At 39.2% G+C, this 57,671-nt stretch carries 62 protein-coding genes and 1 tRNA gene (1 of these 63 running past the window's edge); 17 read left to right on the plus strand and 46 right to left on the minus strand.

The window, feature by feature from the left end; all coding sequences use genetic code 11:
* The 4 genes from AAZR93_RS12585 to AAZR93_RS12600 form a co-directional block, all read right to left on the minus strand.
* The coding region (locus AAZR93_RS12585) for a FimD/PapC N-terminal domain-containing protein (protein WP_434719996.1) at positions 1–623 on the minus strand (623 nt) is incomplete at its 3' end.
* A 48-nt stretch (positions 624–671) separates the two neighbouring features.
* Entirely contained in the window at positions 672–1,205 is a 534-nt protein-coding gene (locus AAZR93_RS12590) for a fimbrial protein (protein WP_434719997.1), read from the minus strand.
* A gap of 73 nt (positions 1,206–1,278) precedes the next feature.
* Positions 1,279–1,812: a fimbrial protein gene (locus AAZR93_RS12595; protein WP_294108508.1), complete on the minus strand. Its 534-nt coding sequence runs from the start codon at positions 1,810–1,812 to the stop codon at positions 1,279–1,281.
* Between the two features lie 202 nt (positions 1,813–2,014).
* Positions 2,015–2,350: a helix-turn-helix domain-containing protein gene (locus AAZR93_RS12600; RefSeq protein WP_434719998.1), complete on the minus strand. Its 336-nt coding sequence runs from the start codon at positions 2,348–2,350 to the stop codon at positions 2,015–2,017.
* Positions 2,351–3,004: 654 nt separating this feature from the next.
* Between AAZR93_RS12600 and AAZR93_RS12605 the strand changes: the two genes are divergently transcribed.
* Together AAZR93_RS12605 and AAZR93_RS12610 are read left to right on the plus strand one after the other, a co-directional pair.
* Positions 3,005–4,201, plus strand: a complete 1,197-nt coding sequence (locus AAZR93_RS12605; RefSeq protein ID WP_434719999.1) for an FKBP-type peptidyl-prolyl cis-trans isomerase N-terminal domain-containing protein — start codon at positions 3,005–3,007, stop codon at positions 4,199–4,201.
* A gap of 15 nt (positions 4,202–4,216) precedes the next feature.
* Complete coding sequence (locus tag AAZR93_RS12610) at positions 4,217–5,290, plus strand: tetratricopeptide repeat protein (RefSeq protein WP_434720000.1); 1,074 nt, start codon at positions 4,217–4,219, stop codon at positions 5,288–5,290.
* A gap of 111 nt (positions 5,291–5,401) precedes the next feature.
* Here the strand turns inward: AAZR93_RS12610 and AAZR93_RS12615 are convergent, their stop codons facing one another.
* Positions 5,402–6,163 (minus strand): YnfC family lipoprotein, encoded by a 762-nt coding sequence (locus AAZR93_RS12615; RefSeq protein WP_434720001.1) that lies wholly within the window; start codon positions 6,161–6,163, stop codon positions 5,402–5,404.
* 328 nt (positions 6,164–6,491) lie between these two features.
* On the opposite strand from AAZR93_RS12615, the gene AAZR93_RS12620 reads away from it, so the two are divergent.
* Both AAZR93_RS12620 and AAZR93_RS12625 read left to right on the plus strand, forming a co-directional pair.
* Positions 6,492–6,869: a nitrogen fixation protein NifS gene (locus AAZR93_RS12620; protein ID WP_434720002.1), complete on the plus strand. Its 378-nt coding sequence runs from the start codon at positions 6,492–6,494 to the stop codon at positions 6,867–6,869.
* Between the two features lie 517 nt (positions 6,870–7,386).
* Positions 7,387–7,953: a hypothetical protein gene (locus AAZR93_RS12625; RefSeq protein WP_434720003.1), complete on the plus strand. Its 567-nt coding sequence runs from the start codon at positions 7,387–7,389 to the stop codon at positions 7,951–7,953.
* Positions 7,954–7,977: 24 nt separating this feature from the next.
* On the opposite strand, the gene AAZR93_RS12630 is transcribed toward AAZR93_RS12625, so the two are convergent.
* Positions 7,978–8,265 (minus strand): hypothetical protein, encoded by a 288-nt coding sequence (locus AAZR93_RS12630; protein WP_349487320.1) that lies wholly within the window; start codon positions 8,263–8,265, stop codon positions 7,978–7,980.
* 774 nt (positions 8,266–9,039) lie between these two features.
* A complete protein-coding gene (locus tag AAZR93_RS12635; protein ID WP_210783650.1) occupies positions 9,040–9,228 on the minus strand; it encodes a hypothetical protein in 189 nt (62 codons plus the stop codon).
* 1,117 nt (positions 9,229–10,345) lie between these two features.
* On the opposite strand from AAZR93_RS12635, the gene AAZR93_RS12640 reads away from it, so the two are divergent.
* The gene (locus AAZR93_RS12640; protein ID WP_434720004.1) at positions 10,346–10,765 is read left to right on the plus strand and encodes a hypothetical protein; all 420 of its coding nucleotides are present in this window, start codon (positions 10,346–10,348) and stop codon (positions 10,763–10,765) included.
* 800 nt (positions 10,766–11,565) lie between these two features.
* On the opposite strand, the gene AAZR93_RS12645 is transcribed toward AAZR93_RS12640, so the two are convergent.
* The 19 genes from AAZR93_RS12645 to AAZR93_RS12735 form a co-directional block, all read right to left on the minus strand.
* Positions 11,566–11,757 (minus strand): hypothetical protein, encoded by a 192-nt coding sequence (locus tag AAZR93_RS12645; RefSeq protein ID WP_004255159.1) that lies wholly within the window; start codon positions 11,755–11,757, stop codon positions 11,566–11,568.
* Positions 11,758–11,796: 39 nt separating this feature from the next.
* Positions 11,797–12,165 (minus strand): hypothetical protein, encoded by a 369-nt coding sequence (locus AAZR93_RS12650; protein ID WP_004255161.1) that lies wholly within the window; start codon positions 12,163–12,165, stop codon positions 11,797–11,799.
* A gap of 47 nt (positions 12,166–12,212) precedes the next feature.
* The gene (locus AAZR93_RS12655; RefSeq protein WP_434720005.1) at positions 12,213–15,554 is read right to left on the minus strand and encodes a hypothetical protein; all 3,342 of its coding nucleotides are present in this window, start codon (positions 15,552–15,554) and stop codon (positions 12,213–12,215) included.
* A 13-nt stretch (positions 15,555–15,567) separates the two neighbouring features.
* A complete protein-coding gene (locus AAZR93_RS12660; protein WP_434720006.1) occupies positions 15,568–15,906 on the minus strand; it encodes a hypothetical protein in 339 nt (112 codons plus the stop codon).
* Positions 15,906–16,079, minus strand: coding sequence for a hypothetical protein (locus tag AAZR93_RS12665; RefSeq protein WP_004255410.1), 174 nt, complete (start codon positions 16,077–16,079; stop codon positions 15,906–15,908). The genes AAZR93_RS12660 and AAZR93_RS12665 overlap by 1 nt, the downstream gene beginning before the upstream one ends.
* Before the next feature lie 180 nt (positions 16,080–16,259).
* Positions 16,260–16,769: a hypothetical protein gene (locus AAZR93_RS12670; protein ID WP_004263265.1), complete on the minus strand. Its 510-nt coding sequence runs from the start codon at positions 16,767–16,769 to the stop codon at positions 16,260–16,262.
* Between the two features lie 65 nt (positions 16,770–16,834).
* Positions 16,835–17,443: a YcxB family protein gene (locus tag AAZR93_RS12675; protein WP_434720007.1), complete on the minus strand. Its 609-nt coding sequence runs from the start codon at positions 17,441–17,443 to the stop codon at positions 16,835–16,837.
* Positions 17,444–17,520: 77 nt separating this feature from the next.
* Positions 17,521–17,919, minus strand: coding sequence for a ProQ/FINO family protein (locus tag AAZR93_RS12680; RefSeq protein WP_434720008.1), 399 nt, complete (start codon positions 17,917–17,919; stop codon positions 17,521–17,523).
* Positions 17,920–18,379: 460 nt separating this feature from the next.
* Positions 18,380–20,782: a primase-like DNA-binding domain-containing protein gene (locus AAZR93_RS12685; RefSeq protein WP_434720009.1), complete on the minus strand. Its 2,403-nt coding sequence runs from the start codon at positions 20,780–20,782 to the stop codon at positions 18,380–18,382.
* Positions 20,769–21,143 (minus strand): hypothetical protein, encoded by a 375-nt coding sequence (locus AAZR93_RS12690; RefSeq protein ID WP_434720010.1) that lies wholly within the window; start codon positions 21,141–21,143, stop codon positions 20,769–20,771. Before AAZR93_RS12690 ends, AAZR93_RS12685 begins: the two co-directional genes overlap by 14 nt.
* A gap of 58 nt (positions 21,144–21,201) precedes the next feature.
* Positions 21,202–21,816, minus strand: a complete 615-nt coding sequence (locus AAZR93_RS12695) for a hypothetical protein (protein ID WP_267722133.1) — start codon at positions 21,814–21,816, stop codon at positions 21,202–21,204.
* Positions 21,816–22,010, minus strand: a complete 195-nt coding sequence (locus AAZR93_RS12700; protein WP_267722131.1) for a hypothetical protein — start codon at positions 22,008–22,010, stop codon at positions 21,816–21,818. The genes AAZR93_RS12695 and AAZR93_RS12700 overlap by 1 nt, the downstream gene beginning before the upstream one ends.
* Positions 22,010–22,183 (minus strand): hypothetical protein, encoded by a 174-nt coding sequence (locus tag AAZR93_RS12705; RefSeq protein ID WP_004255426.1) that lies wholly within the window; start codon positions 22,181–22,183, stop codon positions 22,010–22,012. Before AAZR93_RS12705 ends, AAZR93_RS12700 begins: the two co-directional genes overlap by 1 nt.
* Complete coding sequence (locus tag AAZR93_RS12710) at positions 22,180–22,764, minus strand: ORF6N domain-containing protein (protein ID WP_181488334.1); 585 nt, start codon at positions 22,762–22,764, stop codon at positions 22,180–22,182. Before AAZR93_RS12710 ends, AAZR93_RS12705 begins: the two co-directional genes overlap by 4 nt.
* The gene (locus AAZR93_RS12715) at positions 22,761–22,970 is read right to left on the minus strand and encodes a hypothetical protein (protein ID WP_105880952.1); all 210 of its coding nucleotides are present in this window, start codon (positions 22,968–22,970) and stop codon (positions 22,761–22,763) included. Before AAZR93_RS12715 ends, AAZR93_RS12710 begins: the two co-directional genes overlap by 4 nt.
* A complete protein-coding gene (locus AAZR93_RS12720) occupies positions 22,967–23,146 on the minus strand; it encodes a hypothetical protein (protein WP_004265074.1) in 180 nt (59 codons plus the stop codon). Before AAZR93_RS12720 ends, AAZR93_RS12715 begins: the two co-directional genes overlap by 4 nt.
* Positions 23,143–23,334, minus strand: a complete 192-nt coding sequence (locus AAZR93_RS12725) for a hypothetical protein (protein ID WP_434720011.1) — start codon at positions 23,332–23,334, stop codon at positions 23,143–23,145. The genes AAZR93_RS12720 and AAZR93_RS12725 overlap by 4 nt, the downstream gene beginning before the upstream one ends.
* A gap of 2 nt (positions 23,335–23,336) precedes the next feature.
* Positions 23,337–23,510: a DUF4222 domain-containing protein gene (locus AAZR93_RS12730; protein ID WP_004265088.1), complete on the minus strand. Its 174-nt coding sequence runs from the start codon at positions 23,508–23,510 to the stop codon at positions 23,337–23,339.
* A complete protein-coding gene (locus AAZR93_RS12735) occupies positions 23,503–23,937 on the minus strand; it encodes a host cell division inhibitor Icd-like protein (protein WP_434720012.1) in 435 nt (144 codons plus the stop codon). The genes AAZR93_RS12730 and AAZR93_RS12735 overlap by 8 nt, the downstream gene beginning before the upstream one ends.
* On the opposite strand from AAZR93_RS12735, the gene AAZR93_RS12740 reads away from it, so the two are divergent.
* A complete protein-coding gene (locus tag AAZR93_RS12740; RefSeq protein ID WP_338565018.1) occupies positions 23,870–24,061 on the plus strand; it encodes a toxin-antitoxin system HicB family antitoxin in 192 nt (63 codons plus the stop codon). The genes AAZR93_RS12735 and AAZR93_RS12740 overlap by 68 nt on opposite strands.
* A 631-nt stretch (positions 24,062–24,692) precedes the next feature.
* On the opposite strand, the gene AAZR93_RS12745 is transcribed toward AAZR93_RS12740, so the two are convergent.
* From AAZR93_RS12745 to AAZR93_RS12770, 6 genes are all read right to left on the minus strand, one after another.
* A complete protein-coding gene (locus AAZR93_RS12745) occupies positions 24,693–25,289 on the minus strand; it encodes a BRO-N domain-containing protein (protein WP_434720013.1) in 597 nt (198 codons plus the stop codon).
* A 12-nt stretch (positions 25,290–25,301) separates the two neighbouring features.
* Positions 25,302–25,697, minus strand: coding sequence for a hypothetical protein (locus AAZR93_RS12750; protein ID WP_434720014.1), 396 nt, complete (start codon positions 25,695–25,697; stop codon positions 25,302–25,304).
* Positions 25,697–25,915, minus strand: coding sequence for a helix-turn-helix transcriptional regulator (locus AAZR93_RS12755; protein WP_187128935.1), 219 nt, complete (start codon positions 25,913–25,915; stop codon positions 25,697–25,699). Before AAZR93_RS12755 ends, AAZR93_RS12750 begins: the two co-directional genes overlap by 1 nt.
* Positions 25,916–26,118: 203 nt before the next feature.
* Positions 26,119–26,997 carry a DUF6387 family protein gene (locus AAZR93_RS12760; RefSeq protein ID WP_434720015.1) on the minus strand — a complete coding sequence of 293 codons (879 nt, stop codon included), beginning with the start codon at positions 26,995–26,997 and terminating at the stop codon, positions 26,119–26,121.
* A gap of 213 nt (positions 26,998–27,210) precedes the next feature.
* Complete coding sequence (locus AAZR93_RS12765) at positions 27,211–28,422, minus strand: tyrosine-type recombinase/integrase (protein ID WP_434720016.1); 1,212 nt, start codon at positions 28,420–28,422, stop codon at positions 27,211–27,213.
* 164 nt (positions 28,423–28,586) lie between these two features.
* A tRNA-Ser gene (locus AAZR93_RS12770) sits at positions 28,587–28,674 on the minus strand.
* 182 nt (positions 28,675–28,856) lie between these two features.
* Between AAZR93_RS12770 and tusE the strand changes: the two genes are divergently transcribed.
* The gene (gene tusE, locus AAZR93_RS12775; RefSeq protein WP_294107286.1) at positions 28,857–29,186 is read left to right on the plus strand and encodes a sulfurtransferase TusE; all 330 of its coding nucleotides are present in this window, start codon (positions 28,857–28,859) and stop codon (positions 29,184–29,186) included.
* A 6-nt stretch (positions 29,187–29,192) separates the two neighbouring features.
* Here tusE and AAZR93_RS12780 read toward each other — a convergent pair whose 3' ends face one another.
* Positions 29,193–29,471 (minus strand): acylphosphatase, encoded by a 279-nt coding sequence (locus AAZR93_RS12780; RefSeq protein WP_434720017.1) that lies wholly within the window; start codon positions 29,469–29,471, stop codon positions 29,193–29,195.
* 220 nt (positions 29,472–29,691) lie between these two features.
* On the opposite strand from AAZR93_RS12780, the gene hspQ reads away from it, so the two are divergent.
* Positions 29,692–30,012, plus strand: coding sequence for a heat shock protein HspQ (hspQ, locus tag AAZR93_RS12785; protein ID WP_294107288.1), 321 nt, complete (start codon positions 29,692–29,694; stop codon positions 30,010–30,012).
* A gap of 94 nt (positions 30,013–30,106) precedes the next feature.
* Here hspQ and AAZR93_RS12790 read toward each other — a convergent pair whose 3' ends face one another.
* Positions 30,107–30,520: a CoA-binding protein gene (locus AAZR93_RS12790; protein ID WP_294107289.1), complete on the minus strand. Its 414-nt coding sequence runs from the start codon at positions 30,518–30,520 to the stop codon at positions 30,107–30,109.
* A gap of 112 nt (positions 30,521–30,632) precedes the next feature.
* Between AAZR93_RS12790 and AAZR93_RS12795 the strand changes: the two genes are divergently transcribed.
* Positions 30,633–31,091, plus strand: a complete 459-nt coding sequence (locus tag AAZR93_RS12795; RefSeq protein WP_294107290.1) for a methylglyoxal synthase — start codon at positions 30,633–30,635, stop codon at positions 31,089–31,091.
* 57 nt (positions 31,092–31,148) lie between these two features.
* Here AAZR93_RS12795 and helD read toward each other — a convergent pair whose 3' ends face one another.
* Positions 31,149–33,203 carry a DNA helicase IV gene (gene helD, locus AAZR93_RS12800; protein WP_434720018.1) on the minus strand — a complete coding sequence of 685 codons (2,055 nt, stop codon included), beginning with the start codon at positions 33,201–33,203 and terminating at the stop codon, positions 31,149–31,151.
* 123 nt (positions 33,204–33,326) lie between these two features.
* Between helD and yccS the strand changes: the two genes are divergently transcribed.
* On the plus strand, positions 33,327–35,474 hold the full coding sequence (yccS, locus tag AAZR93_RS12805; RefSeq protein ID WP_434720019.1) for a YccS family putative transporter: 2,148 nt from the start codon (positions 33,327–33,329) through the stop codon (positions 35,472–35,474).
* Between the two features lie 94 nt (positions 35,475–35,568).
* On the opposite strand, the gene AAZR93_RS12810 is transcribed toward yccS, so the two are convergent.
* Positions 35,569–36,171 (minus strand): TfoX/Sxy family DNA transformation protein, encoded by a 603-nt coding sequence (locus AAZR93_RS12810; RefSeq protein ID WP_294107292.1) that lies wholly within the window; start codon positions 36,169–36,171, stop codon positions 35,569–35,571.
* Between the two features lie 233 nt (positions 36,172–36,404).
* Here AAZR93_RS12810 and sulA point away from each other — a divergent pair, with 233 nt between their 5' ends.
* On the plus strand, positions 36,405–36,926 hold the full coding sequence (sulA, locus tag AAZR93_RS12815) for an SOS-induced cell division inhibitor SulA (protein ID WP_294107293.1): 522 nt from the start codon (positions 36,405–36,407) through the stop codon (positions 36,924–36,926).
* Positions 36,927–37,279: 353 nt separating this feature from the next.
* The gene (ompA, locus tag AAZR93_RS12820; RefSeq protein ID WP_434720020.1) at positions 37,280–38,365 is read left to right on the plus strand and encodes a porin OmpA; all 1,086 of its coding nucleotides are present in this window, start codon (positions 37,280–37,282) and stop codon (positions 38,363–38,365) included.
* 171 nt (positions 38,366–38,536) lie between these two features.
* Here the strand turns inward: ompA and matP are convergent, their stop codons facing one another.
* On the minus strand, positions 38,537–39,010 hold the full coding sequence (gene matP / locus AAZR93_RS12825) for a macrodomain Ter protein MatP (RefSeq protein WP_434720021.1): 474 nt from the start codon (positions 39,008–39,010) through the stop codon (positions 38,537–38,539).
* 228 nt (positions 39,011–39,238) lie between these two features.
* Between matP and AAZR93_RS12830 the strand changes: the two genes are divergently transcribed.
* The 3 genes from AAZR93_RS12830 to fabA all read left to right on the plus strand — a co-directional run bounded on the left by AAZR93_RS12830 (position 39,239) and on the right by fabA (position 41,905).
* Entirely contained in the window at positions 39,239–39,361 is a 123-nt protein-coding gene (locus AAZR93_RS12830) for a GhoT/OrtT family toxin (protein WP_434720022.1), read from the plus strand.
* Positions 39,362–39,564: 203 nt separating this feature from the next.
* Positions 39,565–41,301 carry an AAA family ATPase gene (locus AAZR93_RS12835; RefSeq protein ID WP_434720023.1) on the plus strand — a complete coding sequence of 579 codons (1,737 nt, stop codon included), beginning with the start codon at positions 39,565–39,567 and terminating at the stop codon, positions 41,299–41,301.
* Positions 41,302–41,386: 85 nt separating this feature from the next.
* Positions 41,387–41,905 carry a bifunctional 3-hydroxydecanoyl-ACP dehydratase/trans-2-decenoyl-ACP isomerase gene (gene fabA, locus AAZR93_RS12840; protein WP_294107298.1) on the plus strand — a complete coding sequence of 173 codons (519 nt, stop codon included), beginning with the start codon at positions 41,387–41,389 and terminating at the stop codon, positions 41,903–41,905.
* Between the two features lie 126 nt (positions 41,906–42,031).
* Here the strand turns inward: fabA and rmf are convergent, their stop codons facing one another.
* The 6 genes from rmf to rlmKL all read right to left on the minus strand — a co-directional run bounded on the left by rmf (position 42,032) and on the right by rlmKL (position 50,123).
* A complete protein-coding gene (gene rmf / locus AAZR93_RS12845) occupies positions 42,032–42,202 on the minus strand; it encodes a ribosome modulation factor (protein WP_294107299.1) in 171 nt (56 codons plus the stop codon).
* Positions 42,203–42,583: 381 nt separating this feature from the next.
* Positions 42,584–43,138 carry a membrane integrity-associated transporter subunit PqiC gene (gene pqiC, locus AAZR93_RS12850; RefSeq protein WP_434720024.1) on the minus strand — a complete coding sequence of 185 codons (555 nt, stop codon included), beginning with the start codon at positions 43,136–43,138 and terminating at the stop codon, positions 42,584–42,586.
* A complete protein-coding gene (gene pqiB, locus AAZR93_RS12855) occupies positions 43,138–44,787 on the minus strand; it encodes an intermembrane transport protein PqiB (protein WP_294107301.1) in 1,650 nt (549 codons plus the stop codon). The genes pqiC and pqiB overlap by 1 nt, the downstream gene beginning before the upstream one ends.
* Positions 44,784–46,058, minus strand: coding sequence for a membrane integrity-associated transporter subunit PqiA (pqiA, locus tag AAZR93_RS12860; protein ID WP_336430809.1), 1,275 nt, complete (start codon positions 46,056–46,058; stop codon positions 44,784–44,786). The genes pqiB and pqiA overlap by 4 nt, the downstream gene beginning before the upstream one ends.
* A 35-nt stretch (positions 46,059–46,093) precedes the next feature.
* On the minus strand, positions 46,094–48,001 hold the full coding sequence (locus AAZR93_RS12865) for an ABC transporter ATP-binding protein (RefSeq protein WP_336430810.1): 1,908 nt from the start codon (positions 47,999–48,001) through the stop codon (positions 46,094–46,096).
* A 13-nt stretch (positions 48,002–48,014) separates the two neighbouring features.
* The gene (gene rlmKL / locus AAZR93_RS12870) at positions 48,015–50,123 is read right to left on the minus strand and encodes a bifunctional 23S rRNA (guanine(2069)-N(7))-methyltransferase RlmK/23S rRNA (guanine(2445)-N(2))-methyltransferase RlmL (protein WP_294107304.1); all 2,109 of its coding nucleotides are present in this window, start codon (positions 50,121–50,123) and stop codon (positions 48,015–48,017) included.
* Between the two features lie 98 nt (positions 50,124–50,221).
* Here rlmKL and AAZR93_RS12875 point away from each other — a divergent pair, with 98 nt between their 5' ends.
* The gene (locus AAZR93_RS12875; RefSeq protein WP_434720025.1) at positions 50,222–51,337 is read left to right on the plus strand and encodes a YcbX family protein; all 1,116 of its coding nucleotides are present in this window, start codon (positions 50,222–50,224) and stop codon (positions 51,335–51,337) included.
* A 153-nt stretch (positions 51,338–51,490) separates the two neighbouring features.
* Here the strand turns inward: AAZR93_RS12875 and AAZR93_RS12880 are convergent, their stop codons facing one another.
* The 3 genes from AAZR93_RS12880 to pepN form a co-directional block, all read right to left on the minus strand.
* Positions 51,491–52,036, minus strand: coding sequence for a cell division protein ZapC (locus AAZR93_RS12880; protein ID WP_434720026.1), 546 nt, complete (start codon positions 52,034–52,036; stop codon positions 51,491–51,493).
* 250 nt (positions 52,037–52,286) lie between these two features.
* Positions 52,287–53,297, minus strand: coding sequence for a quinone-dependent dihydroorotate dehydrogenase (pyrD, locus tag AAZR93_RS12885; RefSeq protein WP_434720027.1), 1,011 nt, complete (start codon positions 53,295–53,297; stop codon positions 52,287–52,289).
* Positions 53,298–53,658: 361 nt separating this feature from the next.
* Positions 53,659–56,277, minus strand: a complete 2,619-nt coding sequence (gene pepN, locus AAZR93_RS12890) for an aminopeptidase N (RefSeq protein WP_434720028.1) — start codon at positions 56,275–56,277, stop codon at positions 53,659–53,661.
* A 586-nt stretch (positions 56,278–56,863) separates the two neighbouring features.
* Here pepN and pncB point away from each other — a divergent pair.
* Positions 56,864–57,671: the 5' portion of a nicotinate phosphoribosyltransferase gene (pncB, locus tag AAZR93_RS12895; RefSeq protein WP_434720029.1), read on the plus strand. 407 nt of this gene lie beyond the right edge of the window; only the first 808 of its 1,215 coding nucleotides appear in the window; its start codon is at positions 56,864–56,866; the stop codon falls past the right edge of the window.

Consider the following 57,671-nt stretch of genomic DNA (forward strand, 5'->3'; position numbering starts at 1 on the left):
CCAAGGTTTATACCCATGACTCCATTACCATTAACTTGATAACTGTCATTTCCCCCTTTTCGGTAAGAGTTATTAGCATTCGCATTGATATTATAATCGGCCAAAATTGCCGATATCCCATCATCCCAACGTGAAGGAGGATCCCAATTTGGTGCCGTATATTCCATGTAGGCTTGCGGGATACTGACATATAAAGAAGAGGTCGCTAAATCGCCACGGATCTGCATACCCGGTAGGCTCTCAGGGTTTAAACATTGTCCATCGTGCCACCACGTTAAATCTTTTAATGAGGTAGACGTCAGCGCCAATTGATTAATGTATTCAAGGGATAAACAGGCAATACTCCCCTCGGGATCATTTTCAGGCACATAAAAAGGAACCGTAATCTCAGGCAATGTTTCATCATTCACTTTTAACGTTAATGAATAATTGCCAGGCATAATATGCCCTGCGCGCGAAAATTGATTTAAATCGATGTTACTTTTGTCTTCGAGATCTAATACATCGGTATTAAATTGAATTGCTTCTGCCGCGAAAACCGGCAGTGCTGCACCGTGAAGTGTCAGTGCAATAACCACACTTAATAAACGTGGTTTAGGTAAGTAAGCATTAAACAAAGACATAAGTAACATCCCTAAAGATCAGTATCAGGAAAAATTCAGCATTTTTTATTAGTAATAATCGAGTTTGAAGCGAATTGCTGTCTGGTATTCCCCTGGACGCAGTGGGGTTTCATCGGAGACCAGCCTTAAACCATAATTAAGGACATAATTACCTGGTTTGATTTCTTGTTTTACTGTTGCCAAACCTGGGCGTACGGTTTGTCCAGATGCATCTTGTAGTGATAATGCGACACCTTTTGCTGCCCCTGAAACGCTAAACCACTCGCCGTTTGCAGGGCCATCAAAAGTGACTGAGAACGTTTGCCAGTTGTCGCCATCATGGGGGGTGAGTTGGCAGCCAATTAAGGTGATAGAAAAAGGTTGTACAGGTCCGTGTCCAACTTGGCGTAACAAACCAATCGGCAAAATACCCATATCAATAGATTGCTCATAAGAACCAGTATCGATAGCACAAGCCGTATCAACGATGCTACCTTGCATACTCACTTTACCCCAAACTACTCCTAGAGCTGCTTGTGCAGGCATTAGCCAGAAAACACCTACTAACAATAGCGCCGTATTTAACAATCCTGTTCGCTTCACGATCACCTCCATTGCTGAACAAGCCATGAAGTGCCGAAACACCCCATGACGCACATACCTTAATTTTTAAAAATTAGTTGTATGCTAAGGTAAAGTTCGTTACTGCTTGGAAGTTACCTGGAGTTACAGTTGTTCCTAGACCTTTCAACGAAGCTTGGAATTTCAGCTCATTGTCGCCTTGAACGTAGTTTTGAGTACTACCTGCGTTAACTTTGATTTGTGTACTAGAAGAGTTCATGATCTTCACGGCAGCGCCTTTCGCATCACCCGTGATTTGCAGTAATCCTGTTCCTGCTGTATTACCTTCACCATCAGTTGACGTTGCTTCAGTACCAGCGAAAGTAATAGTCACTTCGTTAGATTTTTCTAAATTACAGCCTTCCAGCTTGATAGAGAAAGGTTGAGCTGAAGATTCGCCACCAGCAGTCAGCGTTACGTTAGAAACTTGACCCAGTTCAACAGTTTGGTTTTCTTCGCCTGGTGCGATTGAACATGGTGCAGTAATGATTGAACCGTTAAAAGTCACAGTACCTGAACCTGCATCAACAGCTAAAGCAGATGCACTCATTACGCCAGAAATCAGGGTTGCTAAAATAATCTTTTTCATATTAGTTACGCCTTACGATGAACGTTAAAATAAAGTAGATTTTAATTAATCCACTTGGTTAAGTAATTAATGAGCATTTATTTTTAATAAATAAAAACAAATAGAGTACCTTCTAAGAAAAAAGTATCTTCTTTATTCTCAGTTAGAAGCTTAATATAACTAATAGTTATTAAAATATATAAACCGAATAAACAACTCAGCTTTACCGAAAAACATTCTCACCATGGTAATATGGAGCCGGAGGTAAAAATAAATTAATATAATGAGTACTAACCTCTTTCTCTAAATTATTTACATTTAGATACACTGAACTAAAAAAAACACTTAAACTACAATCCAACTCATGTAATATAACAAAAAGGGTATCTACATTTATATTACAGACACCTCTTTCATATCTAGATACTTGTTGTTGAGATATATTTAATTTTACAGCTAATTGTTTACCACTTAATCCGCGTTTTTTTCTTAAGCGAAAAATCTCTTTCCCTACGGCTATCATAAAAATACTTTTTGATACTTCTTGTCCCACAATCATATTAGGCTCCTTACTTCTGATACAACTAATATCTTCGTTATCCTCTTTAAAGGCTGCCTGCACGAAAATGTTTTATGTATTGCGTTGTTGGGAAGGAATTTACGTTAGCTTCTAATTAAAATCAAGCAAGGCAATAGCTATCAAGCAGTTATTAACTAAATCCAAATACCCTCAATATGAGTAATTAATGAAATTAAATCACTTTAATTCAGGTTCCTCAAGACTCCCATTATGAACATACAAATATGACTAGAATTAAACACCTTAAAAGTCAAAATTCGAACTATAAGTAGGTTTTTTATGCCAAAATTAATACTTTTTAATACATTAAGTGATAATACGTATAATGTTATTTATTTTAATATATATTTAAATAATAAAAAATATAATTAAATCAATTAGTTGTAAATATTTACCACCTATTAAATACTTCATATTTAGATATAATATTTTGTAATAACTCTAATATTATTATAATTCCCGTTATTATTTTAAATAAAGTAATACGAGATTTTTATTTCTGTTGAATATTTATTTTTTAATTTATATTCTGATGCAGCTATATTTAACCAACTAACAACATCGTTATTAATCGACTAATTAATAAAACACATCATTAAATGAATAACACTAACGAATTTTCGAGATTCCATTATGACTAAAATTAATCATCCTAATATTAGAGTTTCAATTTATACTTCAATATTATTTTCAACACTACTCTTCCCATCATTATCATTTACTAATGAGAATCAACTTCCAGGATTATTAGAATTTGCTAATGAATATGAACAAAAAAAACTAAAGCAAGGAATAGAAAAAAACCAGCCTTACAATGAAGAACAAAGTGGAATTCAACTGCCACAAGTAAAATTGAAAATGCTAAATAAACAAATTCAAGCACTCACTATCAATGAAAAAATGTATAAGGCTCGTTTCCAACAACAAGAAAAAGAAATTCTACAAGCTAAAATCAATCGAGTTAATGACAACTTATTAGTTTTATTAAACAAGAAAAGCGTACAATTAAAATTAAAAGAACAAGAATCTTTAAAATCACAAATAGAAGAATCATTAAATAAATCAAAAAATGAAAATCTTAATTTGAATAACAATATCAAATTATTAAGTCAACGAATTGAAAATGCTGAGAAGGCACAAAAATTAGCATTGGAACAAGCTGTAGCCACGCAGCAGTTAGTGCCTCTTGAGCAACTAAAAAGTGATGAAGCCCTAAAACAAGCTTATGCGGCAGGTATCGCTATAGGACAAGATGCAATGACTATCCACAAAGAGAATCAATCTTTTGGACAAGATATGGACAAAAAAGCCTATTTAGCCGGTATCACCGATGCAATTGAAGGCCGTACATTACTTTCACCTACCGAATTGCATACTGCATTAATTGCTGCTGATTCTGCTATAACAAAAAATCGTAATGCCAAAAAAGATCAACAAGCACCAATCACAAAAGCATTTATGGCGAATTGGTCGAAACAAAAAGGTGTGGAGTCAGATCCATTAGGCTATTCCTACAAAGTGAACTATACCGGGCAGGGAAAAATTCAAGCTACCGATATGGTCAGTATTGTCGTTAAAGAATCACTATTAGATGGAACTATCGTCAATGATATGGATTTACAAGATAAATCGCTCACACTGCCATTAGATAACTATCCTCCCCTTTTCCAATCTGCCATTAGTCATTTGCAAAATCATGGCGAAATCACCTTTATCGTTCCGCCTGAATTAGCCTATGGCGATGAGGGCTACCCACCCAAAGTACCACCAGGAGCATCAATTATGTACACATTACGTATTGCAGATATAAAACCAGCACTTGCTCTTTAATATTAGGAAACAATAATGAGAATTTCCCTATTAGTCATAACGATAGTCAGTATATTGATGACCACGAGTTGTGGCGACAATTCAGATGACAATAAACCACATACAACCAATACAGTTTCAAACTCAATTAATGCCACCACAGAGTTTGACGCAGGATTATCCTATTACAATGCAAATCCGCCTAATTATGTACAAGCGGCCGAATATTTTCAGAAAGCGGCAGAGCAAGACAATATGGAAGCCCAACTTTATTTAGCCGCATTATATGAATCAGGATTAGGTGTTAATCAATCATGGCAAAAAGCCATTTATTGGTTCAAAAAAGCTGCAATGCGAGGAAGTTTACCTGCACAGTACCAATTAGGCTTAATTTATGAGAAAGGCCAAGGTGTTGAAAAATCGCGTAGTCAAGCATTACACTGGCTCAGTCTTGCTGCTGAACAAGGTGAGCCCGATGCCCAACATCAGTTAGGTTGGTTATATATGGAGGAAAGTGACAGCAACCAAGCTTCGCAACTATCTGCCATAAAATGGTTTAAAATGGCAGCCGAACAAGGCCATGCATCAGCACAAAATATGCTTGGTTGGTTATATGAAAATGGAGCAAGCGGGCAACCTGAACTTAATGAAGCATTAAAATGGTATCAAGCCTCGGCAGATCAAGACAATGCTTACGCACTTAATAATTTAGGTTGGTTTTATTGGCAAGGTAAGGCAGGTAAAATAGATAAAGAAAAAGCACTTAATTACTTTATTCGAGCAGCTGAATTAGGTGATAGCGATGCCCAACTTAATCTTGGGTTAATCTATTATCAAGGTGATGATGTCCCCACTTCAATAGAACAAGCACAAAAATGGTTTATGCTTTCAGCGGAGCAAGGTAATCCTTATGCACAATATAATCTTGGCTGGTTAATGCTAAAAGGTGAAATCAAAAATGCATCGCCACATGCTATACGCTATTATTTTCAATTAGCTTGTGATAATAGTTTGCAGCAAGCTTGTCTTGCTTTGCAGTCAGATTCCCAACCACTATTCATTGGGACTCCGGAAGAAAGCGTTATCCATACTCCAAGTGTGTCCCATTAGGCATTTCTAATCGCATTAGACACGCCTCAAATAAAAAATGATTTTAAACCTTTATCAGTATGGTTTTGGCTATAATCCTGTAACCAAAACCGTACGACTTCGATTACTAAATCAATAAAAAAACAATGCTTCTGTGGTGCTATTTTTTAACAATTTGATTTTCTTACCTTCTGAGTTCAAGGTTAAAACAAAATTACATTTATACGCAATATTCTGATTATCATAGCTACATTTAGAATCCACTTGCAGAATAACCTGCCCTAGAACCAATATTTCCATAAAGAAATCAAATGGTTTTTGCATATCTTTCCCATAAGTCATTATGGTTTCAGAAATGACGTTGTTACCTTTATAATATTTTATCGTTGTTGGCAGTTTAAACTCGTTGTAATTATTCTCGCTAAACTTTTCCTTGGTATCAGCAAGTACTGAACCGATGATAATCCCATCTTTATTATATTGATAAATCAACTCACCATTAATATCTTTCCTGGATAATATCATACAGTTATTACCTATAGTCATTTCGATAGGGCCAGAGGTATCGGTACCAACTAGTTTATTCTTGACTCTTTTAACAACAAGATGATTATTCAATCGACTAAGATACTCATCTTGTTTTTGATTTAAGGTAAAGCTCTCTACACAGCCATCACGCCCAATGGTTAATAATGACTCATAGTTAATCGAATTATCTTCATTATAAACAACAGCTTTAACTTCTTTAACATTCCCTTTAACTGGATTAAAATCATATAGTTGTGCCATATTAAAGACAACAGGATTATACTCTTGCTTTTGAAATGCCAAAGATTCAAAAGATATAAAAAAAATAGTTAATTGTATAATTGGCAATAAATATTGATTACCCATTTAATTTCATACCTCAAAACAACTCATATACTGTGATTTATTTTTAATAATCATTATATTAGCTTATTACAAATACGAGTAATATTCTTCTAAAAATCAGAAATTTATTCAAACAAAAATAGATGGCAAAAAATTAAGATAGATTAGCATTTTATTTTAACCCCCCATTATTTTTCGATATTTTGGGGATTAAAAAACTATAAGAGATATAATTAAAATAATTAATCTTAAGTAATCTTAATTAAAACCATAATACAGCACTATCTGATTGATAATAAAAAAATTTTTACGTTTTAACATATACAACTAAAATCATTAAGGATCTTTAATGGGAAAAAAAATATTTCTAATTCATAACCCAAGTCCTACTCTTGGAAGAGTAACGTATCCATGGGTAAACGGCTCGAGTATTGTAGCCAGATATCTCTCAGGTAATACAGTTGATAACTATTTATCAGCGTTACAAAAAGAGATAGATGTAAAAAATTTGGATTGGAAAGCTTACTGTGATGACACAGAGTCAGATATAAAAAAACTAATTTCCCAAAATGCAGATCTTCTCGTTTGTGTCCCTGGTCTAAAGTACCAATTTAATGAAACAGGGTTTGATAAAAATAATATTATCTACCTCAGCACAATGGAATATGCCAATAATGTCACTACAGCTGTTATACGCAAGATAATAAAGCTAGATAATAGGCAATAAAATCAACACATGCCTAGCCTTAACTTAACACTATCTAAATTGATTGGGTTTTGATTTTTTTTGAGTTTAGATTTACTTAGAATTGAACAACGTTCAGAATTGATACTAGAAGTGAAGATGGCGGAGGAGAGAGCCATGCATAGCAATCAATACATTGATAATAAATAATTATTTAAATTCTAACTTTATAGATACCCCCAAATGTACCCCCTAATATTTTTGTCATGCCTGTTTTGAGGTGATTTTTAATCTCAATGTTAGCCTTACACTTTCCAGTAACATCATTGCATAAATATCATCAATGGCGATTTTATTGCATATAATGAAATGCCAGCCAGAAATAACCCTGCTCGTCTTTTCACGACTCCGTTTCAAACGGAACCATAGCAACTGAAGAATCTTTTTACCTAAACGTGATAAATTAGTTATATTCTTAGGCAAACCTGAATATACAATTGTGTATTATCATATCCTAATTATTAGCTATCTAACCCTTAAGCAAATGAGAGTATGAAAAATGAACGGCATTAATAACATTTTTTCAAAGTGGGCTGATCCTATAGTTTTATTTTTATCCATACTTTGTTTATTTGTGTTTTCATCCCTATTTGGATATTTCGATAAACTGATACAAATGGCAATTTCTGTCATAACTGGGGTACTAGGAATTTTAATTACTAAAATACAGATAAAAAATATTAAACTTGGATTATTTAGTGGCACATTAGAAATTGACGCAATGGTAAGGGTAATGGGAGACATTAAGGAGGCTGAAAAACAAGTGGAAAAAACCTCACCCCAAATAAATATTGATGAAATAGCTGCAAGCATTAATAAAAATAATCAATTAGAAGGTATTTTGAAGTATTTAGGTTTAAATCCTCTTCCAAACTTAACTATTGAGAAAATTGCAACATCCTTTAACATTACTATAGAAGATACTCAATCGCTGCTTCAAGATCTCGAAGAGTTAGGTTGTGCAAATTTTATTAGGAATCTAGGTCACAACTATTGGGGTTTAACTAATGTTGGATTAGCTGTGTTACCAAGAGTAGTTTTTGGCGTATACAAGCCTCAAGGTTAGCACTCAATTGAATAAACAATTATACTAACCAGTAACTATCTGTGCCCCTGTTAGCTGATAGCCGTTAAACCATTCATAGCGACCTGTAGCCGTGACTTTGTTTCCTTTCTGGCAGGTCATTAGCTCCAGCGCGTTAATATCGAATGCCACTATCTTTAATGGGTACGGGCTACGCTTGTCACTCTCAGCCTGAATAGTCATTGTGGCCATAACTTTACCTGTCGCTGTTTTAACTCGCTCAGGGGCTTTTATTACCTTTCCTGATGTGGTGATCCTGATTGATTTTGCTTTTCTCATTTCTGGTTTATTCATCTTGATATCATCACAATATAAGCTAGGGGTTAAAATATAATGCTAGTGGGACTCTGGAAGATCGGATAATAATTCTAATTTCTAGGGGTGATCTAAACGTTAATTTATCCATGATGATACGGGATAATCCCGTATGTATCTATAAGCTATTGATTATGCTTAATTCCGTTAAATCGACGGAATCAAAATATAACTGATTGATAACGCTTAATTCTGTCACAAAACCAGATTAACGCTCATTGGTCATCGTTTCAGTGACCAATGGTAATAGGTGGCAATACATTGTTTTCATTACTAACGGTCAAATTGACCGCCTGAAACCTTAGCGTAACCTTAGTGTTAGTTTCCATTTGCTAAAGTGCGTTTTCACTGGAAACCATTGTGGAAACCTCGCCGTAATCTCGCCCTGATTCCTTACCGTAACCTTACCGTTATTGGCTTAATCCTCCCCGTAACATCCCCGTTTAACCTTGCCGTTCAATCACATTATACGGACCGTAATAGGACCGTTATTTTAGCTTTGGTTATTCATGTTTAGACTAGATAACCTATTGATTTACTCGGTAACGCACATTTATGTCACGGTAACTTATTGATATTTATTCAGAGGACAAATTTGTCCTGTGGGTATCGCAATGCTTATTTGCATTGTGGTTACTTTTGGTGGTTACCAAAGTGGTTACTTTTATCTCTTGGACATTATTGGAATATTGCCAGCCAGTGACGAGCCTCCGATTTCAGAGCCTCATGTCTCCTTGATTTCAAGGCAACCTATTATCGTTTCGGTGCTGGCTTAGTCCATTGGTAGGCAGGTGCTGTCATTCTCCGCTTGTGACGCTCTTTAGCCTGTATTGTCTGCGCTACACCTGTTCTAATGGCTAACCTATCGCGTCCGTTGAGTGATTGCCCTTGCTGGTGGGCTAACTCCATCATAACGGCTTCTATTGCTTCACGTTGTAACATGGCTATACCTCAAAGGTGTTGTGATTATCGCTATACCTTGATTGTGCTGAACTGGAACAATCAAAGGCTATCAATCCACTAGCATAAAACATGCTGTTTTGCTGGCAACCAGAGTGGCAACCGTCAAAATGGCAACCACGCGCACAGGTTAAAATACGCTACCTCATGGCTAACCCAAAGTGACGGTCTCGGAAAAATCAATGGGTTATGTTTCACAGTGGCAACCAAGTTATATCCGTCAAGACTAGTCAAAACTTATTACCCTTGTTTTGCTGCGTACCATTCTGCGTACTTTTCCACAACATCATGATTTTATTTAATTATAGCGAAATGCGAGAATTAAACACATACCTACTGCGTACCTACTTGGTTTTGAACGGGGCTTATAAATTTCTTTGGCGTGATGACAAGTTTTGACAAGTTTTCGACCACAACAATTAACAACATTTACTTTGTTCTCATGTCAGGTTTTGTCAGGTTCTGATGTCAACAATTGTCAACATTCAGCGGATGGAGTATCCAGTAAAATATAGCCTTTTCGGTGGATACCAAAACGGATACCTTACAATCACTATAACAACACCATAGTACCACCGTGGTTTATATTAGTACCATTTTGGTACGTTATTGCTGCGATTCTTTTTGATATCAAAATAGCTACACCGTGATTTTCGAGTAGTTAGCTGTACTGGCTAATATTTAGCTACTTTGGCTAAAGGCACTAATTTGTGGTTTTTATATGAGAGCTTCATTTCAAGCCGTCCTCAGTATCAAGGGTAGCATTTCAACTGTCACCCTTTCCGACTATGGCCATAATCACAATCGTTACCTCTCCTCAATTTTGAGGGCACTGTTTCTATTGATAAATATAGGCTCAAAAATGAGCCAATTGATTCTATTGGTAAAATTAGAATGTGCTCAAATTTGAGCTTTGCCATGTATTCAGTCAGTTACAAGGCGCAATAATACGCTTTGCTTGTTTTACAGTAAGTTACCCTAACTTTAAGTTATAGAATTACTCGTTAAATCCACCAGCAATTTTATATTTTCTAATCTGTATAACAGTGTTATACGCTGATATAATAAGCACTCATTGAGCTAATAACGGACTATTATCATGAGTAAATCTAATCTTATTGCCTTTCGTTTACCTGCTGAACTACAAGCCCTGTTTAATGATGCTGTATCGAACTCTGGTAGCGATAAAACATCGTGGATAGTCTCAGCTATCAAAGAGAAGTTAAACCGACCAGACAGCAACCCTGACGCTCGTATGCTATCGCTAGTAGAACGCCTAGAATCGTCTGTGGCATCTTTGATTGCTGGTAAGGCAGATATCCCGCCTTATACCTATAATGAGTCTGCTGTCGTTTCTGTGGTTAATTTAGTGCTATCAGAGGGCATAGATAACGGGCGCATTATCGCTGAACGGATTAATGAGGCTGGATATCAAACTAAAGGCGGTAAAGCGTGGGATAAGGATATTTATTCAGCGTGGAAGCGTCACAAGGATATAGCAGGGAAACTGTGTAGCTAATCACCCCTGTAAAACTTGGCATTCAACTGCGCATTAAACCTTAGCATTTCTTAGCATCTAGTGCGCAATTTACCGATACATTCCGATACATATCAAACTGCGAATGATTACTAAGTTTTACTAAGTTCAACCTGTAGTTTTCTGTAGTAGTAAACTGCGAACAACCTTAACATTTCTCAACAATGAACCATAACAATTGATAACAGGCCATCATTGAACAAAGCCAGACAGAAAGCGGCTTTAATGCTACATTCCCACTTCATGGCCAACTGCGAAATTCGCACTTTTGTTCGCAATTCTGTGCGCAGTTTTAGTCCGCAATTTTGGCATCAATGCGCAGTGCGATATTTCACTAAATATTATCTATTTATCGGCATGTTAGCTACCATCTCAATCAGTCTAAAACGTTAGGATTTGTTAGGACTAATGCGTGAGGTTTCGTGAGGTGGCGTTAACCGAAATACGTTATCAAATGTTATCATCTGAACGTTAGCAAATGTTAGCATCCAACCAGTAATAATCTTAGGATTTCTTAAGATTTTGGCATTAGAAAAACGTTAAGAATTGTTAAGATTTAGTATCTATATTTGTCGCTAATTCAACCCTTTTTATGGACTCCGAAAACTCTTGCTACGATGTCCGAAAATTAGCTGCTAACGTGTCCGAAAACTCCCGTTCTACGATGTGTAAAAACTATCTAACTGCCTTTGTTAACGTGCCCGAAAATCATCATTCCTAGCGTGTCACTAAATCGTCAAAGATTTACAGCCTCGCGCGTGCGCGTACTGCTGCATAAATCATCAAAGTTCACGCTGTAGCTTCTCAATGATTGCTTGCCTCACAAACTCCGCACGATTGCCCCTCGTCACTCTATCGGCTCTAATGTGAATATCTACCATATCAATGACTGACTGCTCACACGTCACGATTAGGCGCGTTGTAGGCACATCATTAAAATAACGGTTGGTTTTCTTTTTGATTGTTTTCTGCATATTTTCCCCTCGCGCGTACTGGTATCTAAATCATCAAAGTTAACGCTTCAATTCTTCTTGAATATACTTAGTTAAATTGGGTAATGTTTCCTCTACGCCTTTTTTCAAGAACTCTTTTTTAGCCGTTGGGCGTTTAAACTTCTGCTTAACTTTAGGGTCATGCACATAAGCGGCATAGCTGGCGGAATAACCAATGCGCCCCGTTACTCGTGTGCCGTTAACGGTGACCGTTCGAAACTGGCTGTTAATCAATGTTGAGGTGTCGATAGGCGTATAGACTGCGGCCTGTGCTCCAGCATCGATAAGAAACCGCTGCATAGCGCGTGATACGCGTTGCTCTACATGTTGGCAATATTGCTGGAACGATTGATTACGACCTCTTCTCTTAGAGACTTTCACTTTTATCATTGCTGTACTCCAATAAAACTAAAGGGCAGAAATCTGCCCCATTAAAATTAAAAGCTGCCTCTTGCCTTTCTGCCTAACCCATAAGCCTGACGTAAAGCATCATCTAATTTTCCACCGTTCATCACTTCATGAATAATTTCATCAAGCGTGATCGTGTTTGTCCTTGGGTCATATTGTGGCTGACCAAATTCAACCTGAGCACTCGCAACGGTGTTATTCACATTGATAACAACATTAGGCACACCACCGCCCCCAATATCACGATTAGGAATAACCTTACCGCCTTCTCCTGGTAAAAGGTAATTTCTCCCTGCGGCTTGGAATATTTCAGGCTTACCACCTTCACCAAATCGATACATTTTATTCGCATCTACCGCACCACCGTTATAACGTCCACCACCAAAGCCAATCATTGACATAGACGTAGCTTTCCCTGCGGCCTGTGCGGTTGTATAGGCTGATAATCCCGTTCCTGATGCTGCTCCGCCTGTTGCGATTGATGCTGCTATTGCCGCTGGTGTCCAAGCTGCCAATGCTGCCGCACCTCCTGCTGTTGCTGCCGCTGCGTTCGCTGCCTGTGAAGCAACGCCAATTGTTTTGGTCAGAATGAAGTTTTTAAGCATCTCCACACCAACCTGAGCAATGGAATTTACAACACTGTTCAGCATCGTATTACCTAACGAACGTAACGCCTCTGACGCATCCATTGAACCAGTAATTAACCCTGTCAGGACGTTTGAAGCATTACCCGCCAGAGAATCAACCGCCGAGGCTAACATCTCATAGCCTAAGTTTTGCTGTCTCATTAGCTCCCATTGTGCCGCTAATTGCTGCTGTTGGTACTCTTTCTCTGCTGCGGTTCTGAGTAGCTGGTATTGCGCATCGGTTGCCGCTTTGGATGCGGTGAACTGGTCATGGCTAATTTGTTGTTTTGCATAGGCTTCATTGAGTATTTGTAGCTCTTGCGCCTTGTATTCTTTCATCATGGCCAACTTCTGAGTATGCTCATTAGCCAATGCCTGAATCGGGTCAAATTTAGCGCGGTTCTCCTCAATGTAACTCACTGAGGCATTGATTTTGATATCGGTCATTCCCTGATTAAATGACACCATCGCCTCACGCCCCATGCGCTCAAAATCTTCCTTGTTGATGAAGCCCTCATCTAACAAACGTTTGAGGGTTTTCACTTCCTCGCCAAAGGTATGCGCCAGTTTTAATTCTGGGGTGATTTCCTGAGCCGCAATAAAATCATTCACGCGCTGATTGAGGTCAAACAGTTCCGCAGCCTCTTTTGAGATAGCCGCTTTTTGTTTCTCTGTTGCCTGTGCCCCGAGTCGCTGAACAGCTTCATAGATTGCCATTTGACGGTTAACATCGGCTGCGCCACTTTCCAATAATCCATAGCGTTTTTTCAGTGTGGCCAATTGCTCACTTTGGCGTTTTATCGCTTCATTCGCTTGGTTGGCGGCTTTAGCTGACTTGTTGCCTTTTGATTTACTGCTTAGTGCGGCTTCTTGGGCTTCACGTAACTTACGTATGGCTTCAATAGCTTTCGGGAGTTCGGTATTGTAGGCCGCTGAACCTTGTTGCAATCCCATTTGCATGAGGAGTAACGAGGCGTTGTATTCATCCAGTGCCGGCTTACCGTCTTTCATGCCAATAGTAAGGGCTTGGGTGCGTTGCTCAATCTCAGTAAGCGAGTTAGCAAGGTTCAAGCTGACCGTTTTATCAAACTCATCCGTTAATTCTTGGATTTTCTGTTTAAAAATTTCAGAGTCTTTAACAAAGCCGTCAGCAATTAACGCCTTTTCTAGCTCTTTGATAGCCTGTTCTTTCTTAACTGCTGCCTCGCTGCCTAATTCCAGTGATCTGGCTACTTGTTGGTTAGCATCAATCACGCCTTTAGCTTGGCGTTGGTAAATTAAATCGGCTCTGGTCAGCTCATCCGTTTGTTGCGCTCTAACCTTAGCAATATCAGCGGCTTTACCTTGTGATACCGTCCAGCGACGAATATTTTGCTCACCTTCAGATATAACTAACTCATACTGCTGCTGTTTTTTAGTGAGCTCATTAAGCTCTTTTACTAAATGGTCACGCGCATATGTTTCCCCAATCTGTCCATCTCTCCTTTGGATAGCCTGAATTTCCTTATTTACATCGGACAGGGTATTTTTATAGTAATCAAGTTGTATATTTACTGTTTCAAGGCTTTTTTTCTGTCCATCTAGTTCTGTGGTTGTTTCCGCTATCTTCTCGCCTAAGCGGTTAGCCACAACACGCGCCTGTTTTGCTGACAGTTCGTCAATTTTATCAATCCACTGATCTACCCTGTCGTTAAACTCTTTAGTTGCGGTGTCATCGTTCATGGCGTTATACAGCGCGTAAACACCTGCGGCAGCTAAAAAGAATACACCAGTAGGACCACCTAACAATCCCACTGCGCCCCGTAACCCTTGCATAGCGATAGACTGAGTTTTAGCTGCTTGGGCTGCGCGGTTATTGGCTGCGGTCACTGCGTCAGTTGTGGTCGCTAGTGTGGCTTTCGCTTTTTGCTCTAATGCTAATGCCGCATTTAATTTATGGGTTGCGTTGGCTTCAACTTCTTTCGCTTTAGCGACTTGAGCCTCAGCCCTAGCAACCTCTTTACCTGTCGTGGCTAAATGCGTTTTGATTTTCGTTTCTGTGGCATGTAAGGCGTTGCTGGCTTTAGTAACTCGTTGTAGATTTTCCTCACTCTCTGACATCTGATAGGTTATTTCAGCATCTTTGAGCATTGCGACCTGTCTAGCTCTTAATGATTCAAGGCTACGTTGTTTAGCATCATTTGCGCCATCTAGCGCATGAACATTATCTAATGCTGCCTTAGCTGCTTTTAACTCGGCTTGTGCGGATACTGTAAGATTTCTAGCGTTAATGACTTCTTGGGAGGCTGCGGCTTGTAATGCCTGTGCTTTCATTTGAATGGCGCGAGTATGTGAAACCTCGGCTTGTGTGGCGTTAATTGCCCCTTGAGTGTGCTGTAAGAGTGAGGAGGTCGCACTGCCAATATTAGAAATATACCCCGCACCTAATAACCCAGAGACATTACTAATTATCCCTGTAAAACGCGCATTCGCGTTAGTTGCTCTATCTGTTGCGGCTGACGCTGCGCCAATTTGCCCCGTTAACTCGCTCATTTGACGTGATAGGCGGTTTATTTCAGGCATTTTTAACGCACTGGAAACCGCGATTGCTGTTTTATCAAATCGGTAAAAGGCTTTTGACGTATCATCGGCCTGTTTACCCATATCAGCCATTTTCCGTTTTGTTTCTCTAACCGCTTTCCCCGCCTCAAGAACGCCCTCGGTATCAGCTTTAATGATGATTTCAACCCCATCAATCTCAAACATAATGACCTCTCTTTTAATGTTTCGCTGATAACCCGCTGACATTACCATCACGTAATGCAAAGCGTGTCATTTCGCCAATCACATAAATACACTGATCTGTGATGGAATATGGCTTAGTGAATACATTCAAATACGGACGCAACAAATCACATGCCTTACTCTCAACGTCGAACGATTCACCGCGAGACTTAACAATTGATACCGCATTATCAAATAGCCCTGCCGCCAGCAATTCAGGGATCACTTCGCCTGCAATGCCGTTATAAGTCACTAATGTTGTTCCCGTTTCCGCTTTTAGCCCATCAACATAAATCTGAGCTATGGTGCTTGCTAACTGCTGTAACTTTTCCATTAGAACCCCTCACGCTGTAAGGCATCACTTAATAGCCCTTGAATCAATTGGCTAATAGGCGCTCGTTGAATGAAAACATCTTTTTCACCCTGTTTTTCTTTAAATTTTTTAACGCGATCTACTATGTCGCTTTCAATTGACACTGCCTTGAAGGTTCTTTTTTGCTTATCCATGATTATTTACCCACCCTGTAGTTATATACACTACAATTATAATCCAGAGCAAAAAATAAACAACAATATGTTGCTATAAACAATCGCAAATATAGAAATATTTTCTATTATTTTTAATTTTGATGAAATTAAGACGACAAAAAAACCGACTCAAGGTCGGCTTTTGTTCTTCAGGCGAGATTAGTTTAGAGGTTTAGAATAGTTGGTTAGAATGGCTAATTTACCATCTTTATTTCTAATGCCGATTGAAACAAATACAGAATACCCACCTTTGATGAACTCCGCGTATATGTCGCTACATCCGATCTTATCTAAACAAGCGAAGAAATCACTTTCATCATCAATTTTAACTTTTTTGCTAGTTGGATCGCCGTATGTTTCCTTTAAATTACCAATTACATTGTCAAACCTATCCATCACTGTTGTTTTATTTGTCCTTTCTAGTTCCTCAGAATGTAAAATTTGCACCAGTCCAGCATCAGGAGTAAATATTAAAAGTGTTTTTCCATCTGTGTTATCTGGCGTATTTTCTAACGTACAAGTTGCTAAACTACATCCTTCACCATCTAAGTTTAACTTTTGGATATCCTCCACCGACTGCCCCCACTTAAATCCGTAGGGTGCTGGTGGACTGTTATCACATCCCGATAGAAACAAAGCCAATAGAGCCGTTATCATGATTTTTTTCATTTAGTGATCCCTTTAGTTGATAAGGCCAATTATACATAACCGCCGCGGCTTATGTGTTCACTGTGTTATTTTGATTTATGTCTAGCAATTTGCTCGGTAACAAACTCGTATACTTCTTGAAATTCATCTTCTGATGAAAAAACGCGTGAAGGGAAGATAAAATACTCATTTGAGGTTGTCTGTATAAACATGAAACCTTTGGCAATATAGGCACTTTCGATATATGACCAGAAAAATTTAATACTTCCGAACTTATGTACTTCGGATATGTAGTATCGGGTAATTCTCATATGCCGCATCGCATCTGCATTTTGCTGCTCTCTTTCTTCTTTTCTTTTTAACAAAGCATATTCAATCGCTGTTTTTAAGCCCAATAAAAAAAAAGCCAACGCGCAGAACAATAATGCCATGAGAGACATAGAATAAACTCTCATTGCTGTACTACTATCACCGCCAATACCAATGATGTTATCAGCATTCATAATGTAGACTAGAGCACCAAAAAAGAAACCGATAAAAGAAAGCAACGCACAAATAATGCCAATACTACCGACCCACGATAGAACTTTATGAAAATTAAGTTTCCATATAATTTTATTCTTTTTTAATAGCTTTAGTATCGACTCTGTTTCTAGTGAAGCTAGCGAATAACGAATGTCATAACGGCTTTTCATCAACCTTAGTCCCTTAATTAATCATGGAAAGTAAGCACCAGAATAGACAATTTAATCTGATGCTTAAACGCAATTTATTATTTATTGCTCCATTCCGCCAGCTTTTGTTCTGCTATGGCTTGCTGTTCTGGTGTGATTTCTCCACTAGGTTGCCCGTTCATATCAAACCGATTGCCACCCAGAGTAAGGGCTTTCAAATAAGCCTTGCGGCTGATGTATGAGCGTAATCCCTGTTTAATGTGGCTCTCGGGGATATCCAGCCCTTTATCTGTAGCCTCAGCAATCATAGCTTCCTTGATGCCAATCATTAGCGGCTTGGCTTCTGGCTCACTGAATAGCGTCCAGTGTTTCGCTATACGTTCGATACGGTGTTGTTTCTTCTTCGCGTGAACATCTGCCTTGTTTTTCTTCTTCGGTTGCTGTGGGGCTTCCTGTGTCGTTTTACGCTTTAGCGTTAATGTTGCTCTCTGATCCATGATTACAGCCTCTCTGATATTGTCGATTCTAAACGTTCTAGTTCAGTGGCTACACTTCGCAGCTCTCGAATAAGCAAAAAGGCGATTGCCTCCTCGCTGCTGAGGCCTTCGGCTTTCAAGCCAGCCAGTGAAGTAATGTAATTTTGTTTCGCTATTTCCGATTGATTTGTCATTTTTTATGCTCTTAATTATTTTTCGTTGCAAGGTGTGAAAAGTTTTATGAGCTAACTGTTCATGTGTTCATAAAAAGTTATTTTCCATATATAACAATTAATTAAGTATGAACACTTCAATGAACACCTATGAAGACTTATGTAGAGTCTACATATCAACAATGAACACTCATGAACACTTAATGAATACTTAAATCTCAAGTGTTCATAAATTACTTATTGATATTTATACCTATTTTTCACTTATGAACACTATGAACAGTTTTACTTAAAACTTTACTTTTACGTTATTTTGTCGGTACTCGTGGTAGCCAGTCCTCGGCTTCCAATTCGTTTAATTCGAGGTTTGTTCTGACCCCCTGAGTAAAGCGATCTTTAATGTATTTTTTTCCTAACTCTTTGAGCGCACCGTCGATAGAACGCCCAAAGGTTGTGAGTGTTAATGGGTTCCTGTTGCCGTTCCCTTGCATATAGGCCATATAAGCATGATAAAGGTACTTTCTCGGTGCGGGTGGTGAGATATTCGCGTTACCCATAAACATGCCTTCAACCCTTTCGAGTGCGACAAGGTAGGCGCAAAAATCAATTAATGAGTCAGTTTCACGTTTCACATCAACCGCCTCACCAGAGCCTCTTTGTTCAATCAGTAATTTATTGGCTGTATCAGGGTTTGGAAACTCACGCAGCAAGTCACGGATAATGACAGGAATTTCTGCCTGTATCTTTTCTGGCAGGTTCTTATCTTTTTTATCCTCGCTCACCGTTTCATTAAAATGAAAAATAACCCGTCGACGCCCAACGCCATTACTACGCTCAGTAAATTGCATGGGTCTATTGCCCGTCATGAATACAACGGATTTCATCACCATAGAAAATTGCTTTTCGTATTTGGGGTCAATGCCAACTGGATCACCGCCCGTAATCGCCTTTAACCCTGCGCCATCACCAACATATTTAGGTTGGTCAGGGAGTAAAATCAGTTTTTTACCCACAAATTGCGCTCTGCCTCTCGCGTCGTCCAAGGCCTTTAAATCACCGCTTGATGTGTTGTGTTTCCCTGCTAACAACTCAGCGATATGTGCGAATACGCTTTTACCACTACCGCCTACGCCTGTTGCTTCGATAAACAATTGCCAGTCATGACGATTAGCAAACACCATATACAATCCAGCCTTGATACGTCTTGCTTTTCCCTCATCTCCCCCCGACACATGAGATAACCATGCGGTAAAGTTTGGCGCGTTATCTTTCAGGTTTTCACCTGCTGCGGGTTCGGTATAGGTGATCCCATTTTGATGTAATAACCAATCGTTAGCGTTGTGAGGTCTAAATTCATGGGTTTTCGTGTTCAATACGCCATTAGTGAAACCGATTAAATCAATGTCAGACTCGCCCATGGGTTCAGCAATGACTTTCAATACATCAATGACACCAGTGATCCGCCTCATACTAAAGTGGGTTTCATTCTCAATAAAAAAGTCAGCCATTTCGCGGGAAAGCTCACTATCTTTAATTGGCTCCCACATCACCCCGCTATAGGTGTATACCGTCAATGACTCTGTGTTAACGGCTAATTGCCCGTATCGCTCAATCAGCAACATAGCCAATTGATTCGGGGCTAATTTGGCAATATCGGTATCAGTATCAATACCGCGCTTTTTCTTTTTAGCCTTAGTGGTATTAATGATGACTGTGTTTGCTTCCTGCATGGCGTTAATCCCCTCATTAAATGCCTGTCTTGCTGCCTCAATGCCGTGTGATAGGCGGTAATCATCCCAATCCGCTTTATCCTCGGTAGGCGGTAAAACCGTAATACCATTGACTGCCTTAGCTGCCTTTTCTGCCGCCAGCTTTCCTGTATTTGATTGGTCGGGTTTAACATCGTTATCCCCTGCAATGATAATCTGGCTCTCTGGGTACTTCGTCCGCATCACCTTAGCCACATGAATTAAGTTACCCGCATCAATTGCCGCTACGGTGTGCGCTTCTGGTTGGATTAACTGGCACGTCATGGCGGTTGCCAATCCCTCAGCGATAATCACCGTAGAAACGTTTACAGGCTCATTAATGGGGTAATAGCTGCCATTCTTCGCACTATCGAGTAATAGCCGTTTCTCGCCATTAGGTTTAATGGTCTGTGCGGCTGTGATTGTGCCGTCAGCGTCCATCAATGGAATAATTAGCGATCCATCGGCTAACAGGGTCACGGTGGTACTATCAAATCCTTTCGCCTTGAGATACTCAGATTTGCCCTGTTTAGCGTTGGCAATAGTGCGGCTGTATCGCGCTGTAAAGCGTTTATGCTTCTCTATCTGCTCGTTAGCTTGGTTCTGGGCTTGCTGTGCTTTCAATGCGTCCTGTTGCGCTTTTACCTCATGGCTACGGTAGGCTGGTGGATTATCTGAACGGGTATCAATTCCAATTATGCCAGCCACTTCATAAGCGGCTTCTGTCACGCTACCGCCCAGAACACGCTGAACTAAGTCCAACCCATCACCCGAGCCGCACTGGCTACAAATAAACGTGCCGTTATCGCCTTTGTTATCAAATCTAAAACGGTCTTTACCACCACAAGCAGGGCAAGCGGTGTGCGTGTTTAGAGTCACTTCTGCCCCAAGGTTAGATAATATGTTTTGCCATTGTCCGTTAGCTTTCAGCTTCACATCACGGATAACATCAATTGGTTTCATCCTCTTCGCCTCCTGCAGGTTCAGCCATTTCATGCGACACACTTAAAATCGATTGATATAACGCCTCGCCCTCCAGAGTAAGACGCCCACAATCTACCGCTTTGGTTAATGCCTCCAGTGCGGCCGTTTCGTATTCTTCAAACTGGTCTATTAACGGCTCAATAAAACAAACCTCAGTTAAGAAACAAAGGTACTCAATGGGTGAAATTTGTTGCTTGTTAGTACGGCCTTGGCATGTTTCCGTATAGGTGTAACATTCCTCAAAGTCATTCGGGCGGTTTTTAAATACAGCAAAGGCAAAGGCTTTCAGCGCATCATCAAGGGAGTTCGCTTTGGTTTTGAATGGGATAATATTGCTCATTGAAATGCTCCTTTGTTCGCCAGTAAATGGTTTAAATTGTTAATCATGATCCCCCCTATCAGTGAAACACTGGCATAGTGCCAACTTCACTAGAACGAGCGATTTTCATAAGGCCATCATGCAAGATGGTTAGCCCCTTTCGCCCTTTTTCAGAGAGACGATTTCCCACTTCTGGCTGCATATTGATAAAGTCCATGTAAGCCCTGATAACTAACTGCCGCCCCATTTCCTGCCCGTATTGTTCACAAACAAAGTCCTCCATATGCGTAGTTAACAACGCACGTTCGCCCGATGGATAAACCGATATCCCCGAACCGTTATCGCTGTAATACAGCGTGGCAATGTCTTTGCCGCCTAGCTCATTGTCGAGTTCAATAACGCCATGTTTATCTCTTAACTCTTGAACAAATGACGCTGCTACTACCCAACGGCATAAAATCAACGTTTGCTCTAATGTTGGGTTAAACAAGCGTTCTCGTTCACCTTTTGAGATTGCCAATACAAGCTCAAACCCCATGAGCAAATCCGTGTCAAAATCACCAGCATCAAGGGATTTAAGCGCATCGTCGTAGCTAATTACCTTGTTAAGCTGACCATTCTCACGATAAACAACCAATACACCTGTGGCACCATAGCCAAAACTGGCAACGTTACGTTTGATAAATAAGCTCATTATTTGCTCCCTGCCGTTTCGTTCATTTCATCCCTAATCGAATAAACAACAATCAACACCGCCCAGATCATGTTTCTGGTTTCGCCACACTCTTCAGCTTCCAGCCACGTAGAAAGTAAAGTAATTAGCATTAATACTTTTGCTTTGTGCGGCTCTAGTAACCTTTCCACTTCGCGTTTCTGTTCCTGATTCATCACTTCACCTCACGCACATAGTTAATTCGGATATCGGTTAAACCGTCACGTTGCGCTTCTCGCATCACTTGCGATTGTGCGTCTTTCTGGGTGGCTGATATCACACGTTTGCTAATACCTAGCGTTAAGCCTTTCGGTGTTGTGCCATATCCTGCGATTTGAAACGTTCTCATGAGCGATAATCCCCCATATCCTGAATGTGTAGCTGTGAGGCTTGTTCAATGGCCATTACCATTGGTTTAAGTGCTTTCTTCTCCTTGCGACGTAGGTTCATGGCATAACTTCCGCGCCTACCGTGACCTTGATAAGAGTCAGCCTCTAAGCGGCTAATCAAGTTCTGAGCCTCACCAATTGGCATGGCTTCAAGTTCCGCCAGCGTGGGTATTTGAATGTGTTTAATTTCGGGAAACTCAGACAAACGAAAGTAGCTGTTAACCATTGAGCGTTGGACCTGCCACGACAAATCATCAGTAAATGGCTTGGCAACCATCAAATAACCTGATTCAGTGATAAGCATTAGCTCTTTTGCTTTTCCGCCTATTTCTAGTTCGGGCAACTCGGTACGTATTACGTACTTAGTGAGCAAAAAGTAATCTACCCCATCAATGAAGTGTTTTTTATGCGTGTTAAATGTGCGCTTTGCTGTACCTTTCGGGCGTTGGTGTACCTCGTCAATCATGGCAAAGGTCACAACTCGCTTACCTTGATACATAAATGGGCTTAAGCTGGTGGCATTGATAGTGACCTGTCTCATTTCATCACCTCCGCTAACCTAGTGATTTCTTTCTGCTGAGCACACACAAGGCGGTTAACTGCTCTCAGAAGAAAATGCGTATCGGTATCAGCTTCATTCTCTACAGCGGTTAACAGTGGGATTAGTAACGCTTGGAGTTCTTCGTTAATATGTTCGACTTCTTCTAAGGTAGATAAGTGACCAACTTTTAATTTAACTGTTTTCATTTGGTCGCCTCCGCCAGTGATTGCCATATTTCACCGCTTAAATCGCAAGCAATAGAAATGAGATCCACTAACTCACTCGAGCAGTTCCCTTGAGCCTGTTCTAATATCGTTGTGATTAATGAATTGGCTTGCTGTGCCTTGTATGCGGCTACATCTAAAGAAATTGGCTTACTCATGCTTCCCCCTCCTGATCTGATGCTTCAATCAAAAATGCCGCTACATCACCAGATAACTTCGCCATGAGCGACGATATCGCGCCTATATCGGATGGTGTAAAGTTGCGAGGATAATTAGGAAGCATCAGGCTAATCAGCTCTAACTGTTGAGCCTTTTCAGCCGCTTGATGAATATTGATATCTGCCATGATTAAGCCCTCCCCGCATAGGTGTATTCGTTGCTGAACTGGCTTAATGGAACAATGACAGGACTATCAAAGCCGTCTCGCTGAAAGGTCACACGGTTGAATTGAACCGATAGAACTTTGACGGTTTCGCCATTATTTTTGTGAGTGTAGAAATCATTAGGTTGGGGGTTACGCATGATGTTTACCTCCAATAGCAGGTAAGCGACCAGCGAATATCAGCATGTAATCACGTACAAGCATCAGTCTTGCACTGTTCTCGTTCGGTGCTGTAACAGCAATACGGCAAGGTTTAGCGGTGTAATCGCTACGGTTTAACGCTAGGAATAACCATCTGTACGATTGGTTAGGGGTGAGACTAGTCCGCCCTGTGACGGGTGTGTTATGCTTACTCATAGTTACCTCGATAAATAGTCTATCGTTGGTGATTAGCCCTCTAATAGTGTTGGTAGCATTATTAGGGGGCGTTGATTTTATGGGCTTTACCGTGTTAAGGTGACCACCTATAGAAATTAAGATTAATCCAATAGGTGACCACTTGTCAACTGTAAAACGAGATAAAAGCCCCAAAGGTGACGGACAGTCGCCACAATTTAGAATGCGCATAACTCCAGAGTTGAAAGAACAATTTGAAGCTGCTGCAAAAGAATCAAACATGAGTTTAGCTAACTGGCTTAAAACTCTTGGGCGAAAAGAGTTAGAGCGATTAGGCATTGAGCCTAAAAACTGATATTTGCCATACCAGAGAAGTAAGCTAATATTAATATTCTCACTTGCTCGGTATTCAATATCGACGTTTCCAAGGGTAGCCGATTGGCTGCCCTTTTTTATGGACTCCAAAAACTCAATTCGTTCCTTTTTTATGGTGTCTAATAACTCAATATTTCCCTTTTTTATGGACTGACAAAACTCAATTCTGCCTCGCGTAGTGACCCCAATTAAACCTTGCCAATGAGGATAATTAGCCTCTTTAGCAAATGGTGTAAATTCTCCACGTTTTAGATTGGCAAAATGTTTTGCTGATTGACCTAGGAAATATTCCCCTGATTGATTTCCCGTAAATTTGGGCGATTGATTGGCGTAAATTTTCGCTGATACATCGGCTAAAGTTTTAGCCAGTTGCTGAGCTAAAATATTAGCCAAGTAACCAGACGAAATTTTGTCTGATTGGTTGCCAGTAATACCGTAGTTTAAAGCTACAGTATTATTAAGGGAGTAAATTAAACTTACCCCCTTACCTGCCAGTAGGGAATCATTCTCTTGGTAGGCAATATTCCCCAACTCTGGGGATAATTGATTAATATTTGAACTTTGATTCCCCCGATTAGGGGTATCAAACATTTGTAAGTTAATAGCCGTCATTAGTGGATTTCTCCATCAAGAAAATCAGGCTGGTACTTTTCCCATAGTTCGCGTTCTTCACGCTGTAAATCAGCTTTCTTTTGCTTGCAGGATTGCAAATCACGCCCATGTCGTGAGGATGTAATTTGGTATTGTTGCTGACGCTTGGTAAAGTCATTTAACGCTGAGAATGGCACACCATACGCGCCAGTTTTACGGATAGATGGGATAACGTCACGGAATACCCAATTAGTAAAACGATGTGCGAATGTGCCTTTAGTGGTTGCCTTGCGGCTACGGGCAATTAGTTTATAGAATCCAGACTCCGCTATAACCTGTCTGTTAGGGTTTCCCTGAATACCATAGTTTAAAGCTATAGTATTTTTTTCGTCCAAATCTAATGATTTTAAAGCATCACTTGAGTTTAATATTTCCAATGCGTCACAAACATCTTTAGCAACGAACCACGGATCATTATTAATTTTAACTATCCGTACCTCTATACCCTCAAATCGAATAACGGAAATATCATCTGAATTAATATTTAAAATAGTCTCGTCGCTGAATTTAGGGTGAGCGAATCCACCAGCACTTAAGCTGTTATTTTTTAGTTTCATTTTCTTATTCCGTTATTTTGTCTGGTACAGGCTTAAAATATTACTCTCGAGTGCTTTATCTAATGTTTGGTAATTACCTTGCTCAGCGCGTTCATTGATTAAATTGATAACCTTCTGCGCATCCTGAGCCGTCTTAAAGCGGTAACGGTAGTGTGAGCCAATACCATCAGGATTAGGCTCATCAATGCGTTCTAGTTCGATATTTAATAAACGTTCCAATTCATTTGGATAATTACGACCTGACGATAAGCGACAATGAATTAATATTTCATTCTCTGTAAATCCATTAATACCTGTACCTAACATATATAAACGGGCACGGTGTTTTTTCGGTGGGTTCTTTGATAGAATAGACGACGCTACGTTATTCTGAGAGGCCACCTGTTGCGGGTGGTTTTTCTTTTCCATTATGCCACCTCACCAGTGCGTGATTCAGCAATCTTATTTGCCACCCATTCATCCACTTCCGATTCAACGAAAGCAATAGAACGAGAACCTATTTTCACTGGTTTAGGGAATTCATTTCTTGCAATAAGCACATACACCCATGCTTTAGCATAACCCGTACGGCGCATTACTTCAGGTAAGCGAATGAGATTTTCTTTTAAGGTTGTTACTGTTGGCATATTGCCCCCTGTTATCTAGTTTGTAATACGCCTTAGTAGACGTTCATTGATTACAGAGGGGATTTTATTGAAAGAAAATATAATGATAAGCGTGATATAAAAATAAAATTTCACGTTAAATTAAGTAAGCTTTATTTCCGATAAAATACAAATTCATAAAACTCTAGATTTTTATCAGAATAAATTTCGTAGAATAATGCCAGCTATGAATCTCTACGCATTAGATCTGATATCTTACATTTCCCTATTTCAGGGTCTCTATTAATATACAGCTCAAGTAATCTAGTGTATTTACCACTCATAGCTTCAAGCGCAAATGGTTTAATTGATTCTTTAATAGCTTGAGTATCTTTTGGGTCATCATTAAAAACAAGTAATGAAATCATTGGATTAGTTACGTTTTTACCGTTCATTTTTTCCCATAAAAGGAGATCAAGTATAGGAATAACTCTATTAGAAATTAATTTATGCAATGTCTTTATACCAATTCTTTTTTGTGACACATGCTCTTGCTCAGGAAGTGATAACTCTTCTCGCCATAAAGGAAGTAGTTGAGTCAAACTAGTAATAATTTCATCATCTGTAGCGTCATCCAAATTAATCCATGTTAAAACCAAATTATTAAAACAATCTAGATTGCCTGTTACGCTTGCAAGCATGGCATTACTTTTTATATATGTATCTTCTTCATCTATTTTAAAAAAGCCCTGTTCAATAGCAGCATAAGAATACATCGTCAGCTCACTGAATGTGATTGGGCTTACTCCATTTTTTGAGGGAAGACTTGGCAATTCTCCGTATAGGTTTCTTAACGATGGAATCTGACTATTGACATATTCAATTACTTCATCAGCTTCCCTTTCCTCTTGATTGGAAATCGTTATATTGGGATCACCATTAAATATTCTTTCAAATTTTATCTCATACTCATCGTAATCACTGGATTCATAGTCCTCTATAAGGGTAAATAAAAAATTACGTAATATCAGTTCTTCAATCAGATTTTCAAGGGTCAAATCTTCCAAGAATGCATAATTATCTAAGCTAAACCACGATAAATCTTTTTTTGTTGCCTTTGTCATGCCGCCACCTCTCGCCCTCATTCTGTAGGAGCTATACCAGCTAGTAGAGGTGTACTAGTTTTCGGGGATCAGCCTAGGCATAGCTTTATTCTTTATAGTATACATAAGTCTACTACAGTCTATAATTACTGTCTATTTGTCCAGTTATGGCTATTTTAGGCACAAAAAAACCAGACTTTTTATTGTCTGGTTCTGTATTTGGTAGCTGGTGGATTAAGCACGTTTAAAATTGCCGTGGACAACATTATCCCCGTTCTCTAATGCCCCCATGTAATCAGCATACCATTGAAGCATTTCTCTGCGCCCATCAATGTATTGAGCATGGTTATACGTTCCACGAATAGAGTTTTTATCAACGTGCGCTAGCTGTGTCTCAATCCATGCAGTGTTATAACCTTGTTCATGTAGGATGGTGCTCATTGTGTGCCTGAATCCGTGGCCTGTAGCTCTGCCACTATAACCCATACGTCTAATCATCGTATTCAGTGCCATATCTGATATATGCTTTCTATAATCAGTACGGCTAGGGAATATATATTGATAACTGCCACTGATGGGATGTATCTGTTTCAGCAAATCAATAACCTGCTCTGATAGCGGCACAATATGAGGGCGGCGCATCTTCATTTTTTCAGCTGGTATTTCCCATACCCCAGTATCAAAGTTAATTTCTGACCATTCCGCCTTTCTCAATTCGCCTGGTCGAACTCCAGTTAAAATAAGCACCCTTAGCGCCACTCTAACAATCTGGCTCCCCATATACTTATCTATAGAAGAAAGAAACTCTGGTAATTCACTAACTGAAAGATGGGCGTAGTGCTCACGCTTATGTGGTACAAAGGCACTGGCTAAATCTGGCGCAGGGTTATACTCTGCCCTACCAGTAATAATGGCGTACTTCCATACCTCGCCACAACGTTGACGCACTTTCTTTAGCTTCTCGGTTGCTCCGCGCTTTTCCATAATAGAAAGTACTTCGAGTAATTCCATAGGTTTGATTTCAGCAATCGGGCGATTACCTATATAAGGAAAGACGTCTTTTTCGAATGCGTCCATCATGTCATAACGATAACCAACAGACCAGCGATCCTTTCTTCCCTCATACCATTCAAGGGCGATATTTTTAAAAGTGTTTACACTGTCAATCTTTGAGGCTTGCTTTTGTTCTTTGCGTTGTTGGTTTGGGTCAATTCCATCCGCCAGCAATCTCTTTGCATCATCTCGCTTTCTTCTCGCATCAGCTAGTGTAACGGTTGGATAAATTCCAATAGCTAAAAGTTTCTCTTTGCCATCGATTCGGTATTTTAACCGCCAATACTTTCCGCCATTAGTTTTAACCAATAGATACAGTCCACCGCCATCAGATAGTTTGTAGTCTTTTTCTTTAGGCTTACTGGAATCAATTTGTTTAACGGTTAGCTTCATTTGGGGGTACTCAAATCATGGGGTATAAATGTACCCCCATATGTACCACCTAAAGGGGGTAGTTTTCAATAGACGTTAGTAGACGTTGGAATAATGGGATTTAGTTAGAATGCTTGATTTACTTGGGATTGGAAGACTTTAGTAGACTTGATTGGAAGTGAATATGGCGGAGGAGGAGAGATTCGAACTCTCGGATGGTTTCCCATCGGCGGTTTTCAAGACCGCTGCCTTCAGCCGCTCGGCCACCCCTCCGCAATGACGAGCACTATAAACATCCTCGCATTCAATGTAAACCCCTAATTAAATCATTCGCCTTAAAAATAAACACTTAGCATACTGATGGGTGAAATTATCAACATTTATCACTTGCGCCTTGGGTTATGAGTCAATTTTTGCTAAATTTATGCTCTACTTTTGTTTGGATTGAAATAAGTATGTTGGTTTTTAACAATCAAGAAATTGAAACAGATGCGCAAGGCTATCTACTTGATAGCCAACAATGGAGCGAAGAATTAATCCCGCTTCTGGCTGAGCAAGAAAATATCGAGCTCACTAATGAACACTTAGAGATTATTCGCTTCGTTCGCGCTTTTTATTTAGAGTTTAATACCTCTCCAGCGATTCGGATGTTAGTAAAAGCCGTTTCACAAAAATTTGGTGAAGAAAAAGGAAATAGCCGCTATTTATATCGACTATTTCCAAAAGGACCGGCAAAACAAGCCACAAAACTTGCAGGTCTTCCTAAGCCAGTTAAGTGCATCTAATAAACGTTAATAGCGGACAGTAAAATCCGCTATTGCTTCTGTTTGCCAATCTTCACTAAAAAAATGGTCTATTTTTGCACCGGGCGGGCCCCCGGCTTTTAACCACTCATCCACAAAGTCTATATCCTGCTCATTTCCATAGATAGCTAACTTGACACTTCCATCGTCCCTATTACAAACAAAACCTTTTATGCCATTTTGATTCGCCCAATGATAGGTTTGATAACGAAAACCCACCTCTTGAACACGACCATAAATATAAAAATAGCGACCTGATACTGTCATAATAGTCTCCTGTATTAGAGCATAATATAGCGATACCTTCTTTTAGCAGTTGTCTTTTCTGAATTGAGCAGATAATCTAATTTCTGAGGCACTGCTTTTCATCGTAACGTATAAAGACAGTGTATTGCGTTATTGATAATTGTCCATATATTAGCTTGAAAACGCGAAATACTGCCCATATATAGATTTAAAGTACAAGCAAGGCTTATAGGAGGTCGCTATGATGATCACCAGTAAATATGGAATCGGGCAACAAGTAAGACACAAACTTCTTGGTTATCTTGGGGTCGTTGTTGATGTGGACCCTGAATATTCGCTCGAACAACCACATGATGATGATATCGCATCTAACACTACGTTGCGCGATCTACCTTGGTATCATGTTGTTATGGAAGATGACAACGGAGATGCTGTTCATACCTATTTAGCGGAAGCTCAAATTACCTATGAAGCTTTTGGCGACCATCCGGAACAACCGTCGATGGATGAACTAGCAGAATCAATAAGATCGCAATTATTAGCACCGCGCTTACGCAACTAACTAACCTGTGGGTTGGTATCTAAAATTACTCGTCAATGATAAATAGTAAAGCAGTTGATCGAACTGCTTTACTTCATCATATGTTCAAAAAGTATTATTTCTCAAGACCTAATGCAGGAATTTCTTGTTTTGGGCATTTATCCATTACAAACTGCATTCCTGCTTGTAATGCAATTTGTTTAGCCTCTTCGCTAATAATCCCTTTTTGCAGCCACAATACTTTTGCATTCACGTCGACCGCTTCTTTTGCTACACCAACGGCCGCATCTGCGTTACGAAATACATCAACCATATCAATTTGTTGAGGGATGTCACTTAACTGAGCATATACTAACTGGCCTAATAAATATTGGCCTGCTAATTTAGGACTAACAGGTATAACGGTATAGCCTTGATGCAATAGGTATTCCATCACCTCATAACTTGGTCTATCTTCGCGGTCACTAGCACCCACTAAGGCAATTATATTTACATGCTTTAAAATTTCAGCAATTTCTTGATCTCTCATCAAAATATCTCCCAAAATCAGTAAACTATTCACCTACATTATGATATATCTTGTATCTAAATGCTCATTCGTTTTTAAAGGCGAAATCATGCCTTTTATTTAAGGGAATATCATGGAATCAACGACCCGTAAATTAGCCGAATCAAAAAATATCGCACTGGTTGCCCATGACCATTGTAAACCTTCCTTACTCGCTTGGTCCAAAAAAAATAGTGAACGACTTCAACTACATAAATTATTTGCGACAGGTACAACAGGGACTCTCATTAGCCAGCATACAGGTTTACAAGTCACTGGTATGCTTAGTGGCCCGATGGGAGGAGACCAACAAATTGGCGCAATGATTGCAGAACAAAGAATTGATTTGCTAATTTTCTTTTGGGACCCTCTAAACGCAGTCCCACATGATCCTGATGTAAAGGCGCTTCTACGTTTAGCAACGGTATGGAATATTCCCGTTGCAACTAATGCAGCAACAGCAGATTTCCTTATCACATCACCTTATTTTGATAGCACAATTGATATCGTGATCCCCGATTATCAAAGCTATTTAAATAAACGAACAACTTAATTTTACTCCATACCCGTGCCGGATAACCTCCGGCACACGACTAAAAATCAAAATACATCACGGTTTTTTCTGTCTAGGTACTCCTAACTCGCGAAGATCTTCAACAAAATCAGAAGGATTTTCTGGATTATATAATAACCAAACTTGCTGCTTAGCACGAGTTAATGCCACATATAGCAATCGCCGTTCTTCCGCATGCTCAAACTCTTCAGGTTTTGGTAATAGAGCCTGTTCAATAATCGATTCCCTCGCAGGAGCAGGAAACCCATCCTTGCCTTGGTTTAAACCACAAATAATCACATGGTCCGCTTGCTGTCCTTTTGATGCATGAATAGTCATAAATTTAATATTCAACTTTGGCCAACGCGTCTGTGCTTTGTTTAAAATCTCTGGCTTTAAATAATGATAACGAGCAAGAATTAATATCGTTTCATCATCAAGAACATAACCGCTCATTTTATCTAATAAACGCTCTAACGCATCTTCATGTAATAAAACTACCGACCTTTTATTACCTTTTGTGAGACTATTAAGGGGTTTATCTAATTGTGCAGGATTTTGTAAAATAAACTGATTCGCGATATCACCAATACGTTCATTAAATCGATACGTGGTATCTAAAGCGCAGCTATCACCTTCACCAAAATAATGCTGAAATGAGGTCGTTAAATTTAACTCAGCCCCACTAAAACGATAAATAGCCTGCCAATCATCGCCCACGGCAAATAATGCCGTTTGCTTATTTTGTTGACGTAGTGCTTGAAGCAATTTAGCTCTTAAAGGCGAAATATCTTGAAATTCATCGACTAAAATATGTTTCCAAGGACTAATAAACCGTCCTTTTTCCAATAAGTTTATCGCCTGATGTATTAAACCTGAAAAATCGACTGCACCTTCCTCTTTCAAGGCACTTTTCCAGACCTTTAATAAAGGTGCCATCAATCGAATACGTTTTTGAAAAAGGTCTCTTATTTCTTCATCTGTATTTTCTATCATGTCCTTTTGGCTCCCCCCATGCATTCGCATAAGGTTCAGCCAACGTTCTAAACGAGCACTGACTTTATGACTAATTTTTTCATCATGCCAAAATTCACCTTCAGGAATTTGCCATTGTAATTCGTCTGATAGCCATTCACGCCAACCTTTGGCTTGCGCTTTTTTACTTGAACACTGCTCACGCCATTCTTCTAATAGTAACGCCTGACGTTTTTGAGTGTCAGTTTCTAATTCACTAATCACCGGAGATTTATTGCTACCTTCTCGGATAATCTGCAACGCTAAGGCATGAAATGTTTTTGCTACAATATTTTCTTGTTGAAGGCGTAACTGGATACGCTCATTCATCTCATCTGCCGCTTTACGACCAAAAGCAAGTAATAGGATTTGTTCAGGTTTCGCCAGCTCACGTTGTAATAACCATCCCGCTCTTGCCACCAAAACAGAGGTTTTGCCACTACCTGCCCCCGCAAGAACTAATACATTGTCTTCACCGTTAATAACTGACAGTGATTGAGAATAATTTAACGTAGAAGATTCCACATTTTGAAAAAAATCAGCGTAGCGAGAAAGAACAGACTCACACCATTTTTCATTAATTTGAGTACGGCAGCGTTGACTCTGATTAAGCCATTTTTGACATAATTGATATTGAGAAAAACAATTTTGAAATGATGAAATACGTGCTAAAGGTAGTGGGAGCGACGAGAATTGTTGTGTAATTGACTCTCTAATTGCCGCTAAATTGCGTAAACTCAGCCAAGCATCCTGAGTTGTTTGCTGCAATATACGTTCTGCCAGTGAAGTTAACACCTCAGCACTCACCATACTCATTTCAGCGCTCCATTGCTGCCATTTTTCATTTAAATAATGATAAAAATGCTGAGTTTGCTTCCATTCTGTGCCATGCAAGCGCACCACTTGCTCACCAATGATTTCAAATTCTAATTCGCCCCATACAATCCCTCTTTTACATCGAATATCAATGAGTTCATTAAAAGGGATCATGTATTGGTGATTTTCACCACTGACTTCTATGCCTGCATTGAGTAAGCGAACCCGATTATAGGGATGCTGAGCCAGGCGCTGTCCAATCTGCGTCGATTTCAGTTCCATACGTCTTGCACCTGAATTAATCAATAATGAAAATAATGGCAGCTTGATTTCAAACGGTTTTTTATTATCGAGAAACAAGCTATCCTATATAAATTAGGGATTGTCTTACCTTTGAGGTATTTTGTGTTAACGCTGCTGACCAATTTTCGCCGTGTGCTTTATAACAGCCATATACTCTATTATATCCGAATCTTAATAGCGCTGACAGGAACAACATTAGTTCCATGGTTATTAGGTCAGGATCCTAAAGTCACGATCCCCCTTACATTGGGTGTTGTAGCCGCCGCATTAACTGACTTAGACGATAGGCTAACGGGCAGAATAAAAAATCTCATCATCACTTTATTTTGCTTTTTTATTGCATCAGTCTCAATTGAACTGTTATTCCCCTACCCCATCTTTTTCTTTTTCGGTCTCGCTTTTTCTACCTGCGCTTTTATTCTACTTGGCGCATTAGGGCAACGCTACGCAACTATCGCCTTTGGTGCCTTACTTATCGCCATTTATACCATGCTAGGTGTGCCCATTTTTGATACTTGGTATCAACAACCCGCCTTGTTGCTGACTGGTGCTATTTGGTACAATATTTTAACTTTGATAGGGCATCTTCTATTCCCTGTTAGACCATTGCAAGATGCCATTACTCAATGTTATCAGCAACTATCTGCCTATTTAGATGCTAAAGCCAACTTATTCGATCCTGATCTCGAAGATGACTACCAACAATCCGTCTATGATTTAGCACTGGTTAATGGCACCCTTGTTAGCACAATGAATCAGGCCAAAATTGTCCTACTCAGTAGGTTAAAAGGCGATAGAGGCCAAAAAGGCACACGAAATAGCCTCCATTATTACTTTGTTGCACAAGATATTCATGAACGAGCAAGCTCCTCACATGTCCAATATCAGCAATTAAGTCGTACATTGCGCCATTACGATATCTTATTTCGCTTTCAACGTTTACTCACCATGCAAGCAAGAGCCTGCCAACAGGTAGCTCAATCCGTATTATGGCGTAAACAGTACCAACATAATCCTCGCTTTGAACGGACTTTTGCCTACATCGAAAATTCATTGCAATTATTAAAAATACAATCACCTAATCTACATGAAATTAAAGCGTTACATAATCTGCTTAATAATTTAAAGGGCATTGATATACAACTTAAAGGATTAGGTTTAGAACAAAGCTCATGGTTACAAAATGATAAACAAATTGAACAACTTTCTGACGAATCACTTTCTGGTATAGGCGATATTATTGCGCGGGTAAAACATAATCTAACGCCTAAATCTTCACTTTTTCGCCATGCCGTCAGGATGTCAATACTATTATGTACCGGCTATGCCATCATTCAATTGTTTGATATGGAACGTGGATACTGGATTTTGCTGACCAGTTTATTTGTCTGCCAGCCCAACTATAGCGCCACTAAACGACGCTTAGCGTTAAGGATCATCGGAACCATTGTCGGTATTTTGATTGGCTTGCCACTGCTCAATATCATTCCATCTATTGAGGGGCAACTTACGTTAATCGTCGTATCGGGATTACTGTTCTTTATGTTCCGTAGCAGCCAATATGCACAAGCCACCTTATTTATCACACTATTAGTTCTATTTTGCTTTAATTTATTAGGTGAAGGGTTTGATGTGGCATTACCAAGAATCATTGATACTGTCATCGGCTGTTTCATTGCATTACTTGCCGTTAGCTTTATTTGGCCAGACTGGAAGTTTCGCCAACTTCCACAAGTTATACAAAAAACAATGGAGAGCAACTGCCGCTACTTAGATGCAATCTTACAACAGTATTATCAAGGTAAAGATAATAGTCTTGAATACCGCATTGCTCGTCGTGATGCTCATAAGAATGATGCGGAATTTGCCTCTATTGTTTCTAATATGGCGACTGACCCAAAATCCTATCAAATTACGCAAGAACAAGCTTTTCGGTTACTTTGCTTAAATCATACTTTATTAAGCTATATTTCAGCACTCGGCGCACATCGTGAAAAAATGCCAAATAACGAAAATCTTACCTTATTAAACGATGCAGTTTGCTACGTAGAGTCTGCTATTCAAATAACTCAACAGGATGAAACAATTGACGAAAAATCCGATCAATTACGTCAAAGCTTATTACAACGAATTGATAACACGTCCACCAGTGACGATGAAAAAACACAATTGATATTAGAGCAAACTAAATTGTTACTCGAACTTATTCCTGAAGTTAAGCTCATGATAAAACAAATTAACGTATCATAAACGTACTGATGAGCGGGCATTAAAATCCTATAGTGGCATTTAATGCCCGCTCTGTTATTCATATTGTTACAATGATATTTAATCAATAATGTAATTAATTAACATCGTTATACCAGTTAATCAATTCCTGCTTAATATTTGTCGGCAGTACGGCACTATGGCAACCTTCAATTGCAGCGGCGAGCCCAATTAAAAATTTAATACTCGGATTATGTCGTCCATGTTGTTTTAATTTAAGAAAACAAGCTTTAGCACCCATCATACGTAATTCTTCCACATGATAGATGCCAATTTTACCCAGAGCCCTTTCAACCGACATATTCATATTGGGTAAATCTTTAATACGAATTGATACTGTTTGTTTTTGTTGCAACTCCTCCATCGCAGAACGATACGCCAATTCAATGTAGTAAAGACATAATCCTTCATCACACCATATTTGTTCAGGTAATTGGTAATATCGAAGTGCTAATGGGATCCCTTTTTTACTATAAACTAAGCGGTTAAGTCCCGAGGCCTCAAAATGACTTCCTGCCAATAAACATCCTCTTAAATAAAAATGCTCTTCTAAAATCACCCCAATAATTGCATTATCAACAAGTAGGCAATGCCCACCAAAATGATTTTTTCTTTTCAATTCCCCAAATTGACCTAATAACCGATACAAATTGTAAATTTTTTCTTCCTGTAATGACATATGCCCTCACTCCTTTTAAGGCTTATTACACTTCAATTCCTACAAGTAGAAACTTTAGAAGTCCTTTTTTTACAAATAATTACACACAACTGATTCTGAGAGTTTCTACAATAAATGCCAAGCTTAATGCATTTAAAAACCACAAAGTTGCGAAGCGCTTTGAAAAAATAGGCTTGATATTGGATGAATATACAGTTACTGTACGTTCATACAGTATCGTAACGAGGTGAATTATGAGCATCTATTCTTGGAATAACACAACAGAACATTCTCTCAATGATTACACACAAACTCTGTCATCAGAAAGTCACTTAAGTGACTCAATGCAACAAGGTATAGTGAGTGAACTTGTCTACGATGAAAAACACCCAATCATGGATTATATTCTTTTACCTATGCTGCGGCAGTTTGGTATACAGTCGCGTTGGCTGCTTTGGTTAAGCCCAAATAAAAAATTAAGTAAACACTGGTTAGAGCAAGCTGGAATTCCAACACATAAAGTTATGCAATTAAGTCATATGGAATCTATCACGACGATTGATGCAATGGAAAAAGCACTCAGAAGTGGTAATTATAGTGTCGTATTAGGATGGCTTCCTGAAATAAGTGAACATGATTTCATCCGTTTACAATATGCTGCTCAAGAAGGTCGCTCAATTGGCTTTATTATGCGTCCACAAATGACATATAATATGGCTAGCATCAATTCTGGACAGCAAAATCATCTAAAAATTCATTCAGACTATTATCATTAAGCAATATTAAGAATTTTCTTACTAAATTTAACCTCTTGTAATAATTAGCCCTAAAGTGAAATGAAAAACATTGAAGATCAACTAGATAGCTAAATAGTAAACAAGATGCTAAATATATATATCCCTCTGATTTATACAATAAAATAATATTTTTTTTAACCTTTATTGCTCACTCTACTTGTATCTTTCTCCGTTCGTTGTAGACTTTAGCTTGTTATGCGTAAGGCATTATTTTTTACTTTTCGTAATTTTTTGTAGATAATGTCAGCGAACCTAGCAAGTAAATAGAACCAATGGCAAATAATAAGGCTCATTGAAGCCAGCCAATATTGGATGATAACGAGGCGTAAAAAATGAAAAAGACAGCTATCGCAATAGCAGTGGCAGTAGCAGCATTTACAACTGTTGCACAAGCAGCTCCAAAAGATAACACTTGGTATACTGGTGCTAAATTAGGTTGGTCACACTATGAAAGCACTAGCCTAAACCCATCTAAAGCTGATAACCAAGCATGGAATAATGTAGGTAACTCTACTGACCGTGACACTATCGGTGCAGGTGCTTATGCAGGTTACCAATACAACCAGTACATGGGTTTTGAACTCGGTTACGACTGGTTTGGTAAAATGAAATATAAAGGCGCTGACAACAGCGGCGACCTGAAATCTATGGGTGTTTCACTAACTACCAAACTAAGCTATCCAATCATGGATGACTTAGACGTTTATACTCGTCTTGGTGGTATGGTATACCGTACAGAAGCTAAAGCTAAACAAGATGGCCAACGTTTCAAAGAAACTGACACTGGCGTTGCACCTGTATACGCATTAGGTCTTGAGTATGCAATCACTCCAGAGTGGGCTACTCGTTTAGATTACCAATGGGTTAGTAGCCTAGGTGATAAAGACAATATCGGTGTTCGTCCAGACAATGGCATGCTGAGTGTTGGTGTTGCTTACCGTTTCGGTCAAGAAGCAGCTCCAGTAATTGCACCAGCTCCAGTTGTTGAGCCAGCAGCTCCAGTTGTTGAAAACAAACGTTTCACACTGCGTTCAGACGTTCTGTTTAACTTCAACAAAGCAACTTTGAAACCAGAAGGTCAGCAAGCGCTGAACGAACTGTATACTGAACTAAGCAGCATCGACCCTACTCAAGGTCGCGTACTGGTAGTTGGTTTCACAGACCGTATCGGTTCACAAAACTACAACCTGCCACTTTCTCAGAAACGTGCTCAGTCAGTAGTTGACTACTTGGTATCTAAAGGCGTTCCTACATCAGCAATCGCTGCTGAAGGCCGTGGTAAAGAAGATCCAGTAACTGGTAACAAATGTGACAACGTTAAAGGCCGTGCTGCTCTAATCGAGTGCTTGGCACCAGACCGTCGCGTTGAAATCGAAATTCAAGGTACAACTGAAGTTGTAACTCAACCAGGCGCTTAATTATTAGCCCTAGTTAGAATTTTGAACTGAATACTAAAAAACCCCATTTTATGGGGTTTTTTAGTATACTTATTTTGGTCTCGGCTTATTTTTAATTGTTCATTATGCTCAAATTGAGACTTACCCTAAAAATATCAATATTAACTGCGACCCTTTATTGCTTAAATTTTATTACTTTGAATCTTTATGACTTTGAGAACTGCCCAAAATAGCCTGTAAATCATGCTTTAATGCGCTCATTTGATTTTCATATTTATCTTTATGTTCTGCATCTTCAATTAACTGAATAATAGTCTCAGATAACGTTTTATTACGTTTTACAGCTAAATTAGATAAACGCTGCCAAACAGAAAAATCTAAATCAATAGATTTTTTCCTGGTATGTGGATGTTCCGCATTGAAATGACGTTTACGTCTTGCACGTATACTTTGCTTCATACGGTTATCAAGCTGAGGGTTCATGTGCTCTTTAATCCATTTAAGCACATCAATTGGGCGACTTTCCATTTTCAGCAGTAACGCTATCGCTTCTTTTTCTGCACTTCTTTCAAGATAACGACTAATCGCCTCGCCAGATCGGGATTTATTAACCAGATACTCCCACTTCCAGCCACATTCAAGATTTTCAAGCTGCTGATATTTCATAATTATTCCTGAAGAAAATCGAACCTATAGTTATATTAGCAATATTAGAAATAAAATGCTCAAGTAGAGATTCAATTTCTCAACTAATCTGTTTTTAACCACAAAGAAAATAACAGTTAAGACGCCAAATAGTGTAGAATTCGCATCCATCCGTTAACAAATTAATAAATTAATATGTCCACTTTTGAATACATACTTCTCGTTTATGGGATTGGGGGCGTATGTTCTATGTTAATCACCCTATTGCTTACCAAAGACCCAAATTTTTATATGCGACTACTGAGCGCAGTATTAATTGGCTTCACATGGCCTATGACTTTGCCAATTGTGCTAATGTTTTCCCTATTCTAGTCAATAATTCAACAATTCTTGCTGCAAGATTGGCTGTCAAAGGCTAATATAGCAAACTTGCCCACTGGGTAATAAACTGACCTGAAATGTTATAATAAAAATAGTGCAAAAAAATGTAATAACATCAAGCCAGATTCAGGTACAAGCGCCCAGCTAAATGGCAGGCATTTCATTTATAACCATATTAATAGCAGATAATTATAGTGATCAGTCAAGAACTTACATGGCAAGGCCTAATACCTGATTTATCGTCTCTACAAACAGATTTTGTCTCTTCGGCAACACTCGCGCCAACAACGCTATCAGATATTCAACCGCGACTATTTGATGGGATGCAGCGCTTTGTGAATGAGTCGGATCAAACACGGTTTATGTTTATCAAATCAGATGAAAGTGAGGAATACCTCAGTCTTTTTGCTGATTCAATTCAACCATTACTGATAAATTCAAAAACCATTGATGGTGGCTATTGCCTATCTGAAGATAAGCAATTATTTCAATGGAAAAATGGCATTAAAAGCCGATTCTCGACACAAGAGAGCATTGCTTATCGCCCATGGATTGAACCAGAGCAATTATTTGGCTATATCACGCCAACAATGACACTTGTTCCTGGACTACTACACCAAATTAATGGTGGCGTATTGATCATCGCAGCTAACACGTTAATCGTTCAGCCACTCATGTGGACACGATTAAAAAATATGGTTAATCGTCGTCAATTAGAATGGCTACCATTATCTGAAAATCATACCCTTCCAGTTTCCGTTGAACCTCAACCTCTAGAACTGAAAATTATCATCGTAGGAGATAGGTTAGCACTGGAAGAAATTGAATATAATGATCCTGAGTTATTTAGCCGTGCTATTTATGGTGAATACGAACCCGTTATGTTTTTCGAGGAAGAAGAACAATTATCGCTATGGATGCGTTACATTAAATCTATCATTATTTTAAATCAGTTGCCGGATATTGCCGCTGATGGCTGGCCTACATTAATTACTCAAGCAACACGTTACTGCGAAGACAAATTCAATCTGCCTTTAGATAGTGCTTGGTTAGCACGCCGTCTTATGGATGCCTCACACCATAAAATTGATAACTTAATCACTCGCGATTCATTAACTCAAGCAGAAGAAAACCGTCTATGGCGTCACAGTTTTATTGCTGAACGCACCTTAGACGATATTTTACAAGATCAAGTCCTTCTTAAAACCGAAGGGGAAGTTATTGGTCAAATTAATGGATTATCAGTCTTACAGTATCCTGGTCATCCTGAAGCTATCGGTGAACCTTCACGGATCACCTGTGTCGCACACTTAGGTGATGGCGAATTCACGGATGTCGAACGTAAAGCTGAGCTTGGTGGCAATATTCATGCAAAAGGCATGATGATAATGGAAGCCTATTTAAATTATGAGCTGAAATTAGAGCAACCACAGCCGTTCTCAGCGTCCATTGTGTTTGAGCAATCTTATGGTGAAGTTGATGGCGATAGTGCCTCACTCGCTGAAGTGTGCGCATTTATTAGTGCTTTATCACTACAACCAATCGATCAGCAAATCGCAGTAACGGGTGCAATTGACCAATTTGGTTATGTTCAACCTATTGGTGGTGTAAATGAAAAAATCGAAGGTTTTTTCGATATCTGTGCTAAACGTGGTTTAACTGGCAACCAGGGTGTTATTATTCCTTTGGCAAATGTTCGTCATTTATGCACTAACAATGACGTTATTGAAGCCGTAAAAGAAGGCCAATTCCATATTTGGCCAGTTGAACATGTCGCACAAGCGATTACACAGCTCACTAAGCAACCTTACTTTGAGCAACAAGCAGATGATGATAGTGTACATCTGTTAGCTTTAATTCAGGAACGTATTCATCAAGCTAATACTCCAGATAAAGCAAGGCTTCCTTGGTTTCTGAAATGGCTTGGTTGAGTAAAAAATATCAGATCGGAGTTGTTCAGCGTACAAGTGTAAGCTATTCTATGGACCTATACATAATAAAGGCAATCTTAAGAACATGGTTGATAAACGCGAATCCTATACAAAAGATGATTTAGAAGCTTCTGGAAGAGGCGAATTATTTGGAGAAAACGGTCCGCCGTTGCCATCAGGAAATATGTTGATGATGGATCGCATCGTCAAAATGACTGAGGATGGCGGTTCATTTAATAAAGGCTATGTCGAAGCTGAACTTGATATCAATCCTGACCTATGGTTCTTTGCCTGCCACTTTACTAATGACCCTGTTATGCCAGGTTGTTTAGGCCTTGATGCTATGTGGCAACTGGTTGGTTTTTATCTCGGTTGGCTCGGCGGTGAAGGTAAAGGTAGAGCACTTGGTGTAGGTGAAGTTAAATTTACCGGACAAGTTCTACCAACGGCTAAAAAAGTCACTTACCGAATCAATTTCAAACGTGTGATTAACCGTAAATTGATTATGGGTGTGGCTGATGGCGAAGTCTTAGTTGACGGTAAAGTAATTTATACCGCCTCAGACCTAAAAGTCGGTTTATTTAAAGATACTAGCGTATTTTAATTGCCAACTAAGCCTTAAAATGCAAACCTCCGCAAATGCGGAGGTTAATAAATTAACAGATTATATTTAGATTAAATATAAAATTGCTTCAGTTATTTAATCTAATAAATCACGGTATATTCTCTTTTATACAGTAACAACTGCCCTGTCCTCCATTGCTTTACGCCAACCACCTAACCAATGTGAACGAGCATCTACTGCCTGATAAGGACATAATTCTTTCGAACGCCCTACTATACCGGCTTGATATCCTCTTGATAAAGCTCTTTCTAAACGATCACGTTTCTGTCTTTTCATGCCTTACTTCCCTCATCATTAAAAATGGAAAAGAAAACAGCACCTACCTTTCGTAATAGGTACCCTATAGGAATAACGCTCTCAGGGTAGAAAATCAAGTAAAGATTTTAATATAAATGTCATAAATAGTATAAATGTGACTTACACACTCTAATTATTCTAATACATTGAATATATTATAAATAATTATTAGTTCTTTATTTTTCATCATATTATACGCAATAGATGTGAATTTGTGAGTAAACGAAAACGGATTAAAAAACTAATATATTGATGGGATAAAAGAAAATAAAAAATAGAAAAAATAACAAAAAAATGCACTCCTTTAAATATCAGGAGTGCACTTCAATAACCGAACCTATTAATAACAAATTTTAATCGCTAACGTTTAATCACTTCTTTTGCAATACCATCAGCGACTTGTTGCCAACCAAGTGCAAGTGTGCGTACTAGCTCAGGGTAGCCATCTTCTTTTTGTTCTAATTGAACATCAAAATTACGACGAGTGACTTCTTTCCCTTGTGTAAAGGTCCAAAAGCCTTGCACTAAAACAATGCCATCATAGCGGCCATTAAAAGCCGTTAAAGTAATATCTAGCGTATCAGGTGAATTTTGTAGCGCCTGTAATGACACCAGCTGTTCAGGTAAGGCAGTTGAAAGCTCACTCACCATTGATTGCCCTAATTGCTGCTCAAGTGGGCTCGCCCATAAATGTGTACTCGCATTACTATAGCTAACATCTGAGGTTTGATAGGTTATTCCATTAGAGGTCAATACATCCGACAACATAATGCGTTGTAACCAAACCTGATTTTTACTCATCACCTCTACATTTTGAACCTTAGAGGATTTCATTGGCAGCTGATAATACATTTTTTCAGGAACGCTACTACAAGCAGCCAACATCAAAACAAATAGGGATAATAAATATCTCATTATTTTTTCACTCCTTTCGGCTCAACATCCTTAGTCGGTTCTGCTTCAAAGACTAATGCATTACTTTTATTATTCAATGTCCGCAATAATGGCTGAACTTCTCTTAAGACTTGATCTAAGCGTTGCATATTATCAACCATCTTATTATATGCAGGAGAACCTGGTTGGAAGCCTTGCATTGCACGATTCATTTCTTGCAACGTTTTTTGTAAGTCATTTGGTAAATTCTGAAACTCTTTGCTCGCCATCACTTTATTCAGTTCAGATAGCATCACATTAGCTTCTTTAATTGTTTTTTGCCCTTCCGCTAGCGTTTGTGTTGTTTGGTTCAACATTGGCTCAATTGGCATATCATTAATTTTATCCAATACCGCAATCACTTTTTGCTGTATTTGCGCTAAACCACCACTTGTGGTTGGGATAATTTTATAACCTGCAACAACGGTAGGTCCTTTATATTCCCCTGCATTCGGGATGAAATCGAGGTCAATATAAAGTGCACCTGTCAATAAATTACCTGATTTTAATGAGCCTCTTAATCCTTCTTTCATTGCGGTCTTCAATTCATTTTTTAAATTGAAATTAGCTCCAACATCTTTTGAGAAACGTTCAGGCTCAATGTGGATTAAGACAGGAATACGGAAATCATTATCCAATGATTGATCTAGGCCTGCGGTATAAAAAGGGACCTGTGCGACAGTACCTAGGCGAATACCACGGAACTCAACAGGTGCACCCGGTTGAAGTCCGCGCACTGAATCAGAGAAAAACAACACGAAATCTTGATACTGAGTATATAAAGAATTCTGAATACTACTTTGGCTATCAAATAGTTGGAACTCAGCATTTTCTTTAACGCTACTACCCGGAACCCAACCATCTGGCACATCAAAACTCACACCGCCCGTTAATAACGTTGCAATTGAGCCCATTTCAACATGTACCCCTTGGGATGACATATCAAAGGCAATTCCGCTATCTTTCCAAAAACGAACGTTAGAACTAATTAGCTTGTCATAAGGAGCATTGATGAATAATTGATAACGCATATCACGATTATTCATATCAAAATTACTGGTTTCGACAGAACCAACACGGTAACCGCGAAATAGAATCGGGTCTCCCGGATTAAGTTGTCCTGCCTTATCACTCATCAACGTGATACGGATACCTTTTGCATCTGGTGATGCTAAAGGTGGAGTATCCAATAAGGTAAATTCAAAATGCTCTTTGGCAGCGAGTCCTGGTTGCAATTCAATATATGCACCTGATAACAACGTGCCTAATCCAGTCACGCCATCACGACCAATTGTTGGTTTAACTATCCAAAAAGCAGAATCTGTACGCAGTAGCTCTTTCATGTCATTATTTAGCCGCGCTTTAATGATTACGCGACTGAAATTGTCATCGAGGGTAACGCTTTCCACAACACCAATATCGACACTGCGACTTTTAATTTTCGTTTTACCCGCCTCAATCCCTTCTGCGTTATAAGTTATCAGCGTGACTTCAGGGCCTTGATGGCTATAGTGGTAAAATAGTATCCAAGCACCTAATAATACAGTCACAATAGGGATCACCCATACCGGTGACCAGCTTTTTAATTTACTGACTTTGGCGTTGGCCTGTGGTGTTTCTTGATCTGTCACCCGATGACTCCTTCTTGTTCAACAGTTTTTACTGTATTTCTTTTTTCACTGCGATCCCATGTCAATCTTGGATCAAACGTCATCGCGGCAAACATCGTTAAAATAACAACGACACCAAAGAAAATCACACCCTGTGCAGGGACGATACTCATTAACTGCCCCATTTGAACTAATGCGGCTAAAATAGTGATAACAAACACGTCAATCATTGACCAACGACCAACATACTCCACCATTTCATAAATAAAATGCATACGATGCGGATCTCTATTGCCATAGCCTTTTGAATCAAGGCATAGCCACGCAATACTTATCATTTTCAATGATGGCACCATAATACTGGCAATAAAAATAATTAAAGCTACAGGATAGGAACCATCTTCCCACAGTAATATCACACCATCCATAATGGTTGAATGCAAATCACTACCTAAGGTATTCGTTGTCATGACAGGCAATACATTCGCAGGAATATAAAGCAAAATTGAGGTTAATAATAGTGCCCAAGTCCATTGTATACTTTGATGTTTTCGAACGGCCCCATGTGCGTAACAACGCGTACATTGCGATTGCTCTGCCGGTAAAATTGCCGTGCAAACAAGGCATAACCTGACACCTTGGCTAATTCCGGTTTGCCCAACTTTCAATTTTTTATCCAGCAAAGGCGCCGCTTCAATTCGATTCCATAACCAATGGCGGTCAAGGCACTGAAATGCCCTGACTTGTAACATGCAAAATAAGCAATAAGGGATAAAACTCAGCCCGACACCAATATCACCATAAGCAATTAATTTTACAAAGCTGACTAATACACCCGCTAAAAATATCTCAGCCATGCACCATGTTTTCATCTGAAATAAGATGCGAGTTATCCACACTTTTAGTCTCTTAGGGATATGCACTTGCAACCCTAAGAGAATAATCGTCACCATACAAAATGCAGGGATGACAAGTGAAAAAAACAAGAAAAACAAAGCTAAACCGCTATAGCGGGTTGTCGAGATAATTTCAATGATTTGAAAAAGAGAGATCTCATTTTCAATACCCGCCGCGCCCATTTTCACAAAAGGAAATAGACAAGCAACAAATAGCATCGCTAGTGCGCTAAATGCATAAGCTGCTGGTTGCTTGTAAGGGTATCGCCACTTTGAAATTAACGTTGTATCACAGCGTGGACAAGTCGCTTTACTGCCCTGTTCCAATTCAGGAACGGCAATCAGCATGTCACACTGTGTACAAAGTACATGTTCATGAGACTCATGAGAACACAAGGTATTGTCTCTCCTCTTTATTTCAAATCGTTATCTCAACCGTTTTTCTGTAATTCAAGCTCTTGCCAACGATCAAACGCTTGCTCTAATTCTTGCTCTTTTTCAGCCAGAGAGCTCAAGGTTTTTTCTGTAACATCATGAGGTTGATTAAAGAAATCAGCATCGCCAATTTTTGCCTGAAGCGCTTCAACTTCTGATTCAAGTTGCTCTAATTTTGCTGGTAGTAACTCTAATTCACGCAGCAAATTGTAGCTTAACTTATTCACTTTCTTTGTTGGCTCTTTTGGCTTAACACTTTTTTCTGGCGCAGCGACTTTACTGTTTTGTTCAGGCTTTAAACTCACAGTTTGTGCTCTTTGTTGCTGAGCATCAAAATATCCGCCCGCAAAACGCTTAATTACGCCATTGCCTTCAAAAATCCAGCACTCTGTCACACTGTTATCAACAAATTCACGGTCATGGCTGACCAACAACACAGTACCTTGATAACTATCAACTAATTCTTCAAGTAGCTCTAATGTTTCCACATCAAGGTCATTGGTTGGCTCATCGAGGATCAATAAATTACTTGGTTTTAAAAATAAACGGGCAAGTAATAAACGATTACGCTCACCACCGGACAATGCTCTCACGGGTGTCATGGCACGTTTTGGCGGGAACATAAAGTCTTGTAAATAACCTAAGACATGGCGCGGTTTACCGTTAACCATGACTTCTTGCTTACCTTCAGCAAGGTTATCCATCACGGTTTTATCTGGGTCAAGTGCAGCACGATGTTGGTCAAAATAGGCAACTTCAAGTTTAGTACCACAATGTACTCGACCACTATCTGCCTGTAAATCACCAAGCATCAAACGTAGCAAAGTTGTTTTACCACATCCATTTGGGCCCACTAGCGCAATTTTGTCTCCACGCATAACTTGCGCAGAAAAATCATTGACGAGTACTTTATTATCAATTTGATAATTAACGTTTTCCATTTCAAACACAATTTTGCCTGAACGGGCGGCTTCGCCAACTTGCATGCGTGCTGTTCCCATTACTTCACGGCGCTCTGAACGCTCGACTCGCAAGGCTTTCAGTGCACGAACACGACCTTCATTACGCGTACGTCTCGCTTTAATCCCTTGGCGGATCCAAGTTTCTTCTTGTGCTAGCTTGCGATCAAACTCAGCATTTTGCATTTCTTCTACGCGCAGAGCTTCTTCTTTACTCAACAAGTAGTTGTCATAATCACCCGGCCATGACGCTAATTGTCCTCGGTCTAAATCGATAATACGAGTTGCCATATTACGAATAAAAGAACGGTCATGGGAAATAAATACGATACTACCTTGGAAATCTTTTAAGAAATTTTCCAACCATAAAATAGTTTCGATATCTAAGTGGTTCGTTGGCTCATCAAGGAACAATACGCGAGGATTACTCACCAGCGCACGACCTAAAGCCGCTTTACGCAGCCACCCACCCGAAAGTGAAGACAGTTCAGCATCTCCCGGCAAACCTAGTTTCTTTAGAACGTCCTCAATACGAGAATCGAGTAGCCATAAATTACGGTTATCTAGAATTTCTTGAACTTCAGATAATTTATTTAAATTTTTCTCACTCGGGTCTTCTTCAACCAATTTTAAGATGTGGTGATAATCTTTTAAATATTGAGCTTGTTCAGCGACGCCTTCAGCAACAAAATCATAAATAGTCCCTTCAACGTTACGCGGAGGGTCTTGTTGCAAACGTGCCACGATAAGATCTTGTTCATAAATTAGCTGACCATCATCAAGAGGTTGCTCTTTAGTCAGCACTCTCATCAACGTTGATTTGCCCGCACCATTACGGCCAACTAAACAAACTCGTTCATTATCTTCAATATGTATTTCTGTGTTATCAAGTAGTGGTGCATCACTAAAAGCAAGGTATGCACCAGACAAATTAATTAAAGCCATTGATTCTTATCCTTTACTCTGCGTGACGAATTAGCCAGCAGTTATGAATTTGACGATTACGGGCGAAATCTTCTGAACGTGTTTTGCCAGTAATTTCTTCTGCATGTAGCCCTAGCTCATCCAGCGCCTCAGTATCCATTTTGAAACCACGTTTATTATTCGAAAACATGACAGTTCCACCACGGCGTAGCAGGCGTTTTAAATCGGTAATTAATTGAATGTGATCGCGTTGTACGTCGAAAGTACCATCCATACGTTTTGAATTTGAGAACGTAGGGGGATCGATGAAGATCAGATCAAATTGTTCGTCACTATTCGCTAACCAGCCTAAACAATCCGCTTGAATTAAACGATGTTGGCGACCAGATAAACCATTTGCTTGTAGATTTTTCTCTGCCCATTCTAAATAAGTACGCGACATATCAACAGAAGTGGTACTTTTTGCGCCGCCAAGACCTGCATGAACAGTTGCAGAGCCTGTATAACAGAACAGATTTAGAAAATCTGCACCTTTACTCATTTGCCCTAACATTCGACGCGCGACACGATGATCAAGGAATAATCCTGTATCAAGGTAGTCCGTTAAGTTAACTAACATTTTCGCGTTGTATTCTTGCACTAAAAAGAAATCATCTTTTTGTGCCAATTTTTCGTATTGTTGTTTGCCTTTTTGACGTTGACGCGTTTTAAGTATCAACTGATTAGAGGTCAATTCCAAAACATTCATCGTGGCTGTAATGACATCAAACAGACGTTGGCGTGCTTTACGCTCATCAACGGTTTTTGGTGGCGCATATTCTTGCACAACCACTTTGCTACCGTAAATATCCACGGCTACGTTATATTCAGGCAAATCCGCATCATAGACTCGGTAGCAATCAACACCTTGCTGCTTCGCCCATTTACTCAGTTTTTTATGATTTTTACGCAAACGATTTGCAAAATCAGGAGAAATTTCGCCAACACCTTCAGAAGGTACTGCTGCCAATATATAGTTTTTCTGCACGCAATCGAGAGGACCATTTTTGGCCTTAAATTCGCGCTCTGAACGTAATTGCAAACAACTCAGTAACTCGGGTGAACCACTGAATACCGAAAAACGCCATCCAGGAAAACGAGCTTTAACGACACGTCCAAATTGACTGTGCAATGCCACCAGCGCTGGCTCGCTTTCTAAACGTTCACCGTATGGCGGATTACAAACAATCGTACCGGTTATCTCTGTTTTTACTGGATTTTCAAGAGATGCTGCATCCCCTTGATTAAAGCTAATTAAATCTTGTAGCCCTGCTCTGCGTGCATTAGCGCGTGCCATATCTAATACACGTTTATCAATGTCATAACCATAAAAACGTGAAGTTGTTTCTTTAAGACCTTGACGAAAACGCACTTGTGCTTCCGCTTTTAGTTCACGCCATAGCTCCGCATTATATTTTGACCACGCGTAAAAACCCCAATGCTCACGATATAAACCTGGCGCTCTATCCGCAGCCATCATTGCAGCTTCAATTAATAAAGTACCTGAGCCACACATAGGATCGACCAAAGGCGTCCCATTTTGCCAGCCAGAACGATTAATAATCGCCGCACCCAAGGTTTCTTTTAATGGTGCTTGACCCGCAAGGTCACGATAAGCACGAACATGTAAGGAGTCGCCACTTAAATCTAAAGCAACACTAACTCTTTCTTTATTAAGGTACACATTGACACGAATATCAGCTTGCTGACGTGCAACATCAGGTCGTTGATCTAACTTACGCGTAAAGCAGTCTACGATGGCATCTTTGACTCTCAATGCACCATACTGACTATTACGAATTTCGTCATTCGTACCGGTAAAGTGCACTACAAAAGTGTCATTAACTGAGAAAATTTCTGTCCAGTCAATCGCTTGTACACCTAGATACAAATCCATGTCGCTATAGACGTCAAAATCACTTAAAGGCAATAAAATACGCGATGCCAGCCGACTCCAAAGTAGGCTTTGGTACATCACTCGTTCATCGGCCTGAAAATAGACACCCCCTTGTGCAATCTTGCACTGGCTAGCTCCAAGAGCTTCCAATTCCGTTTTCAGTAGTTCTTCCAGGCCTCGAGCTGTGCTGGCAAACAAAGAATTCATAGTATTTATTACCGATTTCAATGAAAATTGTTGCGCATTATAGCTAATCTTATGCGCTTGTCATAAAGTTGCTGTGCAACAATTATAAGGATTAAAAAATGATAACGCTTTCGCGCATTTATACACACCCAATCAAATCAATGAGAGGGATACGTTTATCTCATGCATTCGCTGATATCAGCGGACTGACTTTTGATCGTAACTTTATGGTAACGACACTGGAAGGTAAATTCATTACTGCAAGAAAATATCCACAGATGTTACTGTTCACACCCGCTATGCTTAATAATGGGCTTTATCTTAGAGCACCAAATGGCGAAAGCGCTACCGTATTGTATCAGGACTTTAACGATAATCAGAGTCCTACTGAAGTTTGGGGCAATCATTTTCATGCGCTTATTGCGCCGGATGCGATAAATAGTTGGTTAAGCAGCTTTTTTGACGAGCCAGTTCAATTACGTTGGCTCAGTCCTCAGCTATCTCGCAGAGTGAAAACCCATACCGATATTCCATTATCCTTTGCAGATGGTTACCCTTTTCTATTAATTAGTGAATCTTCAGTACAAGAACTTCAACGTCGTTGCCCTGCAAGTATTAAGCTTGAGCAATTTCGCGGTAACTTGATTATTACTGGCGCCAAACCTTTCGAAGAAGATACCTGGAAAAAAATTCAAATAGGCGATATCGTTTTCACTTTAGACAAGCCTTGTAGTCGCTGCATTTTAACCACCGTCAGCCCTGAAAAAGGCATCAAACATCCGAACAGTGAGCCTCTGGCAACGTTACAAACATTCCGCACAGCAGAAAATGGGAATGTGGATTTTGGTCAAAATGTCATTATTCACAACACGGGTGTCATTCGCGTTGGCGATCAACTCACCGTATTAGAAACCAAGTTAGCAGAAAAATACGTTGAGAAAGAAAGAGAAACACCCGTCGCGGTATCGACCAATAAACCACAAATCAACACGTTGAGTTTAATCTTTGAAGGTATTGAATATCAAGGGGATAATCAGAGTGTTATCTTAGAACAGCTTGAATCACATGGTATCTCTGTTCCATATTCATGCCGTGCAGGTCTTTGTGGTTGTTGTAAAATAAAGCTTATCGAAGGGGAAGTAACACCATTAAAACAAAGTGCAATTAAAGATAATGGCTATATATTAGCCTGTAGCTGCATACCTAAAAGCGCAGTCAAACTTGCTTTAAAATAGTATTAATAGATTTGTCTATTCAAACACCATCACGAAAAATAATTTAGATAAAGTGATGGTGTTAATAAACTAGAGTTAAATTAATCGTTATATTTATATGATGGTATTTTATTTATTTTTACTTTTCTGTATTCACCGATCATAAACGATCAACTAAATGACATTTCCATATAGTATACGCTTAGTCTTCGCTGAATATTGCATCATACGATCATTCATGATCTTAATTGGATCACAAAATCGCAAAGTCCTATCTGACAATTCAAGCAGTGGCTCCGCTAATAAACATAAACTCGCCGATATACCTGCTTCCGCAATGATAAATGTTGAATAGCAATTAGTATTCTCTAAACACACTTGAACCAATTGCCCTTGAGCAGGCTCAGTAACATAGTGAAAGGTTGAAAAATACCAGCTTTTAGGCATTTGTGGTTTTAAAAAACGAAAAGCAACAAGACTATTTAATACTAACTCCGCTCTTTCTTCGAGAGTTATATTTAATCTCTTCGCTTGCTCATCAAATATATAATATTCACCTGCATCTTCAATACTAAATGGCATTTCATTTCGAGCAAAAGCCGTTAGCATTTTTGCGGGAAAACATGACCGGAATATCATTCCGTTGGCGAGGTCTAGCATCACCCTGTCATGATCATGATCAAAATACCAACGCCAATGATCATCAGGTTTAATTTTCATAAACGATCCTTCAGCGATTTATCGGTAAATAAACTTTAGGATCGATCATCAATAATGATTGTTCCAAAAATCTATAATGAGTCCTTAAATGTCCAAGTTAAGATTAGATAATAAAGCGCTATATTTGACGTAAATAGCCTATAACTTAAAGCATAAAGGAGATAAAACTAGTTAAAAAATAAACAATATTCATAATATAGATTAAAAGGGGGAATAAATAAACCCCCTTGATATGTAAATTTACACTTTATTAGATATTATTGACAATATCTTTTATTAATTTTGGTCCATGGTAAATAAAGCCAGAATAAATTTGTATTAATGAGGCCCCAGCTTCCATTTTTTCCCGAGCAGCTGTCAGTGAATCAATTCCACCCACACCAATAATTGGCAATTTACCGTTTAATTCTTGGGAAATAAGCTTAATCACTTGGGTACTTTTTAATTGAACTGGGCGTCCGCTTAATCCCCCCATTTCATTGCAATAATTTAAACCTTGTACCAATGAACGGTCTAACGTTGTATTCGTGGCAATAACACCATCTATATTATGTCGAACTAAGCTATCAGCAACCTGAATAATTTCTTCTTCAGTTAAATCCGGTGCAATTTTAACAGCAACTGGAACATATTTCTGATGCACAGATTGCAACTCAAGTTGCTTAGCTTTAATACCACTTAATAAATCATCTAAAGCTTCACCATATTGCAAAGTGCGTAGACCGGGAGTATTTGGAGAAGAAATATTCACGGCAATATAACCGGCATGGGCATAAACTTTATCCATGCAAATTAAATAGTCGTCTTTACCTTGTTCAACGGGCGTATCTTTATTTTTACCAATATTAATACCAATTATTCCGCCATAATTTGATTTTTTGACATTCTCAACAAGGTTATCAACGCCTTTATTATTAAATCCCATTCGATTAATCAAACCTTCCGCTTCGACTAATCTAAACAAACGTGGCTTGTCATTACCTGACTGTGGTTTCGGCGTAATCGTTCCAATCTCAACAAAACCAAAACCCATAGCGCCGAAAGCATCAATACAATCACCATCTTTATCTAAACCCGCAGCAAGCCCTAAGGGATTCTTAAACGAAAGTCCCATACATTGAACAGGTTTAGTCGCAACAGATTGGCGTAAAAGGAATTTTAGAGGGGAATTAGTTAAACGTTGGAGCTGACGAAAAGTCAATTCGTGAGCTTTTTCAGGGTCGAACTGAAATAGTGCCTTGCGGGCAAGGTGATATAACATATTCAATAACCTATTTTCTATCTATGCGAATACATGTCTAAGCGTAAAGAAAGACACAATATTGCGCGTGCCAATACACTCGCCAATTTAGTTTGCCGAGCCCCTAATAACATAGCTTATTTTTCATTCGATAAAACGCGCTATAGACTACCTTAACTTGACGTTATTTACCCATGAAAAAATCAATAAAAATGATGTTTGATTGATTTACCACCATTTAAGACCCCGTTAGATATGCGAGGACAACAACAAGATAAGAATAATAGGTAATAAAAAGCCCCTAAAATTTAATTTAAGGGCTTAAATTGACAGTTTAATCGTTATCCCATTTAGGAAATATATAAACCTAGTTTTGATACTGTTAGCTTTCTAACGCTTTAGTCACCTTCTCAAATAAATCCCCTGAAAGGTTGTCTAATGCTTTTAATTGCAAAAGGATATTACGCATCAAACCTTGACGTTTTTCATCATAACGCTTTAAGCGAATTAACGGCTCAATCAATCTTGAGGCAACTTGCGGGTTACGCGTGTTTAAATCAACTAATATTTCATATAAGAATTGATATCCACTGCTATCTTCTGCATGAAAATTCACTGGGTTACCTGCAGTGAAAGCCCCGACTAATGAACGAATACGGTTTGGATTACTCATACTAAATGAACGATGATTTAATAATTTTCGGACATTTTCTAGCGCATCTTTAGAAGAATTAGCGCCTTGCAAAGCAAACCATTTATCCATCACCAGACCATCGTGGTGCCAGCGTTCATCAAAATCAGCCATTAATTCAACATGACAAGGCAATTTCTCTTCATAAGCTGCGGTTAGCGCAGCCAGCGAGTCAGTCATGTTATCCGCAGTTTTATATTGGTTTTGAACCAATTTATTGGCCAATTCCTTATCGTCACCCGCAGCAAGATATTGCAAGCAAGTATTACGTAATGCACGCTTAGCAATGTCTTGGTGATCAACTCGATATCCATCAATTTTAATTGAACCATATACCGCCAAAAATTCATCATGTAATTGGATTGCAAGCTGGTCAAAGATGAAGTCATGAACTTCATGAATAGCGACAGGATCAATTACCGGGAATTGTTCCGCAATCTCATTTTCCGATGGCAACGTTAAAATCAATGCAGCCAAAGCCGGATCAATTGAATCGCTCAACAGCACAGCTCGAAACGCATCAATAACATGCTCAGGTAAAACTAACGCTTCACCCTGATGAAATTTTGCAACGTTGATTTTCGCATAGTTATTAATTAACTGCTGAGCCGCATCCCAACGTGAGAATTCATTGCTGGCATGTTGCATTAAGAAGGCTAGTTGCTCATCAGTATAAGGATAGTCAAGCTTAACAGGCGCTGAAAACTCACGTAGCAACGAAGGTACTGGTTGACTGGTGATTTCATCAAAAACAAAAGTTTGTGACTCTTGGGTAATATTTAAAACTGAATTTACCTGATTCCCTTCGCGTTTTAATGGGATCACCGCGCCATCTTGTCCATACAATTCAATATCCAAAGGAATATGCAGGGGAAGTTTTTCAGCTTGGTCTGCCGTTGGTGGAGTCATTTGGCTCACATGCAGAACATATTGTTGCTTTTCAGGCAAATATTCATCGCGTACCGTTAATACTGGCGTGCCTGATTGGCTATACCAACGACGAAATAGTGATAAATCGACATTTGATGCATCTTCCATCGCTTGAACAAAATCATCACAAGTCGCGGCGCTACCATCATGGCGATGTACATATAACTGCATACCTGCTTGAAACATCTCTTCGCCGAGTAATGTGTGGATCATCCGAATAACTTCAGATCCCTTTTCATAGACGGTCAAAGTATAAAAGTTATTCATTTCAATAACTTTTTCAGGGCGAATTGGATGTGCCATTGGGCTTGCATCTTCGGCAAATTGAGCCGCGCGCATCACTTTAACATTGTTGATACGATTTACTGAGCGAGAACCTAAATCTGAACTAAATTCTTGATCGCGAAAAACAGTCAAACCTTCTTTTAGACTTAATTGGAACCAATCACGACAAGTGATACGGTTACCGGTCCAGTTATGAAAATATTCATGACCAATGACCGATTCAATACCGAGATAATCTTTATCTGTTGCCGTTTCACTTTTTGCTAAAACATATTTAGAGTTGAAAACATTCAGGCCTTTATTTTCCATTGCGCCCATATTGAAGAAATCAACGGCCACAATCATATAAATATCAAGATCATATTCAAGGCCAAAACGCTCTTCATCCCATTTCATGGCATTTTTCAATGACTGCATTGCCCAAGGCGCACGGTCTAAATTACCTTTATCAACAAACAACTCTAAGGCGACTTCGCGACCACTACGGGTAATAAAAACATCTTTTAAAACATCAAAATCACCCGCGACAACCGCAAATAAATAACTTGGTTTTGGGAATGGATCTTCCCATTTAACCCAATGACGGCCATCTTCCAGCTCACCTTTTGCAACACGATTACCATTTGATAATAAGTAAGGGTAACGTGTTTTATCTGCGGTGATAGTTGTGGTGTAACGGGCTAAAACGTCAGGCCTGTCTTGAAAGTAGGTGATATGACGGAAGCCTTCGGCCTCGCATTGCGTACACAATGCTTCCCCAGAAACATACAAACCTTCTAATGCGGTATTTTTTTCAGGGCTGATTTCATTCACAATGCGCAAGGTAAATGTTTCAGGTAAGCCCTCAATAATTAATTTTCCGTCTTCTTCTTTATATTGAGTCCAAGCCTGACCATCGATTTCAAGGCTAATGAGTGATAAATCTTCACCATGTAACTCAAGCGTCGATGATTGAGGATTAAGACGTTTAACCTTACTGACTGCCGTTACTACAGTCTTTACTGGGTCAAGGTTAAAATCGAGTGCGATTTCATTGATAGTATAATCAGGAGCTTGATAATCATGGCGATATTTTGCTTGTCGTAACTGGGTCATAAGGTAACCTTATTATGCGTTAATTCAGTATCGTGCTGTTTTGTTACTTCATACAATACTATAACAACTGGTAATGTGAACGGATTTGAGAAACATTTTCATCAAAAGATATTAAGCTTTTATATAAGAATGTTGTCACTTTATCTATAACCGTACCTAACTTTGTTAACAAATCGTTTGTTTGTTGGTGCTATCCCACTATTAAATATTTCATTACCTGTTAGTATCAATCGGTGATTAGTTCCTTTTTGTGCTATCACTCACAGTAAATTATTAGCATTCAAATTATTTGCTTAATTCGTCTATTTTAGATATTCATTTGAAAGTATTACACATTGATTTGAAAGCAATACATTAAAAAATAAACAGGTGAATTAAAGTTGAAATGTCCTCACGGCACATCAAGATAGAATAAAACTTCAATCTTTTGGTAAAGTGAGTATACTTTTGCAACTTTAATGATTTAGACCCTTGATAATTCAAGTGACACGACAGCGTCAAATAGAGCAACTCAATGACGTTTATGTGTACATGAATATGATGGGTATAACTAAGTAGATAAGCTCCGTGAGGATGCCTGCGCGCCATGAATTTAGACGCTACACCAATTATTACATCACTACTCGATACCGATGCTTATAAGCTCCATATGCAGCAGGCGGTCTTTCACCACTACAACCAAGTGCCGGTGGTTGCTGAGTTTCGTTGCCGTAGCAGTGAGCGCTTAGGTGCCTACGCACATGCGATCCAACAGCAAATTAACTTGATGGCGAAACTATCACTTTCTGATGAAGAATTAAGCTTCTTACGTAGCCTGCCATTTTTCCAAGAAGACTATCTCACTTGGTTTAAATCATTTCGTTTTAACCCTGAACAAGTTAAGGTTTCTGTCACTGATGACGGGCAATTAGCTATTCGTATAAGTGGCCCATGGCGTGAAGTGATCCTGTGGGAAGTACCCCTTCTTGCGCTAGTCAGTGAAATAGTCCAACGCGATAGACATCCAAATGTCACTGATGAAGATGCCGTTAACCAGCTAAGAAAATTACTGACTATTTTCTATAGCCAAGCATCCGAAAACCAACTTGACCTATCTAACTTTAAACTAATGGATTTCGGTACACGTAGGCGTTTCTCCTACAGTGTGCAATCTGCCATTGTTTCTATGCTAAAAAATGAATTCCCTTATTTGGTTGGGACAAGTAATTACAAGCTCGCCCACGAGTTAGACTTGATACCCGTTGGCACACAAGCCCATGAATGGTTCCAAGCGCACCAACAAATAAGCCCTGAATTATCCAATAGTCAGCGCGAAGCGCTACAAAGTTGGCTTAACGAATATCCTGATCAACTCGGTATTGCATTGACTGACTGTATCACTATGGATGCATTTT

The organism is Providencia sp. Je.9.19 (assembly GCF_051129765.1).
Lineage (GTDB): Bacteria > Pseudomonadota > Gammaproteobacteria > Enterobacterales > Enterobacteriaceae > Providencia.

Excerpts from the sequence above, each read along its gene's own strand:
- AAZR93_RS12595 (WP_294108508.1), bottom strand. The coding sequence starts at position 1,812 with ATGAAAAAGATTATTTTAGCAACCCTGATTTCTGGCGTAATGAGTGCA.
- AAZR93_RS12600 (WP_434719998.1), bottom strand. The coding sequence starts at position 2,350 with ATGATTGTGGGACAAGAAGTATCAAAAAGTATTTTTATGATAGCCGTA.
- AAZR93_RS12605 (WP_434719999.1), top strand. The coding sequence starts at position 3,005 with ATGACTAAAATTAATCATCCTAATATTAGAGTTTCAATTTATACTTCA.
- AAZR93_RS12610 (WP_434720000.1), top strand. The coding sequence starts at position 4,217 with ATGAGAATTTCCCTATTAGTCATAACGATAGTCAGTATATTGATGACC.
- AAZR93_RS12615 (WP_434720001.1), bottom strand. The coding sequence starts at position 6,163 with ATGGGTAATCAATATTTATTGCCAATTATACAATTAACTATTTTTTTT.
- AAZR93_RS12620 (WP_434720002.1), top strand. The coding sequence starts at position 6,492 with ATGGGAAAAAAAATATTTCTAATTCATAACCCAAGTCCTACTCTTGGA.
- AAZR93_RS12625 (WP_434720003.1), top strand. The coding sequence starts at position 7,387 with ATGAACGGCATTAATAACATTTTTTCAAAGTGGGCTGATCCTATAGTT.
- AAZR93_RS12630 (WP_349487320.1), bottom strand. The coding sequence starts at position 8,265 with ATGAATAAACCAGAAATGAGAAAAGCAAAATCAATCAGGATCACCACA.
- AAZR93_RS12635 (WP_210783650.1), bottom strand. The coding sequence starts at position 9,228 with ATGTTACAACGTGAAGCAATAGAAGCCGTTATGATGGAGTTAGCCCAC.
- AAZR93_RS12640 (WP_434720004.1), top strand. The coding sequence starts at position 10,346 with ATGAGTAAATCTAATCTTATTGCCTTTCGTTTACCTGCTGAACTACAA.
- AAZR93_RS12645 (WP_004255159.1), bottom strand. The coding sequence starts at position 11,757 with ATGCAGAAAACAATCAAAAAGAAAACCAACCGTTATTTTAATGATGTG.
- AAZR93_RS12650 (WP_004255161.1), bottom strand. The coding sequence starts at position 12,165 with ATGATAAAAGTGAAAGTCTCTAAGAGAAGAGGTCGTAATCAATCGTTC.
- AAZR93_RS12655 (WP_434720005.1), bottom strand. The coding sequence starts at position 15,554 with ATGTTTGAGATTGATGGGGTTGAAATCATCATTAAAGCTGATACCGAG.
- AAZR93_RS12660 (WP_434720006.1), bottom strand. The coding sequence starts at position 15,906 with ATGGAAAAGTTACAGCAGTTAGCAAGCACCATAGCTCAGATTTATGTT.
- AAZR93_RS12665 (WP_004255410.1), bottom strand. The coding sequence starts at position 16,079 with ATGGATAAGCAAAAAAGAACCTTCAAGGCAGTGTCAATTGAAAGCGAC.
- AAZR93_RS12670 (WP_004263265.1), bottom strand. The coding sequence starts at position 16,769 with ATGAAAAAAATCATGATAACGGCTCTATTGGCTTTGTTTCTATCGGGA.
- AAZR93_RS12675 (WP_434720007.1), bottom strand. The coding sequence starts at position 17,443 with ATGAAAAGCCGTTATGACATTCGTTATTCGCTAGCTTCACTAGAAACA.
- AAZR93_RS12680 (WP_434720008.1), bottom strand. The coding sequence starts at position 17,919 with ATGGATCAGAGAGCAACATTAACGCTAAAGCGTAAAACGACACAGGAA.
- AAZR93_RS12685 (WP_434720009.1), bottom strand. The coding sequence starts at position 20,782 with ATGAAACCAATTGATGTTATCCGTGATGTGAAGCTGAAAGCTAACGGA.
- AAZR93_RS12690 (WP_434720010.1), bottom strand. The coding sequence starts at position 21,143 with ATGAGCAATATTATCCCATTCAAAACCAAAGCGAACTCCCTTGATGAT.
- AAZR93_RS12695 (WP_267722133.1), bottom strand. The coding sequence starts at position 21,816 with ATGAGCTTATTTATCAAACGTAACGTTGCCAGTTTTGGCTATGGTGCC.
- AAZR93_RS12700 (WP_267722131.1), bottom strand. The coding sequence starts at position 22,010 with ATGAATCAGGAACAGAAACGCGAAGTGGAAAGGTTACTAGAGCCGCAC.
- AAZR93_RS12705 (WP_004255426.1), bottom strand. The coding sequence starts at position 22,183 with ATGAGAACGTTTCAAATCGCAGGATATGGCACAACACCGAAAGGCTTA.
- AAZR93_RS12710 (WP_181488334.1), bottom strand. The coding sequence starts at position 22,764 with ATGAGACAGGTCACTATCAATGCCACCAGCTTAAGCCCATTTATGTAT.
- AAZR93_RS12715 (WP_105880952.1), bottom strand. The coding sequence starts at position 22,970 with ATGAAAACAGTTAAATTAAAAGTTGGTCACTTATCTACCTTAGAAGAA.
- AAZR93_RS12720 (WP_004265074.1), bottom strand. The coding sequence starts at position 23,146 with ATGAGTAAGCCAATTTCTTTAGATGTAGCCGCATACAAGGCACAGCAA.
- AAZR93_RS12725 (WP_434720011.1), bottom strand. The coding sequence starts at position 23,334 with ATGGCAGATATCAATATTCATCAAGCGGCTGAAAAGGCTCAACAGTTA.
- AAZR93_RS12730 (WP_004265088.1), bottom strand. The coding sequence starts at position 23,510 with ATGCGTAACCCCCAACCTAATGATTTCTACACTCACAAAAATAATGGC.
- AAZR93_RS12735 (WP_434720012.1), bottom strand. The coding sequence starts at position 23,937 with ATGCGCATTCTAAATTGTGGCGACTGTCCGTCACCTTTGGGGCTTTTA.
- AAZR93_RS12745 (WP_434720013.1), bottom strand. The coding sequence starts at position 25,289 with ATGAAACTAAAAAATAACAGCTTAAGTGCTGGTGGATTCGCTCACCCT.
- AAZR93_RS12750 (WP_434720014.1), bottom strand. The coding sequence starts at position 25,697 with ATGGAAAAGAAAAACCACCCGCAACAGGTGGCCTCTCAGAATAACGTA.
- AAZR93_RS12755 (WP_187128935.1), bottom strand. The coding sequence starts at position 25,915 with ATGCCAACAGTAACAACCTTAAAAGAAAATCTCATTCGCTTACCTGAA.
- AAZR93_RS12760 (WP_434720015.1), bottom strand. The coding sequence starts at position 26,997 with ATGACAAAGGCAACAAAAAAAGATTTATCGTGGTTTAGCTTAGATAAT.
- AAZR93_RS12765 (WP_434720016.1), bottom strand. The coding sequence starts at position 28,422 with ATGAAGCTAACCGTTAAACAAATTGATTCCAGTAAGCCTAAAGAAAAA.
- tusE (WP_294107286.1), top strand. The coding sequence starts at position 28,857 with ATGTTGGTTTTTAACAATCAAGAAATTGAAACAGATGCGCAAGGCTAT.
- AAZR93_RS12780 (WP_434720017.1), bottom strand. The coding sequence starts at position 29,471 with ATGACAGTATCAGGTCGCTATTTTTATATTTATGGTCGTGTTCAAGAG.
- hspQ (WP_294107288.1), top strand. The coding sequence starts at position 29,692 with ATGATGATCACCAGTAAATATGGAATCGGGCAACAAGTAAGACACAAA.
- AAZR93_RS12790 (WP_294107289.1), bottom strand. The coding sequence starts at position 30,520 with ATGAGAGATCAAGAAATTGCTGAAATTTTAAAGCATGTAAATATAATT.
- AAZR93_RS12795 (WP_294107290.1), top strand. The coding sequence starts at position 30,633 with ATGGAATCAACGACCCGTAAATTAGCCGAATCAAAAAATATCGCACTG.
- helD (WP_434720018.1), bottom strand. The coding sequence starts at position 33,203 with ATGGAACTGAAATCGACGCAGATTGGACAGCGCCTGGCTCAGCATCCC.
- AAZR93_RS12810 (WP_294107292.1), bottom strand. The coding sequence starts at position 36,171 with ATGTCATTACAGGAAGAAAAAATTTACAATTTGTATCGGTTATTAGGT.
- sulA (WP_294107293.1), top strand. The coding sequence starts at position 36,405 with ATGAGCATCTATTCTTGGAATAACACAACAGAACATTCTCTCAATGAT.
- ompA (WP_434720020.1), top strand. The coding sequence starts at position 37,280 with ATGAAAAAGACAGCTATCGCAATAGCAGTGGCAGTAGCAGCATTTACA.
- matP (WP_434720021.1), bottom strand. The coding sequence starts at position 39,010 with ATGAAATATCAGCAGCTTGAAAATCTTGAATGTGGCTGGAAGTGGGAG.
- AAZR93_RS12830 (WP_434720022.1), top strand. The coding sequence starts at position 39,239 with ATGTTAATCACCCTATTGCTTACCAAAGACCCAAATTTTTATATGCGA.
- fabA (WP_294107298.1), top strand. The coding sequence starts at position 41,387 with ATGGTTGATAAACGCGAATCCTATACAAAAGATGATTTAGAAGCTTCT.
- rmf (WP_294107299.1), bottom strand. The coding sequence starts at position 42,202 with ATGAAAAGACAGAAACGTGATCGTTTAGAAAGAGCTTTATCAAGAGGA.
- pqiC (WP_434720024.1), bottom strand. The coding sequence starts at position 43,138 with ATGAGATATTTATTATCCCTATTTGTTTTGATGTTGGCTGCTTGTAGT.
- AAZR93_RS12865 (WP_336430810.1), bottom strand. The coding sequence starts at position 48,001 with ATGGCTTTAATTAATTTGTCTGGTGCATACCTTGCTTTTAGTGATGCA.
- rlmKL (WP_294107304.1), bottom strand. The coding sequence starts at position 50,123 with ATGAATTCTTTGTTTGCCAGCACAGCTCGAGGCCTGGAAGAACTACTG.
- AAZR93_RS12875 (WP_434720025.1), top strand. The coding sequence starts at position 50,222 with ATGATAACGCTTTCGCGCATTTATACACACCCAATCAAATCAATGAGA.
- AAZR93_RS12880 (WP_434720026.1), bottom strand. The coding sequence starts at position 52,036 with ATGAAAATTAAACCTGATGATCATTGGCGTTGGTATTTTGATCATGAT.
- pyrD (WP_434720027.1), bottom strand. The coding sequence starts at position 53,297 with ATGTTATATCACCTTGCCCGCAAGGCACTATTTCAGTTCGACCCTGAA.
- pepN (WP_434720028.1), bottom strand. The coding sequence starts at position 56,277 with ATGACCCAGTTACGACAAGCAAAATATCGCCATGATTATCAAGCTCCT.